The sequence below is a fragment of the Burkholderia sp. MSMB1078WGS genome, assembly GCF_001528895.1.
In the GTDB taxonomy this organism is placed as follows: domain Bacteria; phylum Pseudomonadota; class Gammaproteobacteria; order Burkholderiales; family Burkholderiaceae; genus Burkholderia.
In genome coordinates this window covers 1-57,395 of sequence record NZ_LPDI01000114.1, presented here as the reverse complement: position 1 = coordinate 57,395, position 57,395 = coordinate 1, and the positions used below count along the sequence as shown (strand labels likewise).

The 57,395-nt window shown below is 66.5% G+C and carries 49 protein-coding genes and 2 pseudogenes (1 of these 51 running past the window's edge); 27 read left to right on the top strand and 24 right to left on the bottom strand.

What is annotated here, in order from left to right:
• Both WT24_RS30805 and WT24_RS30800 read right to left on the bottom strand, forming a co-directional pair.
• Window positions 1-406 carry the 5' portion of a hypothetical protein gene (locus WT24_RS30805; protein WP_059498761.1) on the bottom strand. Its footprint begins 263 nt before the window's first position, so only the first 406 of its 669 coding nucleotides appear in the window; the start codon lies at window positions 404-406; its stop codon lies beyond the left edge, outside the window.
• 187 nt (window positions 407-593) lie between these two features.
• Window positions 594-1,549: pseudogene (locus tag WT24_RS30800) on the bottom strand (LysR substrate-binding domain-containing protein).
• 57 nt (window positions 1,550-1,606) lie between these two features.
• On the opposite strand from WT24_RS30800, the gene WT24_RS30795 reads away from it, so the two are divergent.
• The 3 genes from WT24_RS30795 (at window position 1,607) to WT24_RS30785 (ending at window position 4,694) form a co-directional block, all read left to right on the top strand.
• Window positions 1,607-2,506, top strand: coding sequence for a DMT family transporter (locus WT24_RS30795; protein WP_060037013.1), 900 nt, complete (start codon window positions 1,607-1,609; stop codon window positions 2,504-2,506).
• Between the two features lie 643 nt (window positions 2,507-3,149).
• On the top strand, window positions 3,150-4,304 hold the full coding sequence (locus tag WT24_RS30790) for a branched-chain amino acid ABC transporter substrate-binding protein (protein ID WP_059498764.1): 1,155 nt from the start codon (window positions 3,150-3,152) through the stop codon (window positions 4,302-4,304).
• Window positions 4,305-4,391: 87 nt separating this feature from the next.
• Window positions 4,392-4,694 (top strand): hypothetical protein, encoded by a 303-nt coding sequence (locus WT24_RS30785; RefSeq protein WP_059498765.1) that lies wholly within the window; start codon window positions 4,392-4,394, stop codon window positions 4,692-4,694.
• A 95-nt stretch (window positions 4,695-4,789) separates the two neighbouring features.
• Here the strand turns inward: WT24_RS30785 and WT24_RS30780 are convergent, their stop codons facing one another.
• Complete coding sequence (locus tag WT24_RS30780) at window positions 4,790-7,837, bottom strand: FAD-binding and (Fe-S)-binding domain-containing protein (protein ID WP_060037011.1); 3,048 nt, start codon at window positions 7,835-7,837, stop codon at window positions 4,790-4,792.
• 153 nt (window positions 7,838-7,990) lie between these two features.
• Between WT24_RS30780 and WT24_RS30775 the strand changes: the two genes are divergently transcribed.
• Window positions 7,991-8,881 (top strand): LysR substrate-binding domain-containing protein, encoded by an 891-nt coding sequence (locus WT24_RS30775; protein ID WP_060037009.1) that lies wholly within the window; start codon window positions 7,991-7,993, stop codon window positions 8,879-8,881.
• A gap of 22 nt (window positions 8,882-8,903) precedes the next feature.
• On the opposite strand, the gene WT24_RS30770 is transcribed toward WT24_RS30775, so the two are convergent.
• Window positions 8,904-9,755, bottom strand: a complete 852-nt coding sequence (locus WT24_RS30770; protein ID WP_059498768.1) for a LysR substrate-binding domain-containing protein — start codon at window positions 9,753-9,755, stop codon at window positions 8,904-8,906.
• Between the two features lie 111 nt (window positions 9,756-9,866).
• On the opposite strand from WT24_RS30770, the gene WT24_RS30765 reads away from it, so the two are divergent.
• Entirely contained in the window at window positions 9,867-10,514 is a 648-nt protein-coding gene (locus tag WT24_RS30765; protein ID WP_060037129.1) for a LysE family translocator, read from the top strand.
• 60 nt (window positions 10,515-10,574) lie between these two features.
• On the opposite strand, the gene sfnG is transcribed toward WT24_RS30765, so the two are convergent.
• From sfnG to WT24_RS33985, 3 genes are all read right to left on the bottom strand, one after another.
• On the bottom strand, window positions 10,575-11,678 hold the full coding sequence (sfnG, locus tag WT24_RS30760) for a dimethylsulfone monooxygenase SfnG (protein WP_059790228.1): 1,104 nt from the start codon (window positions 11,676-11,678) through the stop codon (window positions 10,575-10,577).
• Window positions 11,679-11,715: 37 nt separating this feature from the next.
• On the bottom strand, window positions 11,716-12,276 hold the full coding sequence (gene msuE / locus WT24_RS30755) for an FMN reductase (protein ID WP_060037007.1): 561 nt from the start codon (window positions 12,274-12,276) through the stop codon (window positions 11,716-11,718).
• A gap of 184 nt (window positions 12,277-12,460) precedes the next feature.
• On the bottom strand, window positions 12,461-12,763 hold the full coding sequence (locus WT24_RS33985) for a hypothetical protein (protein ID WP_257127586.1): 303 nt from the start codon (window positions 12,761-12,763) through the stop codon (window positions 12,461-12,463).
• Here WT24_RS33985 and WT24_RS30750 point away from each other — a divergent pair.
• The gene (locus WT24_RS30750; protein ID WP_060037005.1) at window positions 12,753-13,889 is read left to right on the top strand and encodes a sigma-54-dependent Fis family transcriptional regulator; all 1,137 of its coding nucleotides are present in this window, start codon (window positions 12,753-12,755) and stop codon (window positions 13,887-13,889) included. The genes WT24_RS33985 and WT24_RS30750 overlap by 11 nt on opposite strands.
• A gap of 247 nt (window positions 13,890-14,136) precedes the next feature.
• Window positions 14,137-15,837 (top strand): dihydroxyacetone kinase subunit DhaL, encoded by a 1,701-nt coding sequence (dhaL, locus tag WT24_RS30745; protein WP_060037128.1) that lies wholly within the window; start codon window positions 14,137-14,139, stop codon window positions 15,835-15,837.
• A 16-nt stretch (window positions 15,838-15,853) separates the two neighbouring features.
• Here the strand turns inward: dhaL and WT24_RS30740 are convergent, their stop codons facing one another.
• A complete protein-coding gene (locus WT24_RS30740) occupies window positions 15,854-16,141 on the bottom strand; it encodes a DUF1330 domain-containing protein (RefSeq protein ID WP_059790235.1) in 288 nt (95 codons plus the stop codon).
• A 264-nt stretch (window positions 16,142-16,405) separates the two neighbouring features.
• Between WT24_RS30740 and WT24_RS30735 the strand changes: the two genes are divergently transcribed.
• The gene (locus WT24_RS30735) at window positions 16,406-17,791 is read left to right on the top strand and encodes an MFS transporter (RefSeq protein ID WP_059498781.1); all 1,386 of its coding nucleotides are present in this window, start codon (window positions 16,406-16,408) and stop codon (window positions 17,789-17,791) included.
• Between the two features lie 302 nt (window positions 17,792-18,093).
• A complete protein-coding gene (locus WT24_RS30730; RefSeq protein ID WP_060037003.1) occupies window positions 18,094-19,026 on the top strand; it encodes an MBL fold metallo-hydrolase in 933 nt (310 codons plus the stop codon).
• Between the two features lie 141 nt (window positions 19,027-19,167).
• Here the strand turns inward: WT24_RS30730 and WT24_RS30725 are convergent, their stop codons facing one another.
• From WT24_RS30725 to WT24_RS30690, 8 genes are all read right to left on the bottom strand, one after another.
• Window positions 19,168-20,562, bottom strand: a complete 1,395-nt coding sequence (locus WT24_RS30725; protein WP_060037001.1) for an aspartate aminotransferase family protein — start codon at window positions 20,560-20,562, stop codon at window positions 19,168-19,170.
• A gap of 20 nt (window positions 20,563-20,582) precedes the next feature.
• Window positions 20,583-22,061 carry an NAD-dependent succinate-semialdehyde dehydrogenase gene (locus WT24_RS30720; RefSeq protein WP_059790241.1) on the bottom strand — a complete coding sequence of 493 codons (1,479 nt, stop codon included), beginning with the start codon at window positions 22,059-22,061 and terminating at the stop codon, window positions 20,583-20,585.
• 121 nt (window positions 22,062-22,182) lie between these two features.
• Window positions 22,183-22,653: an Lrp/AsnC family transcriptional regulator gene (locus tag WT24_RS30715; protein WP_060036999.1), complete on the bottom strand. Its 471-nt coding sequence runs from the start codon at window positions 22,651-22,653 to the stop codon at window positions 22,183-22,185.
• A gap of 1 nt (window position 22,654) precedes the next feature.
• Entirely contained in the window at window positions 22,655-23,704 is a 1,050-nt protein-coding gene (gene doeB / locus WT24_RS30710; RefSeq protein WP_060036997.1) for a N(2)-acetyl-L-2,4-diaminobutanoate deacetylase DoeB, read from the bottom strand.
• 3 nt (window positions 23,705-23,707) lie between these two features.
• The gene (gene doeA, locus WT24_RS30705; protein WP_060036995.1) at window positions 23,708-24,916 is read right to left on the bottom strand and encodes an ectoine hydrolase DoeA; all 1,209 of its coding nucleotides are present in this window, start codon (window positions 24,914-24,916) and stop codon (window positions 23,708-23,710) included.
• Window positions 24,917-24,926: 10 nt separating this feature from the next.
• On the bottom strand, window positions 24,927-25,931 hold the full coding sequence (locus WT24_RS30700; protein ID WP_059790248.1) for a cyclodeaminase: 1,005 nt from the start codon (window positions 25,929-25,931) through the stop codon (window positions 24,927-24,929).
• Between the two features lies 1 nt (window position 25,932).
• Window positions 25,933-26,904: a hydroxyectoine utilization dehydratase EutB gene (gene eutB / locus WT24_RS30695; protein WP_060036993.1), complete on the bottom strand. Its 972-nt coding sequence runs from the start codon at window positions 26,902-26,904 to the stop codon at window positions 25,933-25,935.
• A gap of 107 nt (window positions 26,905-27,011) precedes the next feature.
• A complete protein-coding gene (locus WT24_RS30690) occupies window positions 27,012-28,424 on the bottom strand; it encodes a PLP-dependent aminotransferase family protein (protein ID WP_059498790.1) in 1,413 nt (470 codons plus the stop codon).
• A gap of 603 nt (window positions 28,425-29,027) precedes the next feature.
• On the opposite strand from WT24_RS30690, the gene WT24_RS30685 reads away from it, so the two are divergent.
• The 7 genes from WT24_RS30685 (at window position 29,028) to WT24_RS30655 (ending at window position 35,609) form a co-directional block, all read left to right on the top strand.
• On the top strand, window positions 29,028-29,507 hold the full coding sequence (locus WT24_RS30685) for a MarR family winged helix-turn-helix transcriptional regulator (protein WP_059498791.1): 480 nt from the start codon (window positions 29,028-29,030) through the stop codon (window positions 29,505-29,507).
• Window positions 29,504-31,627, top strand: coding sequence for an FUSC family protein (locus tag WT24_RS30680; RefSeq protein WP_060036991.1), 2,124 nt, complete (start codon window positions 29,504-29,506; stop codon window positions 31,625-31,627). The genes WT24_RS30685 and WT24_RS30680 overlap by 4 nt, the downstream gene beginning before the upstream one ends.
• 34 nt (window positions 31,628-31,661) lie before the next feature.
• Window positions 31,662-31,874, top strand: a complete 213-nt coding sequence (locus WT24_RS30675; RefSeq protein WP_059498793.1) for a DUF1656 domain-containing protein — start codon at window positions 31,662-31,664, stop codon at window positions 31,872-31,874.
• 1 nt (window position 31,875) lies between these two features.
• Entirely contained in the window at window positions 31,876-32,844 is a 969-nt protein-coding gene (locus WT24_RS30670) for an HlyD family secretion protein (RefSeq protein ID WP_059498794.1), read from the top strand.
• Window positions 32,841-34,337 (top strand): efflux transporter outer membrane subunit, encoded by a 1,497-nt coding sequence (locus WT24_RS30665; protein ID WP_060036989.1) that lies wholly within the window; start codon window positions 32,841-32,843, stop codon window positions 34,335-34,337. Before WT24_RS30670 ends, WT24_RS30665 begins: the two co-directional genes overlap by 4 nt.
• A gap of 183 nt (window positions 34,338-34,520) precedes the next feature.
• Window positions 34,521-34,946 (top strand): molybdopterin-binding protein, encoded by a 426-nt coding sequence (locus tag WT24_RS30660; protein WP_060036986.1) that lies wholly within the window; start codon window positions 34,521-34,523, stop codon window positions 34,944-34,946.
• A 75-nt stretch (window positions 34,947-35,021) separates the two neighbouring features.
• On the top strand, window positions 35,022-35,609 hold the full coding sequence (locus WT24_RS30655) for a nitrogen fixation protein NifQ (RefSeq protein WP_060036984.1): 588 nt from the start codon (window positions 35,022-35,024) through the stop codon (window positions 35,607-35,609).
• A gap of 667 nt (window positions 35,610-36,276) precedes the next feature.
• On the opposite strand, the gene WT24_RS30650 is transcribed toward WT24_RS30655, so the two are convergent.
• Window positions 36,277-36,942 carry a ProQ/FinO family protein gene (locus WT24_RS30650; protein ID WP_060036983.1) on the bottom strand — a complete coding sequence of 222 codons (666 nt, stop codon included), beginning with the start codon at window positions 36,940-36,942 and terminating at the stop codon, window positions 36,277-36,279.
• 636 nt (window positions 36,943-37,578) lie between these two features.
• Between WT24_RS30650 and WT24_RS30645 the strand changes: the two genes are divergently transcribed.
• On the top strand, window positions 37,579-38,163 hold the full coding sequence (locus tag WT24_RS30645) for a DUF2889 domain-containing protein (protein ID WP_059498799.1): 585 nt from the start codon (window positions 37,579-37,581) through the stop codon (window positions 38,161-38,163).
• Between the two features lie 104 nt (window positions 38,164-38,267).
• Here WT24_RS30645 and WT24_RS30640 read toward each other — a convergent pair whose 3' ends face one another.
• Both WT24_RS30640 and WT24_RS30635 read right to left on the bottom strand, forming a co-directional pair.
• Entirely contained in the window at window positions 38,268-38,759 is a 492-nt protein-coding gene (locus WT24_RS30640; RefSeq protein WP_059498819.1) for a flavodoxin family protein, read from the bottom strand.
• 173 nt (window positions 38,760-38,932) lie between these two features.
• Window positions 38,933-39,586 (bottom strand): TetR/AcrR family transcriptional regulator, encoded by a 654-nt coding sequence (locus tag WT24_RS30635; RefSeq protein WP_060036981.1) that lies wholly within the window; start codon window positions 39,584-39,586, stop codon window positions 38,933-38,935.
• A gap of 83 nt (window positions 39,587-39,669) precedes the next feature.
• Here WT24_RS30635 and WT24_RS30630 point away from each other — a divergent pair, with 83 nt between their 5' ends.
• Both WT24_RS30630 and WT24_RS30625 read left to right on the top strand, forming a co-directional pair.
• Window positions 39,670-40,788, top strand: coding sequence for an MBL fold metallo-hydrolase (locus tag WT24_RS30630; RefSeq protein WP_060036980.1), 1,119 nt, complete (start codon window positions 39,670-39,672; stop codon window positions 40,786-40,788).
• A gap of 129 nt (window positions 40,789-40,917) precedes the next feature.
• The gene (locus tag WT24_RS30625) at window positions 40,918-41,934 is read left to right on the top strand and encodes an AraC family transcriptional regulator (protein WP_060036978.1); all 1,017 of its coding nucleotides are present in this window, start codon (window positions 40,918-40,920) and stop codon (window positions 41,932-41,934) included.
• Window positions 41,935-42,281: 347 nt separating this feature from the next.
• On the opposite strand, the gene WT24_RS35050 is transcribed toward WT24_RS30625, so the two are convergent.
• Window positions 42,282-42,536: a hypothetical protein gene (locus tag WT24_RS35050; protein WP_157692661.1), complete on the bottom strand. Its 255-nt coding sequence runs from the start codon at window positions 42,534-42,536 to the stop codon at window positions 42,282-42,284.
• Window positions 42,537-43,522: 986 nt separating this feature from the next.
• Between WT24_RS35050 and WT24_RS30620 the strand changes: the two genes are divergently transcribed.
• On the top strand, window positions 43,523-44,218 hold the full coding sequence (locus WT24_RS30620; protein WP_006497839.1) for a ParA family protein: 696 nt from the start codon (window positions 43,523-43,525) through the stop codon (window positions 44,216-44,218).
• On the top strand, window positions 44,211-45,242 hold the full coding sequence (locus WT24_RS30615) for a ParB/RepB/Spo0J family partition protein (RefSeq protein ID WP_059498803.1): 1,032 nt from the start codon (window positions 44,211-44,213) through the stop codon (window positions 45,240-45,242). Before WT24_RS30620 ends, WT24_RS30615 begins: the two co-directional genes overlap by 8 nt.
• A gap of 91 nt (window positions 45,243-45,333) precedes the next feature.
• Here the strand turns inward: WT24_RS30615 and WT24_RS30610 are convergent, their stop codons facing one another.
• Both WT24_RS30610 and WT24_RS34770 read right to left on the bottom strand, forming a co-directional pair.
• Window positions 45,334-46,650 (bottom strand): replication initiation protein, encoded by a 1,317-nt coding sequence (locus WT24_RS30610; protein WP_034208836.1) that lies wholly within the window; start codon window positions 46,648-46,650, stop codon window positions 45,334-45,336.
• 1,935 nt (window positions 46,651-48,585) lie between these two features.
• The gene (locus tag WT24_RS34770; RefSeq protein ID WP_156441890.1) at window positions 48,586-48,933 is read right to left on the bottom strand and encodes a hypothetical protein; all 348 of its coding nucleotides are present in this window, start codon (window positions 48,931-48,933) and stop codon (window positions 48,586-48,588) included.
• A gap of 156 nt (window positions 48,934-49,089) precedes the next feature.
• On the opposite strand from WT24_RS34770, the gene WT24_RS30605 reads away from it, so the two are divergent.
• Window positions 49,090-49,404, top strand: coding sequence for a hypothetical protein (locus WT24_RS30605; protein ID WP_059498804.1), 315 nt, complete (start codon window positions 49,090-49,092; stop codon window positions 49,402-49,404).
• A gap of 163 nt (window positions 49,405-49,567) precedes the next feature.
• Here the strand turns inward: WT24_RS30605 and gcvA are convergent, their stop codons facing one another.
• Window positions 49,568-50,473 carry a transcriptional regulator GcvA gene (gene gcvA, locus WT24_RS30600; RefSeq protein WP_060036975.1) on the bottom strand — a complete coding sequence of 302 codons (906 nt, stop codon included), beginning with the start codon at window positions 50,471-50,473 and terminating at the stop codon, window positions 49,568-49,570.
• Between the two features lie 141 nt (window positions 50,474-50,614).
• Between gcvA and WT24_RS30595 the strand changes: the two genes are divergently transcribed.
• The 3 genes from WT24_RS30595 to WT24_RS30585 all read left to right on the top strand — a co-directional run bounded on the left by WT24_RS30595 (window position 50,615) and on the right by WT24_RS30585 (window position 54,385).
• A complete protein-coding gene (locus WT24_RS30595; RefSeq protein ID WP_059498806.1) occupies window positions 50,615-51,913 on the top strand; it encodes an adenylosuccinate synthase in 1,299 nt (432 codons plus the stop codon).
• 259 nt (window positions 51,914-52,172) lie between these two features.
• The gene (locus WT24_RS30590; RefSeq protein ID WP_060036972.1) at window positions 52,173-53,123 is read left to right on the top strand and encodes a LysR family transcriptional regulator; all 951 of its coding nucleotides are present in this window, start codon (window positions 52,173-52,175) and stop codon (window positions 53,121-53,123) included.
• A 290-nt stretch (window positions 53,124-53,413) separates the two neighbouring features.
• A complete protein-coding gene (locus WT24_RS30585; RefSeq protein ID WP_060036971.1) occupies window positions 53,414-54,385 on the top strand; it encodes an aliphatic sulfonate ABC transporter substrate-binding protein in 972 nt (323 codons plus the stop codon).
• Window positions 54,386-54,445: 60 nt separating this feature from the next.
• Here WT24_RS30585 and WT24_RS30580 read toward each other — a convergent pair whose 3' ends face one another.
• The gene (locus WT24_RS30580) at window positions 54,446-55,300 is read right to left on the bottom strand and encodes an AraC family transcriptional regulator (protein WP_257127585.1); all 855 of its coding nucleotides are present in this window, start codon (window positions 55,298-55,300) and stop codon (window positions 54,446-54,448) included.
• 712 nt (window positions 55,301-56,012) lie between these two features.
• Here WT24_RS30580 and WT24_RS30575 point away from each other — a divergent pair.
• Both WT24_RS30575 and WT24_RS30570 read left to right on the top strand, forming a co-directional pair.
• Entirely contained in the window at window positions 56,013-56,906 is an 894-nt protein-coding gene (locus tag WT24_RS30575; protein ID WP_059498810.1) for a LysR family transcriptional regulator, read from the top strand.
• Window positions 56,907-57,117: 211 nt separating this feature from the next.
• Window positions 57,118-57,395, top strand: a pseudogene (locus tag WT24_RS30570) (efflux transporter periplasmic adaptor subunit); the annotation flags it as partial.

The window sequence follows — 57,395 nt, the reverse complement described above, 5'->3', positions numbered from 1 at the left end:
GATACACCTTCAGATACGACATCTCGCCGCCCTGCAGGCTGCTCTCGGCGCGCAGCACGTCGCGTTCGTCGACGATCTGCGTGACCTCCGGAAGCCGGCGGGAGCGCCATCCGGCAGGCAGCGTCGCCACCGCGCGGACGCTGTCGTAGGTGCCCCACTCGAGGCCCCACGCTTCGGCCATGCGTTTCATGAACGCGTCGGCGCTCGGATAACCGCGCAGCTGGATGCGGGTCGACAGCGTGACTTCCACCCCGCCGCGACCGCCGGATGCATTCGACACCTCGTCGTCCGCTTCGAACGGATTGCCCGGACGCGGCGATGCGCGCTTCGCGTCCGCAGGCGCCAGGCCGGAAAAAAGTTGATCCAGCGCCGCACGCGCTTTCGACGATTTGTCTGGTCTATTCATCGGTTCCCTTTTGTGCAAATTTGAACCCGTACTGCAATGGTTGGTGATTGCCCTGCCGTCGGGCAAAGGCGCGATTCCGCTTCACTGCGGCGATCTCGCCGTTTTCCGCGGCTGCATTGTAACGATTCGGCGTCCGGGGCCGAACGAACGGAACGGGCGGCCGCCTCCGCGAACCGCCGGGTGCGCGCTACCGCAGCGCCTTCACCATCCGTTCCATCAACGCGAGGACCTCCGGCCGATTCTCGCCTTTCGCATGCACGAAGTGATAGCTGAGCGGCGAATCGACCTCGTGACGGCTCACGCGCACGAGCGCGCTGCGCTGCAGATACGCATCCGCAAGCGGCGTTCGCGCAAGCGCCACGCCCAGCCCCGCTTCGGCCGCCGCCAGCACGAGGTTGTAATCCTCGAACCGGCGATCCTGCGCACGCGGCTTGAACGGAACGCCGAGCGCATCGAACCACGTGCGCCAGCCGGTCACGTCGGAATCGTGCAGCAACGGCATGTCGAGCAGCGCGGCATCGCCCGTTGCGCGGCGAGCCGCGGATGCGCGACCGGATAGAGCCGCTCCGGCATGAACGGGCGGGTGTCGAGCCGACGCCAGTTGCCGCGCCCGTACCGGATCGACAGATCCGCTTCGCCGCCCGCGATATCCACGTTGCGCAGTTCGATGCCGAGCTCGATGCGCAACGCGGGCGCTTCATTCTCGAGCGCCTGCTGCCGCTCCAGCAGCCACAACTGCGCGAATGCGGGCACCACGCTCATTCGCACCAGCCGCGGCGTGCGCGGCGTGCGCCACTGATCGGCCGCGCCGTCGATGATCGCGAATGCCTGCTCGATGCGGCCGACGAAGCGCTGCCCGTCCGGCGTCAGGCGCACGCCGCGCGCATGCCGTTCGAACAGCGCCATCCCGAGCCAGTTTTCCACGGCGGCCACCCGTCGGCTGATCGCGCCGTGCGTGACGCCGGAGACGTTGGCCGCCGCGAGAAACGAACCCTCGCGCGCCACCGTGCAGACCGTCTCCAGGCTCGCGAGCGGCGGCCGCGGGCCCGGCATCGGCGCGGCGACCGACAGCCCGCCGGCCGCCTGACGCGCACGCGCCGAGCCGTCGGGCCGCCGCGGCCCCGAGCTGTGAGCCATATTCATATCCGGGTGTTGATCTGTGCGCTAGCTTAACATCTCGCCACGCCGCATCATTGCCGCATGAATACCCTTTCGTCACCGACGTCGCGCGGCGCGCGACAACCGCTCGTCGCGGCAGCCGCGGTCGCGTTCACGATCGTTTCGTGGGCGTCCGCGTTCCCGTTCATCCGGATCGGCCTGCACGGCCTCGCGCCGCTGCAGCTCGCGGCCGCGCGCTTCGCGACCGCCGCGTTGCTCGTGATCGCATGGCTCGCATGGCAACGGCCGCCGCTGCCGGCGAAAGGCGATGCGTGGCGCTTTCTCGCGTGCGGCCTGCTCGGCATCGCCCTCTACAACGCGCTGCTCAATACCGGCGAACAGACCGTGTCGGCCGGCGCGGCAAGTTTCATCGTGAACACGCTGCCGATCTTCACCGCATTGCTGGCCGCCGTGTTTCTGCGCGAGCGCTTCAATCGCTGGGGCTGGCTCGGTTCGCTCGTCAGCCTCGCCGGCATCGCGGTGATCGCGCAAGGGCAGCCCGGCGGCCTCGTCCTCGGCTCGGGGAGCACGCTGATCCTCGGCGCGGCGCTGTGTTCGGCCAGCTATTTCGTGTTGCAGCGGCGGTTGATTCCCGTGTACGGCGCGCTGCCGTGCACCGCTTACACGCTGCTGGCCGGCGCGATCCTGCTCGTGCCCTGGCTGCCCGGCGCGCTCGTGTCGCTCGGCGGCGGGTCGCGCGACACGGCGCTGGCCGTCGTCGTACTCGGCGTCTTTCCCGCCGCGCTCGGTTACGCGACCTGGACCTTCGCGCTCGGCTACTTCGGCGCGGCGCGCGCGGCCAACTTTCTCTACCTGACGCCGGCGGTCGCGACGCTGCTGTCGGTGGTGCTGACCGGCGAGCGGCCGGGCATCGCGACGGCGTGCGGCGGCCTGCTGGCGATTGCAGGCGTGATCGTCGTCGCATTGCGCGGACGGTCGTAAGCTTGCGCGTGCGGCGAATTGCGCGCGGCCGACGCGACGGTCCGGATTTGCCGCGACGCCGGCCCCAAAACGCCCCGGTTTCTGCCGATCTCGATGGACGGTTCGGTCGGTGTAATCGGCACCCACCCGCCGGCGCAGTCAAACTTGACCGTTAGTTGCATAACGACGGCGATCGCACTCGATCGAGCACGACCATGAAACCGGATACGCCATTCGCCATTGACCAAACTGTGCAGACAAATCGACCGAACAGTTCCCGATTGACCGTGCGCCAGTGTCCATGGCTTCGCCGTGGCGACCGGCCGAATAATGGATGCGGCCGTAAGGCCGACGACAGCGAACCGCAATCCGGGGGCCGCTGCGGCGCATGGTTTCCGGTATCCGGAAGCCTCGACATCCGCGCGCCGGCGCATGCCGCAACGGTCCGCCACGCGGTGCGCCGCAGCACAAGGAAGCGGGTTCCGATATATTCATACGAATTGCATGGCGTGCGGCACCCGCCCGCTCGCCCGGGCGGCAGGTCACCCGGCCGGACACCATGCAAGCGACGCCCGTGACGGGTATGGAAAATCGTCCGATCGCCCCGGCCCGCGGCCGGCCGGTCGAGACGTCAATAGAAAGACATTCAATTCGGAGATGGCAGATGGAACGAAGCACTGTCGGCATGCGCTGCAAACCCCTGATCACCGTTGCACTGGCTGCCGCCGCGTTCGCGGCCGCGTCGAGCGCGATGGCCGACCAGGTCGTGAAGATCGGCAGCGTCGAACCGACGACGGGCGGCATCTCGCACCTCGGCAAGGACAACGAGAACGGTGCGCGTCTCGCGGTCGAGGAAATCAACGCGAAGGGCCTGACGATCGGCGGCAAGAAGATCACGCTGCAACTCGACGCGCAGGATGACGCGGCCGACCCGCGCCAGGCGACGCAGGTGGCGCAGAAGCTCGTCGACGACAAGGTCGTCGCCGTCATCGGCCACCTGAATTCGGGCACGTCGATCCCGGCATCGAAAATCTACAGCGATGCGGGCATCGTGCAGATCTCGCCGTCGGCCACGAACCCGACCTACACGCAGCAGGGTTTCAAGACGACCTACCGCGTCGTCGCGACCGATGCGCAGCAGGGCCCGGCGCTCGCGAGCTATGCGCAGTCGAAGGGCGTGAAGAGCGTCGCGGTGATCGACGATTCGACCGCATACGGCCAGGGCCTTGCGAACGAGTTCGAGAAGAAGGCGAAGGCGCTCGGCCTGAAGGTGCTGTCGCACGACGCGACCAACGACAAGGCGGTCGACTTCCGCGCGATCCTGACGAAGGTCAAGGGCGAAAACCCCGACGCGATCATGTACGGCGGCATGGACGCCACCGGCGGCCCGCTCGCCAAGCAGGCGAAGCAGCTCGGCCTGCGCGCGAAGATCCTGTCCGGCGACGGCGTGTGCACCGACTCGCTGGCCGAACTGGCCGGCCCGGCGGCCGACAACGTGCTGTGCTCGCAGGCAGGCGCTGCGCTCGAGAAGATGCCGGGCGGCGCGAGCTTCCTCGCGAAGTACCAGAAGCGCTTCAACCAGGGCATCAAGTTCGACGCGCCGTTCGCGTATGACGCGGTCTATATCGCGGTCGACGCGATGAAGCGTGCGAACTCGACCGACCCGGCGAAGATCCTCGCGGCGATGCCGGCGACGAAGTACGACGGCGTGATCGGCACGACGACGTTCGACTCGAAGGGCGACCTGACGCACGGGGTCATCTCGATCTACGGCTACAAGAGCGGCAAGAAGACCTTCCTCGACCAGGTGAAGATGTAACCCGACACGGCGCCGGCACGACGGGAACGCCACCCGTCGGCGCCAGCGCCGCGCGGGACGAATTCTGATTCACGGAGACGAAGCATCATGTGTGCAATGGCGTATGCGGAATTCCAGCAGGAGTTGAAGAAGGCGCAGTTGACGGCGCGCGAGTTCGCCCGCCTGATCCGGATGAACGAAAGCTCCATCACGAACTATTCGAGCAAGGGCACCGTCCCTTCCCACCTCGCGGTCATCGCGAAACTGATCGGTACGCTGGCCGCGCACGAGATCGACTTCCGGCGCGTGATCCGGCAAATGCGGATCGAGCCGAAACGGCCGCGCGGCGTCGGCGTGCTTCCCGCAGCGGACAAATCGCGGTCGCGGAAAGCGGCGAAAGCCGACGCCTGACCAGCGCCGGCGAAGGTCGACAGCGGCACGGGGATTGCCGCTCGACGCTCGATCGACGCCGCCTCAAGGGCCGCTCGGCCCGCACCGCCCCGTCGTCACCCCACCGCCCGCACATGGTCGAGCAGCGCCTGCAACGGATGGCGCACCTGTTTCGACGACAGGCGTTTCACCTGGCTGCGGCACGAATACCCGGTCGCCAGCGCTTCACCCTCCTCGTCCGGCGCATTGACGTGCGCAGCCCACGACTGCGCATAGATCGTCTTCGACGTCGCGAGATTGCGCGCCTCGTGCCCGTACGTGCCCGACATCCCGCAACACCCGGCCGCCTGAACCTGCAGGCGCAACCCGCGACGCGCGAACACCTGCGCCCATTGCTTGCCGCTGTCCGGCGCATTGGTTTTCTCGGTGCAATGCGGCAACAACCGGTATGAAACCGTCGCCCCACCCGCACCGGCTTGCGGCAGCGCATCCAGCAGCCACTCCTGCGGCAGCGCGACCTTCGGCACGTCGGCGAGCCCCGTCACCTTCAGGTATTCCTGCCGATACGTGAGCGTCATCGCCGGATCGAGGCCGACCAGCGCGACGCCCGAGCGCGCCAGCGCGGCCAGTTGCGTCGCGTTTCGGATCGCCGCCTTCGCGAAGGCTTGCAGAAAGCCCTGCACGTGCAGCGCCTTGCCGTTCGGCGCGAGCGGCGCGAGCCACACCCGATAGCCCAGGCGCGCCGCCAGCTCGATCAGCGTCGCCAGTTGCTCGGTATCGAAATAGCGCGTGAACGTATCCTGCACGATGACGACGCTGCGCGCGCGCTGCGCATCGCTCAGCGCGGCGAGCGCATGCGGGTCGGCCGGCTTCACGCGCCACGCGCGGATCACGGCCGCGAGATCGAAGCGGCTCAGCAGCGGGCTGTCGACCATGCCGACCTGACGCTCGAGCAGCGCCCGCACCCAGCCGGATCCCATCAGCCCGTTGTACAGCGCGGGCACGCGCGCCATCCACGGCATCGTGAATTCGAGCGAGCCGATCAGGTAGTCGCGCAGCGGCCGCAGGTAGCGCTGGTGATACAGCTCGAGAAAGCGCGAGCGGAACTCGGGCACGTTGACCTTGACCGGACACTGTCCCGCGCACGACTTGCATGCGAGGCATCCGGCCATCGCGTCGTACACCTCGTGCGAGAAATCCGTGTCGCCACGACGGGCGTTGCGGCTGTTGCGCCAGCGCTCGACCAGGCCGCGCAGGACCGGTTGCCGCGTGCGCGCCGCCGCGACGACGTCGACGCCGGCCTGCCGTTGCAGGCGCAACCATTCGCGCATCAGCGACGCACGCCCTTTCGGCGACTGCACGCGTTCGCGCGTCGCCTTCCACGACGGGCACATCGCGTCGTCCGGATCGAAGTTGTAGCACGCGCCGTTGCCGTTGCAATGCATCGCGGTGCCGTAGCTCTGCCACACGCGCTCGTCGATCTGCCGGTCGTGATCGCCGCGCGTCGGCACCTCGTCGATCTTCAGCAATCGCAGCGTGCGATCCGGCGGCGTCGCGATCTTGCCCGGGTTGAACTGGTTGTGCGGATCGAATGCGGCCTTCAACTGCTGCAGCGACGGATACAGCTCGCCGAAAAACGCCGGCGCATATTCGGAGCGCACGCCCTTGCCGTGCTCGCCCCACAGCAAGCCGCCGTGACGCTGCGTAAGTTCGGCCACCGCGTCCGACACGGGCCGCACCAGCGCCGCCTGCTTCGGATCCTTCATGTCGAGCGCCGGGCGCACGTGCAGCACGCCCGCATCGACGTGGCCGAACATCCCGTACTGCAGCCCGTGGCCGTCGAGCAGCGCGCGGAATTCGGCGATGTACGCGGCGAGGTTCTCGGGCGGCACCGCGGTGTCCTCGACGAACGGTTGCGGGCGCGCCTCGCCCTGCACGTTGCCGAGCAGGCCGACCGCGCGCTTGCGCATCGCATACACGCGCTTCACCGCATCGTCGCCGGCCGCCAGCGTATGGCCGAGACGCTCCACGCTCGTATCGATGCGCAGATGCTCGACGAACGCGCGCACGCGCGCATCGACGTCGTGTTCGTCGTCGCCGCTGAATTCGATCAGGTTGATGCCGAGCGTCGGGCGCGCGTCGTCCTGCGGAAAATACTCGGCCACGCTGCTCCACACGAAGTCCTTCATCGCGAGCATCAGCACCTTCGAGTCGACCGTCTCGATCGACAGCGGCCGGTGTTCGAGCAGCGCGCGCGCGTCGCGCAGCGCGTCCATGAAGCCCGCATAACGCACGTTGACCAGCACCGAGAACTTCGGGACCGGCAGCACGTTGAGCTTCGCCTCGACGACGAAACCGAGCGACCCTTCCGCGCCGCACAGTACGCTGTTCAGGTTGAAACGGCCGTCCGGTTCGCGCAGGTGCGCGAGGTCGTAGCCGGTCAGGCAGCGGTTGAGCTTCGGAAACTTCGCGTCGATCAGCGCCGCCTTGTCGTCGCGGATGCGCCGCGCGGTGCGATACACGTTGCCGACGCGGTCCTGCCGCGCACAGCGGCGTTCCAGCTCCGCATCGTCGAGCGCGCCGCTGCGCAGCCGTTCGCCGCCCATCAGCACGAAATCGAGCTCGAGCACGTGATCGCGCGTCTTGCCGTACGTGCAGCTACCCTGCCCGCTGGCGTCGGTGTTGATCATCCCGCCGACGGTCGCACGATTCGACGTGGACAGCTCCGGCGCGAAGAACAACCCGTGCGGCTTCAGCGCCGCATTGAGCTGATCCTTGACGACGCCCGCCTCCACGCGCACCCAGCGCTGCGCGACGTCGATTTCGAGGATCCGGTTCATGTTCCGAGACAGGTCGACGACGATGCCGTCGGTCAGCGACTGCCCGTTGGTGCCGGTGCCGCCGCCGCGCGCGGCCACCGCGACGTCGCGGTGCGCGGGCTCGGCCAGTAGCCGGGCCAGCAGCTGGACGTCGTCCGTATGCGCGGGGCAGATCACCGCCTGCGGCAGGCGCTGGTAGATCGAGTTGTCGGTGGCCTGCACGGTGCGGTTCGCGTGATCCGTACGGATTTCGCCGGCGAAGCCGGCCGCCTGCAGCGCGGCGAGAAAATCGCGGTAAACGTTCGCGGACGGGCTGGCGGGGCGAGGCAACGGGACGATCGACATGGGGCACAAACGCAATGTGGGTGGAGCAGGCCGGTTCGTGCGCACCGAAACATGATTTTTTGGCAAGTTTCCGTGCAACCGGGAATTCCAGTATCTTTCGATACTCCGTTATAAACAAACGAATTCTCCCTCGTCGAAGCTTGCATAAAACTCATGAATTACCGCCGCCTCACCCCCTCGATGTCGCTGCTGCTCGTGTTCGAGGCCGCCGCGCGGCATGAAAGCTATACGCGCGCGGCCGAGGAGCTGTCGCTGAGCCAGAGCGCGATCAGCCGGCAGGTCCAGACGCTCGAGGATCAGCTCGGCGTGCCGCTGTTCCGGCGCGAGGGCCGCTCGGTCAAGCTGACCGACGTCGGCCGCCGCTACTTCGGCGAGCTGACCGGCGCGCTCGGGCGCATCCGCGGCGCGACGTTGCAGGCGATGTCGCATCGGGCGGGCGCCGGCTCGCTCCGGCTGGCCACCTTGCCGACCTTCGGGTCGAAATGGCTGCTGCCGCACCTGCACGGCTTCTATGCCGCGCACCCGGGCGTGACCGTGCACCTTCATTCGCGAATCGGCGCGATCGATTTCCTCAACGACGACCTCGACGCGGCGATCACCGTCGGCGCCGGCGACTGGCCGGGCCTGCATGCGCACCGGCTGTACAACGAGTTCCTGATCGCGATCGCGCCGCCCGCCACGGGCAGCGGCCGCAAGGCCGACGCGCGCACGCCGGCCTGGGCCGCGAAGCAGACGCTGCTGGGCGTGACGAGCAATCAGCAGGCCTGGGCCGAGTGGTTCTCGCACTATCGGCTCGATCATCGCAAGATGCGCATCGGCCCGAGTTTCGAGCTGACGTCGCATCTGATCCAGGCCGTGCATGCCGGAATGGGGATCGGGCTGGTGCCGAAGGTGCTCGTGGAGGACGAATTGGGCCGTGACGAGCTCGACTCGATCGGCGACGCGATTACCAGCCAGCGCAGCTATTACCTCGTCTACCCGCCGGGCAACGAAGCGCTGCCGTCGCTCGTCGCCTTCCGCGAATGGCTGCTGACGTCGTGCTGACGCGCCGCCGGCGACGGGCCGGTCAGGTGCGCCATTCGCCGAGAATCTGCTCGGCGAGGTAGTCGCACGGCGGGCGCGCGGACTGCGCGCTGCGGGCGAGCACGACCTCGAGTTCGCCGAGCGACGGCAGCCCGTGGCTCTCCGTCAGCTGCAACAAGTGATCGGGCACGCAGCAGCGTGCGAGCGGCGCGACGGCGAGGCCGGCCTCGACCATGCTGAGCAGGCCGAGAAAGCTCGGGCTTTCGTATGACATCCGGTACGGAATCTTCCGCCGGTTCAGCGCCCTGACCGCGTGATCGCGGGCCATGCTGCCGCCGTGCGTGAAAAACGCCACCGGCAGCGGCCGCTCTTCCCACACGTCGCGTTTCGCCGAGCCGGCCCAGACGAGCGGCTCCATCCGGATCAGCTCGCCCGTCACGCCCTTGATTCGCGTGAGGCATGCGAGGTCGACCGTGTTGTCCTTCAGCATCGGCACGAGCGCGCTGCTCGGCTGGCCGATCACGCGCACTTCCACGCGCGGATGCATCGCGGCGAACTTGCCGAGCACCTGCGGCAGCAGCGACGAGATGTAGTCGTCGGGCACGCCGATCGTCACGCGGCCGCGCATCTCCGGACGCACGACCGACGCCCACGCCTCGTCGCGCATCGCGAGCATCCGGCGGCCGTAATCGGCGAGCATCCTGCCGTCGTCGGTCGCCGTCACGTTGCGCGTGTCGCGGATGAACAGCGGCTTGCCGAGCGCGTCTTCCAGCGTCTTGATCTGCATGCTCACCGCCGACGGCGACCGGTGCACGGCCTGCGCGCCCCGCGCGAACGATCCGGATTCCGCGACGGCCACCACCATCGCGAGCACATCGAGGTCGAGCTTCTTCATGTCGATTCAGAAAAACTGATCAATCGATTCAGTTTATCCCGTTTTACTGTTCACCTCCATCGCCGGACAATCGACGCCATCAGCACTCATTCGATGCAGGAAGCGGAAAACATGCACACGTCCGGATCGCTCTACGGGTTTCTCGTCATCGGCGGCATGCTCGCGGTCACGCCGGGGCCGAACATGGTCTACGTGATGTCGCGCTCGATCGCGCAGGGGCGGGCGGCCGGGCTCATTTCGCTCGCCGGCGTGATGATCGGCTACCTGTTCTACATGTTCGCCGCCGCATTCGGCATCACGACGCTGTTCATGAGCGTGCCCTATGCGGGCAGCGTGCTGGGCGCGGTCGGCGCAACCTATCTGCTGTACCTCGCATGGCAGGCGGTGCGGCCCGGCGGCCGCTCGCCGTTCGAGGTGAAGGCGCTGCCCACCGAGCAACCGCTGCGGCTGCTCGCGATGGGCGCGACGACCAGCGTGCTGAACCCGAAGCTCGCGATGCTGTTCGTGTCGCTGCTGCCACAGTTCATCGATTACGGGCAAGGCAGCGTGTTCGGCCAGTCGCTGTTTCTCGGCTCGCTGCTGATCGCCGCGTTCGCGTCCGCCAACGGGCTGGTGGCGCTCTGCTCGAGCGGCCTCGCGACGTTCCTGCACGGCCGCCCGACGCTGCTGCTCGCGCAGCGCTGGGCGATGGGCATCATCCTCGGCAGTCTCGGCGTGCAGATGGTGATCGAGGCATCGAGGCTGGCGGGCGTCGTGTGAACGTCACGCCGCCGCGCGGTCCTGCGCGATCGCAGGCCGCGCGCGTGCGTCGGACAGGCGTCACGCGGCAACGGCCTGCCGACGCGCCTCCAGTTCGCGCACGAGCGGCAGCACGCGCCGGCCGAAGTATTCCACTTCCTCGATGAAGTGCAGGAAGCCGGCCAGCACGAGATCGACGCCGATCGCCTTCAGCGCGACGATCCGCTCGGCGATCTGCTGCGGCGTGCCGATCAGGTTCGTGCGAAAGCCGTCGTTGTACTGCACGAGATCCTCGAACGTCGATTTCGCCCAGTTGCCCTCGCCTTCGGGCGACGCCTTGCCGGCCTCCTTCACCGCATCGCCGAACGCGTGCACGGCTTCGACGTGCGCATGCCGGATGATGTCGTCGAGCACGGCCCGCGCTTCTTCCTCGGTGTCGCGCGCGATCACGAACGCATTGACGCCGATGCGCACGCGATGGTTGTTCGCGGCCGCCTTCGCGCGAATGTCGTCGATCTGCGCCTTCAGGTTCTCCGGCGTATTGCCGTTCGTGAAATACCAGTCCGACACGCTCGCCGCGTTGTCGCGCGCCGCGCGCGAGCTGCCGCCCTGGAAGATTTCCGGATGCGGCTTCTGCACCGGCTTCGGGCTCAGCGTGTAATCGTTGAAGCGGTAGAAGTCGCCCTTGAACGTGAAGTTGTCCTGCGTCCAGATGCCCTTGAGCGCCTGGATGAATTCCTTCGAGCGCCGATAGCGTTCGTCGTGCTCGAGCCACGGCTCGCCGATCGCGGTGAATTCGCCCTTGAACCAGCCGCTCACGACGTTGATCGCGATGCGCCCGTTCGAGATGTGATCGATCGTCGCGAGCTGCTTCGCAACCACGGCCGGATGCCACGGCCCCGGCAGGATCGCCGCGAGCACCTTGAGCTTGGTCGTCGCATGCAGCAGCGCCTGGCTGAACGACACCGATTCGTGCTGGTATTCGGCGCCGTAGCCGGCCGTGAAGCGGATCTGGCTCAGCGCATAGTCGAAGCCGGCCGCTTCGGCCGTCCGCGCGAGCTTCTGGTTGTATTCGAGGCTCCAGTCGGTGCGTTGCTCGATCGTGCTGACGACGAGGCCGCCGCTGACGTTCGGCACCCAGTACGCGAATTTGACGCCGTCGGCGGAAGGGTCGGGAAGGCTCATGAAAATGTCCTGGTCGAAGGGGAAACGAAAAAGCGGCTTACGCGGCCGCGGCGGAAAGCGCGTGCGGGCGCAGTTGCGGCACCGCGCGGTCGACGGCGAGCGCGATGCGCTCGCGCAACGCCTGGCCGGCGATCTGGTACCGGTCGAAATCGCCCTCGGACGCGTACACGCCGATCGGCAGCGTGCGCGCCTGGAAGAAGCTGAACAGCGGGCGCAGCTGGTGGTCGATCACGAGCGCATGACGCTCGCTGCCGCCGGTGGCCGCGAGCAACACCGGCACGTCGACGAGCGCGTCGTGGCGCACGAGGTCGAACAGATGCTTGAAGAGGCCGGTGTACGACGCGCGATACACCGGGCTCGCGACGACGAGCGCATCGGCCGTCTCGATCGCGCGAATCAGCGCATCCAGATCGGCCGGCACCTGCGCGCGCGTGAGCGCGCCGGCCAGCCGGCTGCCGATCTCGCCGAGTTCGATCCGCCGCGCGTCGATCGGCAGCGCGGCGCCGAGCGCCGTGACGATCGCGTCGGTCAGCGCCAGCGTGCGCGACGGCCGCTGCAGGCTGCCCGATATCGCGACGACGTTGAGGGGGTGGCTCATGCGATGCGTTCCCGTGGTGAAGCCGCGTGCAGTGCGGCGATACCGGTTCGGGTCAGCAAGGAGCGTGCCATTGGCGCGGATGCGTGAAGGAAATTTCATCCGGATGACGAAGTTTTTCACTATCGCCTGCCGGAACTGGCGTTCCGCCAAATGCGCGATAGTGGCAAGCATCCCGACTCACGCGTCACATCGATATTCCGCACCACGATGAACCGTGCGCAGCGGATTTGCTGATGCACTGCTGATCAGGCAGCAACGCATCTCGCGCGCCAGCGTCGAATTCGATGCTTCGACGTCGTCGCACCGCCGCTCGTGCGCGCCATTGCAGGTTCCGCAGCAATCGCGCTTTGGTTATCAGAAATCGATGCTTTTCGCGCGCGGCGAAACGTTCAACACTCTGCTGACTACGCAGCAGCCAGACCGCGGCGCCCGCCGGCACGGGCCCGCTTTGCCCGGCCATCCAACGGTTCATCGCCATGACTTCCATTTCCGCATCGCCGCGCCCGCTCAACCTTCGCGTCGTCACCGCGTCCCGCGACCCGGCCGGACTTCAGCCCGCCGAGCACGCGGCGCCGGTGCTCACGTTGCCCGAACGTCACGCGCCGGCCCGCGCGCACGCGCTGGTGTTCGCCGATCCGCGTTCGCTCGCGCTGCTCGAACAGGTTCGCCGCGTCGCGCCGAGCGACGCGAACGTGCTGATCGTCGGCGAGACGGGCACCGGCAAGGAACTGATCGCGCGCCACGTGCACGCGCTCGGCGCGCGTCGCGACGGGCCGTTCGTCGCGGTGAACTGCGGCGCCTTCTCCGAAACGCTCGTCGACAGCGAACTGTTCGGTCACGAGAAAGGCGCGTTTACGGGCGCGTTCAGCGCGAAGCCCGGCTGGTTCGAAGCCGCGCACGGCGGCACGCTGTTTCTCGACGAAATCGGCGACCTGCCGCTCGCGATGCAGGTCAAGCTGCTGCGCGTGCTGCAGGAGCGCGAGGTCGTGCGGCTCGGTTCGCGCACGGGCATTCCGGTCGACGTCCGGGTGGTCGCGGCCACCAACGTCGACCTGCAGCAGGCGGTCGCGGCCGGGCGGTTTCGCGGCGACCTGTTCTACCGGCTCAACGTCGTGCAGCTCGCGGTCCCGCCATTGCGCGACCGCCCGGGCGACATCCTGCCGCTCGCGCGCCACTTCTTCGACATTTACCGCGACCGGCTCGGCGGCGGGCCGCGCCGCATCGATGCGCGCGCCGAGCGCCGGCTCGAGGCACACGGCTGGCCCGGCAATATCCGCGAACTCGAGAACGTGATCCATCACGCGCTGCTGGTGAGCCGCCACGATGCGCTGCAGGACACCGACCTGCACATCGCGCCGCCGTGCCTGCCGACCGTTTCCGCGCCGGCAGCCGATTCGTCCGCCGACGCGCAGGCAGCGCTCGAACACGCGTTGCGCGACCTGTTCGACGGCGGGCACGGCAACCTGTTCGAACGTATCGAGGACACGGTGATGCGTGTCGCGTTCGAATTCAGTCACCGCAACCAGATCCGGGCCGCGCAGCTGCTCGGCATCAGCCGCAACGTGCTGCGTGCGCGGCTGATTCGCGCGAAGGCGATCTCCGCGCTGAAATAGCGGCGCCAGCGCGCGCCGCCGTTCCGCTCCGGCGTCATGGCACCGCGATCCATGTCGCAACGTCCGAACCTGATGTATCGTGGCGCGAAGCGTACGCTTCGTTGCCCGATCCGCGCCGGTCGCCCGCCATGCAACCGTCGGCGACGGCAACCGGTCACGCACGATCTTCCGCAACACGAAAACGAAAGTCGTCCGGCGCGCGTGCGCGCCCGGCCGAGCCCTGTTCACCCGTCCGGAATCCGTCGCCATGAAAAAGCTTGTGAACCGCCCGTCCGACGTCGTGCGAGAAATGCTGGAAGGCATCGCGCGGCAATCGCCGCATCTCGCGATCCTCGGCGACGAGCACGTGCTCGTCCGCCAGCCGCTGCCCGAGCCGTCGCAGCGGCCGGTCGCGATCCTGTCCGGCGGCGGCAGCGGCCATGAGCCCGCGCACGGCGGCTATGTCGGCGAAGGGATGTTGAGCGCGGCCGTGTGCGGCGAAGTGTTCACGTCGCCGTCGACCGACGCCGTGCTCGCCGCGATCCGCGCGAGCGCCGGCCCGAACGGCGCGCTGCTGATCGTGAAGAACTACACCGGCGACCGGCTCAATTTCGGGCTCGCCGCCGAGCTCGCGCGCGCGGAAGGCATTCCGGTCGAAACCGTCATCGTCGCCGACGACGTGTCGCTGCGCGGCCGCGTCGAGCGCGGCCAGCGACGCGGGATCGCCGGTACCGTGCTGATCCACAAGCTCGCGGGCGCTGCCGCCGCGCGCGGGTTGCCGCTTGCCCGCGTCGCGAGCATCGCGCGCGACGCGGCGGCCGAGCTCGGCACGATGGGTGTCGCGCTCGACGGCTGTACGATCCCGGGCGCCGACAAGTCGGGCTTCAGCCTCGCCGATCACGAGATCGAGCTGGGCCTCGGCATCCACGGCGAGAAAGGCGTCGAGCGCCGCGCGCCGCTGCCGGCCGATGCGCTGGCCGACACGCTGTTGTCGAGCATCGTTGCCGATCTCGTGCTCGATCGCGACGAACGCGTTGCGCTGTTCGTCAACGGCCTCGGCGCGACGCCGGACATGGAGCTCGCGATCATGCTGCGCGCCGCGTTCGACAACCTGAGCCGGCGCGGGATCGTCGTCGCCCGCGCGTGGGCCGGCACGTTCCTGTCCGCGCTGAACATGCCCGGCTGTTCGATCTCGGTGCTGCGGCTGAACGACGAGCGCGCGGCGCTGCTCGATGCGCCGACGCAGGCGCGCGCATGGCCGGGCGGCGGCCTCGTGAACGCGCGGATCCGCGTGGCCGCGGCCGCGTCGCAGGACGCGCCGCAGCCGCCGCTCGATGCGGCCGGCCGCGCGTGGGCCGCGCGCCTGCAACGGGCGCTGCACGCCGTGGCGCAGACGCTGATCGACCACGAGCAGACGCTGACGGATCTCGATGCGGCAGCCGGCGACGGCGATCTCGGCGCGAGCATGCGGCGCGCCGCGCAGGCGATCCTCGAATTGCCCGACACCGCGTACGGCACGCCGTCCGGTGCGCTCGCGGCGCTCGGCGCCGCGTTGCGCCGCGCGATCGCCGGCAGTTCCGGGCCGTTCTATGCGACCGCGCTGCTGCGCGCGTCGCGCCGGCTGGCCGACATCGCCGAGCCGTCGCCGCGCGACTGGGCCGCGGCATTCCGAGCGGCGGTGGATTCGATCGGCGAACTCGGCGGCGCGCGGGCGGGCGACCGGACGATGCTCGATGCGCTGGTGCCGGCCGTCGACGCATTCGGCCGCGCGCTGGACAGCGATCGCGATCTCCCGAGCGCATGGACGGCGGCCGTCGAAGCGGCCGAGCAAGGTGCGCAGGAAACGGCGCGCATGACGCCGCGCGCGGGGCGGGCAAGCTATCTGGGTGAGCGGGCGATCGGTACGCCGGACGGCGGGGCGGTGGCCGTCGCGTACTGGTTGCGGGCGTTGCAGCCGCACGTCCGGTAACGGCGCGCGGCCGCGCTCAGACGCCCTCGACCAGCACCGCGCGATAGCGGGCGCCCTTGAACCGGTGCTGGACGACCCGCTGGTATTCGGAGCCGTGATACCACGCGTGCGCGGCCTCCTTCGACGGGAACTCGACGATCACGACGCCTTCCGGGCCGTCCCCCTCGAGAATCTCCTGCGGCCCATATGCGGCGAGCACCTTCACCGGATGGCCGGCAAGGGTCGCACCGACCTGGCTCGAATAGGTGTCGAGCTCGCGCTGGTCCTGCGTGCTTTCCCGCGTAAAAACGATGTAAGTCGCCACGATATGCGCTCCTGATGAATGGTGAAAAAAGGGACGCCACGCGCTGCACGGTCCGACGAATCCTGCGCGGCAGCGCGCAGCTTACCGCCGTTCGCCGCCCGGCGCCGCGAAGCGCCAGCCGCGGCCTGCGCGGGCCGCCCCGCCCCGGCACGGGAAAACCCCGATCCCCACATCGTCCTATGACATCGGGCATCGCAAATTGGCGGGATTACTTTGATCCTCGTCGGCGCCCGCCCGGGCGCATGCTGATAGCGAGGATCCCTCATGCGATACGTGCCATCGTGGACTTCAGTTTCCGCCGCGTCGTCGACTCCCGACGACGCGACCATCCAACGCGGCGACGAGCCGCACTGTCTGCCGCGGGTCGCGATCGCGGCCGCCGCCCTCGGCAATGCGACCGAATGGTTCGATTACGGTATTTACGCGTACGGTCTCGCGTACATTTCCGCCGCGCTGTTTCCCGGCAACACCGCGAGCGCGACGCTGTTCGCACTCGGCACGTTCGCGATCTCGTTCCTGATCCGCCCACTCGGCGGCCTGTTCTGGGGGCCGCTCGGCGACCGGCTGGGCCGCAAGCGCGTGCTCGCGCTGACGGTCCTGACGATGTCGGGCGCGACGTTGCTCGTCGGCCTGCTGCCGAGCTACGCGACGGCCGGCTGGCTCGCCCCGGCCGCGCTGATCGTGCTGCGCATGGTGCAGGGGTTCTCGACCGGCGGCGAATATGGGGGTGCAGCCACCTTCATCGCCGAATACGCGCCCGATTCGCGGCGCGGCCTGTGCGGCAGCTTCCTTGAATTCGCGACGCTCGCCGGCTTCTCGCTCGGCGCGTTCCTGATGCTCGGCTTCGCGCTGCTGCTCGGCGATTCGGCGATGCATGCGTGGGGCTGGCGCCTGCCGTTCCTGGTCGCGGCGCCGCTCGGCCTGATCGGCTTCTATCTGCGCTCGCGCCTCGAGGAAACGCCGGTGTTCCGCGAACTCGAGGAACAGGCGCACCGCCGCGAGAAAAACGTCGCCGCCGCGCTGCCGATCCGGTTGCTGCTGGTGCGCTATGCGAAGCCGCTGGTACTGCTCGGCGGGCTCGTCGTCGCGTTGAACGTCGTCAACTACGTGCTGCTCGCGTACATGCCGACCTACATGCACAAGGAGCTCGGCGTCAGCGAGAACATGTCGCTGCTGATTCCGCTGATCGGCATGCTCGCGATGATGGTGCTGCTGCCGTTCGCCGGCTGGCTGTCGGACCGCGTCGGCCGCAAGACGATGTGGTGGATCTCGCTCGTCGGGCTGTTCGTCGCGGCCGTGCCGATGTTCACGCTGATGACGCACGGTCCGCTCGGCGCCTTCATCGGCTTCGCGGTGCTCGGCGTGCTCTACGTGCCGCAGCTCGCCACCATTTCCGCGATGTTCCCGGCGATGTTCCCGACCCACGTCCGGTATGCGGGCATGGCGATCGCGTACAACGTGTCGACGTCGCTGTTCGGCGGCACCGCGCCGATCGTCAACGATTGGCTGATCGGCAAGACCGGCAACGCGCTGATCCCCGCTTACTACATGATGGCCGCCTGCGCGGTCGGGCTGATCGCGCTGCTGGCGGTGATCGAGACGCGCGGGTGTTCGCTGCGCGGCGACACCCTTCCCGGCCAGCCGGGCTGACCCGCGCGCCGGCGGCGTCCGGCTTCCCATAAACGGCATCCATTGCATCGCCCGCCGTCCGGCAACGGACGGCGGGCGATGTGCATTTCGAGCGGTGAAGCCCCGCTGACGGATTGTTGTCGCCCGGACAACACGATGTGCACGCGTGCAGCGCTGTTGGCGTGTGTCGGCCGTCACTACAATCGCTGGCGACGCTCGATCGAAATCCGGTCGAACCGAAGCGCGCGATCGTCACGATCGCGCTCGCGAACCGCGCGGCGTCGCGCGGCTCGATCCCCACTCGACGAACAGGATTACTGAACATGAACGCACCCATCCGCAACGTCCAGCCCGTCATCGCCCGCCTGGGCAACGAAGGTTCGGGCGAGCTCGTTTCGTCCCGTTACGCCGTGCGCATCGGCGAGGTCGACGTCGTGCTGATCAGCGACGGCGTGCTGCCGCTGCCGACTTCCACCATGTCGACCAATGTGAGCGAAGCGGACCGCAACGCATGGTTCGACGGCCGCTTCCTGCAACGCGACATGTTCGACTGGGCGCTCAACATCGCGCTCGTGCGCAGCGGCGACCGTCTGATCCTGATCGACTCGGGCGTGGGCGACGGCTTCGAATACTTCACGCGCGCCGGGCGCTCGGTCATGCGTCTGGAATCGGCCGGCATCGACCTGGCCGCGATCACCGATATCGTGATCACGCACATGCACATGGACCATGTCGGCGGGCTGAACGTCGACGGCGTCAAGGCAAAGCTGCGCCCGGACGTCCGCATTCACGTATCGGCCGCGGAAGTGGCGTTCTGGAAAAATCCCGACTTCAGCAAGACGGTGATGCCGGAAACCGTTCCACCCGCGCTGCGCAAGGCAGCGGCGCGGTTCGTGGAACTCTATGGCGAAAACATCGTGCAGTTCGACCGGACCGTGGAAGTCGCCGCGGGCGTGTCGGCGCGGGTGACGGGCGGCCATACGCCGGGGCACTGCGTGGTCGACGTCGCATCGAACGGAGAAAGGCTGACGTTCGTGGGCGACGCGATTTTCGAGGTCAACTTCGACCATCCCGACTGGCAAAACGGCTTCGAACACGATCCGGACGCGGCGGTCGACGTGCGTATCGCGCTGTTCAACGAAGCCGCGGACTCCGGCGCGCTGCTCGCCGCGGCCCATGTCGCGTTCCCGTCGATCGGCCATGTTGCAAGGCACGGCGACGGGTTCCGTTTCGTTCCGGTCGTGTGGGATTACTGAGGGACGGTCGGTAGCCGACGTGCACCGCAGGCGATGCACCGACGGCTTTTCCAGACCGTATCGGCAAGAAAAAACGCCGCCGCACTTGCATGCGGCGGCGTCGCCTCGCGCGCCGGAGCGCGCATCAAGGCCGCTTGAACATCACGCGACGGCCGACAGGTTCCGCTCGGCGACCTCGTCCACTGCATCCTTGACGATCGCGACGATCTCGTCAGCCTCTTCCCGCGTCATCACGAGCGGCGGCGCAAAACCGAGAATGTCGCCATGCGGCATCGCACGCGCGATCACGCCGCGCTGCAACGCGGCCGCGGACACCTGCGCACCGATCTTCAGTGCGGGATCGAACGGCGTGCGTGCGTCCTTGTCGGCCATGAACTCGAGCGCGGCCAGCATGCCGACGCTACGCACCTCGCCGACGAGCGGATGCGCACCGAATGTGTCGCGCAGCTTCGCCCCGAAGTACCCGCCGACGTCGGCCGCGTTGCCGACGAGGTTCTCGCGCTCCAGGATCGCGAGGTTCGCGAGCGCGGCGGCCGCGCATACCGGATGGCCCGAATACGTCCAGCCGTGCCCCATCGGCCCATGCTCCTGCGAGCCGCGCGCGATCACGTCCCACACCTTCTCGCCGACGATCACGCCCGACAGCGGCGCATAGGCGCTCGTCAGGCCCTTCGCGACCGTGATCAGATCGGGCTCGATCCCGAAGTGCTGCGCGCCCATCTTCGAGCCGAGACGCCCGAACCCGCACACGACTTCATCGGAGATCAGCAGGATGTCGTGCCTGCGCAGCACGGCCTGGACCGCGGGCCAGTAGCCGGCGGGCGGTTCGATGATGCCGCCCGTGCCCATCACCGGCTCCGCGATGAAGGCGGCGATCGTGTCGGCGCCTTCGCGTGCGATCAGCTTCTCGAGTTCGTCGACGCAGTACGCGACGAACTGCGCTTCGTTCATGCCGGCCGGCGCCTTGCGATACCAGTGCGGACACACCGTATGCTTCACGCGATCGATCGGCAGGTCGAAATGCTGGTGGAAACTCGGCAGGCCGGTGAGGCTGCCCGTCACGATGCCCGAGCCGTGATAGCCGCGTTCGCGCGAGATGATCTTCTTCTTGTTCGGGCGGCCGAGCACGTTGTTGTAGTACCAGACGAGCTTGACCTGCGTCTCGTTCGCGTCGGAACCCGACATCCCGTAATAGACCTTCTTCATCCCCGCCGGCGACCAGTCGATGATGCGCGACGACAGCTCGATGATCGCGTCCGACGCGTGGCCGACGTACGTGTGGTAGTACGCGAGCTGCTTCGCCTGTTCGTACATCGCGTCGGCGACTTCGGTGCGGCCGTAGCCGATGTTCACGCAGTAGAGGCCGGCGAACGCGTCGATATAGCGCTTGCCCTGGTGATCCTCGATGCGGATGCCCTCGCCGCCGCGCACGATCTTGCCCGGCAGCGCGCCGGTCTCGTGGTCGTATGCGTGCGTCGACGGGTGCATGAAGTGGGCGCGGTCCTCGCGCAGCAGTGCGTCGATCGATTTTTGCATGATGTGCTCCTTTGAATGGGTCAGGCCGTCGCCGCAACCGGCAGGCCGAGATTGCCGAGGCAGAAGTACTTGGTTTCGGTGAACGGCTCGAAGCCCTCGGTGCCGCCTTCGCGCCCGAGGCCCGACGCCTTCATCCCGCCGAACGGAATCGGCGCGCCGGTGAATTTCACGCCGTTGACCGACACCATCGCGAAATCGAGCCGCCGCACGAGCTGGAAGATCGTGTCGATGCGCGTCGCGCATACGTAGGCGGCGAGGCCGTACTCGGTGTCGTTGGCCGTTTCGACGGCTTCGTCGAGCGTGTCGAACGCGCTGACGGCCGAGATCGGCGCGAAGTTCTCTTCGTCGACCACACGCATGCCGGGGGCGGCATCCGCGATCACGGTCGGCTCGTAGAACCAGCCGCCGAGCGCATGCGGCCGCCCGCCCGCGACGATGCGCGCGCCTTGCGCTCGCGCATCGTCGACGCGCGCCACCGTCGCATCGAACGCGGCCTGATGCATCAGCGGACCGACGTCCACGCCCTGCTCGAACGCCGGCCCCGTCTTCAGCGCGCGCACCGCGTTCGCATACCGTTCGACGAACGTGTCGTACAGCGGGCGCGCGACGAGTATCCGGTTCGCCGCGCAGCAGTCCTGGCCGGACGTCTGGAACTTCGCGCCGACGGCAATCCGCACCGCCTCATCGACATCCGCATCCTCGGTCACGATGAACGGCGCATTGCCGCCCAGTTCGAGCGCGATCTTGCGGATGCCGGCCTTCGCGGCGGTTTCGGTCACGAGCCGGCCGACGCGCGTCGAGCCGGTGAAGCTCACCGCACGCACGCGCGCGTCGCCGACCAGCGTTTCCATCGCCATCTGCGGCTCGCCGAGCACCACGTTGAACACGCCGGCCGGGAAGCCGGCCTCGTCGGCGAGCTGCGCGAGCGCGAGCGCCGAAAACGGCGTTTCGTGCGCGGGCTTCACGACCACGGTGCAACCGACCGCGATCGCGGCCGCCGCCTTGCGCGTAATCATCGCGGCCGGGAAATTCCACGGCGTGATCAGCGCCGCGACGCCGACCGGCTCCATCACGGTACCGAGATGCGCGCCGTCGATGTGGGTCGGAATCGTGCGACCGGCCACACGCTTCGCCTCGTTCGCGAACCATTCGACGAAGCTCGCCGCATAGCGGATCTCGCCGCGTGCTTCGGCCAGCGGCTTGCCCTGTTCCAGCGACAGCAGCGCGGCCAGATCGTCGACGTGACGCAGGATCAGCGCATGCCAGCGCAGCAACGCCGCGCTGCGCACCGCTTGCGGCGTCCAGCGCCAGGTTCCGTAGGCGCGCTGCGCGGCGTCGACGGCCGCGACGATCTGCGCGCGTTCGAGCATCGGCACGTGGCCGATCACCGCCTGATCGGCGGGGTTCACGACGGCGACCGTCGCGGCACTATCGCTGTGGATCCAGCGACCGTCGACGTAGCAAGTCGACTTGAACAGAACAGGGTGTCCGGGCAGCATGCTGCGTCTCCTCGTTGGTGGGCACGGACTTCATTGTGTCGCGCCCGCGCATGCGGAAATTTCGGTTTGCACCGCCGGAAATGCCGGTTTTTTCCGTATTGCCGCGTGCCGGCGCGAACTTTCACAGCCAGTCCGGCGCGCCGCCGGATCCGCACTTCACCACCTTCGTCACGATGTACGTGAAGTAGCGCTCGATGCCGAGGTCTTCCATCAGCAACGCATCGATGAAGCGCTGGTAATGGTCGATGTCGCGCGCGATCACGTGCAGCACGTAGTCGACGCCGCCGCCCGTCGCATAGCACTGCGCGACCTCGGGCGCCGCGGCCACACGATCCTCGAAGCGCCGCATGTCGGGCGCGGTGTGCCGCGACAGCGTCACCTCGACGACGATGCGGCTGCAGGAGAACGCGCCGATCCAGTCGACGTCCGCGCGATAGCCGCGAATCACGCCGCTTTCCTCCAGCTTGCGCACGCGCTCCCACGCCGGCGAAATCGACAGGTTCACGGCCTCGGCGAGCTTCGACTTCGTGATGCGCCCGTCGCGCTCGAGCAGGCGCAGGATCGCGAGGTCGTATCGGTCGAGCTTGACCACGTTATGCGTCGCTCCAGGCCGCCACCGGGATGTTGCGCTCGACGATGTCGGCCACCACCGCGATCGTGTCGCCCGTCTGCACGATGCCCGGAAAATGCCGCGCGGCGAGCAGCCCGCGCCGCCGTGCGACGTACTCGACCGGCGTGACGCCCGTGCGGTCGATGTCGTGCACGCGCGCGAGCACGTCGCCGGCCTCGACCTCGCTGCCGAGATCGACGCACATCTCGAGCAGGCCGCGATGCTCGCTGGTCGTGTAGCAAGCGCCGTCCGGCATGTCGAGCAGCGTCGTCGTACGCGGCGTGCCGCCTGCGCCGGCGCGCTCGCCTTCGCGTCGCGCGAGTACGCCCGCATGCGCGAGAAAGCCGCGCACGCCGCGCTCGGCGATCGCGACGCTCGCCGCCGTCGACGTACCGCCGCCGCCCAGCTCGGTCGACACGAACACCTTGCCGGCTTCTTCCGCCGCGCTGTCGTAAAGGCCGATGCTGTCGAGTTCCAGCATGCGCATCGAATACGGCGCGCCGAACGCGCGCATCGCGCGCTCGCAGCGCGCTTGCTGCTCGCGGTCTTCCAGCACGTGAATCGCCGCGAACGGCACGAAGTCGAGCGTGCGGCCGCCCGCGTGAATGTCCAGCACGTGCGTCGCGAGCGGCAGCAGGTGGCGCTGGAAGTAATCGGCGATCTTCTCGGTCACGGTGCCGTCCGGCCGGCCCGGGAAGCTGCGGTTCAGGTTGCCGGCATCGATCGGCGACGTGCGGCAACCGGCGCGGAACGCCGGGTAGTTCATGAACGGCACGACGATCACGCGGCCGGTCACGTCGGCCGCCTTCAGCGAACCCGCGAGCTTCGACAGCGCGACCGGCCCTTCGTATTCGTCGCCGTGATTGCCGCCGGTCAGCAACACCGTCGGCCCGTCGCCGCGTTTCACGACGGTCACCGGAATCATGATCGCGCCCCACGCAGAATCGTCGCGCGAGTAAGGCAGCTTCAGGAAGCCGTGCTGTTCGCCGTCCGCGTCGAAATCGACGGTCGGCGTAATCGGGGAAGCACGCATCGCCTACTCCTTCACGAACAGCTTGCGCGGCACGTTGCAGAACGTCTCAACGCCGGTCTCGGTGATCAGGATGCTTTCCGTGATCTCCAGCCCCCAGTCGTCGAGCCACAGCCCGGGCATGAAATGGAACGTCATCCCGGGTTCGAGCACCGTACGGTCGCCCGGACGCAGGCTCATCGTGCGCTCGCCCCAGTCAGGCGGATAGCTCGCGCCGATCGGATAGCCGCAGCGGCTGTCCTTCTCGATCCCCGCGCGGCGCAATACCGCGAAGAACGCGTTCGCGATGTCCTCGCATACGTTGCCCGGCTTCGCGGCCGCGAGTCCCGCTTCGATGCCCTCGACCACAGCGCGCTCGCCTTCGATGAAGTGCGCGGGCGGCTTGCCGAGATAGACGGTGCGCGACAGCGGGCAGTGATAGCGCCGGTAGCAGCCGGCAATCTCGAAGAACGTGCCGGCGCCGCGCGAGAATGTCGAGTCGTCCCAGGTCAGGTGCGGCGCGGCCGCGTCCGCGCCGGTCGGCAGCAGCGGGACGATCGCCGGATAATCGCCGCCGAAGCCGTCCGCGCCGCCGATGCCGGTCGCATAGATCTGCGCGACCAGGTCGCTTTTCTTCATGCCCGGCTCGATCGTCTCGACGATGTGCGCATGCATCCGCTCGACGATGCGCGCGGCCACACGCATGTACTCGATCTCGCGCGGCGACTTCACCGCGCGCTGCCAGTTGACGAGCGCGGTCGCATCGAGCCAGCGCGCCGCCGGCAGATGCTTTTGCAGCGACGCGTACGCCGCCGCGCTGAAGTAGTAGTTGTCGAGCTCGACACCGATGCGCAGCGTGCTCCAGCCGCGCGCCGCGATCACCTCGGTCGACAGGTAATCCATCGGGTGGCGCGCGGTCGACTGCACGTAATGATCGGGATAGCCGACGATATTCTCGTGCGCCATGAACGCGGTGCGCTTCGCGCCGTTCGCGTCCTGGCCGCGGCCGAACCACACGGGTTCGCCGTCCAGCGCCAGCAGCACGCACTGGTGCACGTAGAACGACCAGCCGTCATAGCCGGTCAGCCAGCCCATGTTGGTGGGATCGGTGACGATCAGCAGGTCGATGCCGGCCCGCTCCATCGCCGCGCGCGTCTTTGCGATGCGCGCGACATATTCGCTGCGCGCAAACGCGAGACGTGGCGCGGCGTTCTGGGTTTCGATGACTGCGGCCATCTGTCTCCTCTCAAGTCGTGAGGTCGTTGTGAAAAATCGTGCCCACTTCCGCCGCGCGGGCGCGTTGCAACGCGAGCACGGCAATCGCTGTGTCCTGCGCACCGGTGCCGGTCAGGTCGCAGATCGTGATGTCGTCGCGATGCGTGCGGCCGTCGCGGCGGCCGGCGATCACTTCGCCGAGTTCCGGAAACACGGCGTCGGCTGCGACGGCCCCGGCCGCGATCGCGTGCGCGAGTTCGCCGGCCACGCGGGTCTGCTGCAGCCGGTCGCAGAAATAGCGTGCCGCGCCAAACACCGACGGCGCGAGTTCGGTCTTGTAATCGGCGTCCGAACCCATCGCCGTCACGTGCAGCCCGGGATGCAGGTCTTCCGCGTGCACGAGCGGTGCGCGGCTCGGCGTGGTCGTCACCGCGATGTCCGCGTCGGCCAGCGCCGCATGCACCGAGCGCGCGACCGTCGCATCGATGCCGTGCGCCGCGCGCACGTCGGCCGCGAATGCGGTGGCCCGCGCGGTATCGCGCGCCCACACCGTCACGTGCGTGATGTCGCGCACGAGCATCAGCGCGGCGAGCTGCAACCGCGCCTGCTCGCCCGCGCCGACGATCGCCGCGCGGTGCGCATCGGCCCGCGCGAGCCGGCGCGCGGCCACCGCGCCGGCCGCCGCGGTGCGTACGGCCGTCAGGTAGCCGTTGTCGAGCAGCACGGCCTCGGTCAGGCCGGTGCGCGCCGACAGCACGAGCATCAGCCCGTTCAGGCTCGGCAGCCCGAGCGACGGGTTGTCGAAGAAGCCCGGGCTGACCTTGATCGCGAAGCTGTCGAAACGCGGCAGGTACGCCGTCTTCACGTCCACTTCGGCGTGGCGCTCCGGCAGCGCGAGATTCAGGATCGGCGGCATCACGACCGCGTCGGTCGCGAGCGACGCGAATGCGGCCTCGACCTGGTCGATCGCGGCGAGATCGAGAGGCACCAGCGCACGCAGTTGCGCCTGACCCAGCAAAGTGACGGGATGGGCCATGTCAGTTCTCCGAAACGAGCCGGCGATGCACGGCCATGTCGATGTTCGCGCCGCTCACGACGACCACGATCGGGCCGCTGCGGTCGCGGCGCACGATCCGCTCGTCCAGCAACGCGGCGAGGCCGACCGCGCCGGCGCCTTCGACGACGAGCCGCTCTTCCCGATACGCATGCGCGATGCCGCGCGCGATGGACGGCTCGTCGAGCAGCACGACGTCGTCGGCCAACGCGCGCGTCATGTCGAACGTGTAGCGGTTGTCGAGACCGATGCCGCCGCCGAGCGAATCGGCCAGCGTGGGCTGCTCGTCGACGTCGACCGGGCGGCCGGCCGCGAGGCTCGCGTGCATCGCGGCGCCTCGCGCCATCGATACGCCGATCACTTCGATCGGCGGCCGGATCGCCTTCGCGGCAAACGCGACGCCGCTGAACAGCCCGCCGCCCGACAGCGGCACGACGAGCGTCGCCGTATCGGGCAGCGCCTCGAGTATCTCGACGCCGATCGTCGCCTGGCCTGCGATGATGCGCGGATCGTCGAACGGCGGCACGTACGCATGGCCTTCGTCGCGCGCGAGGCGCCGCGCTTCGACCTGCGCATCGTCCTGGCTGTCGCCGACGATCACCACGCGCGCGCCGAGCGCCGCGACCGCCTCGACCTTGTTGGCCGGCACGAGCGACGACATGCAGACGGCCGCGTCGATGCCGAGCGCGCGTGCCGCATGCGCGACCGCGCGGCCGTGGTTGCCGGTCGATGCGGTGACCACGCGCGTCACGCCCTGCGCCGCGAGTTCCGCGAGCGCGTTGGTTGCGCCGCGCAGCTTGAAGCTGCCGGTCGGCTGCAGCGTTTCGAGCTTCAGGTGGACGGGTGCGCCAACGCGCGCGGACAGCGCGGCGGACGCGACGAGCGGCGTACCGTCGGCGCGCCCGGCGAGGCGGCGGCGCGCGCGGTAGACGTCGGACAACGACAGGAAGGACATGGAACGCACGCCTCGCGACGAATGTGATGCGATCCAGTCTAATGTTCCAAATCGCGCTTTCGAATGTCCTGATACATTGCGCGCGACATCGCGGCAGCGCCGCCGGTTCAGTGGAAATCGTTCAGGTGCGGATACTGTTCGAACACGCCCGCGATCGTCTCGAGCGCCGCGTTGCATGCTGCATCGGACGTTTCGGCGCCGATGCACACGCGCACCGCATTCGGCCGCTCCGTGCCGCCGACGAGGAACGGATCGGGCGACGTCACCGCGATCTTGCGGGTGCGCAATTCGCGTACGATCCGCTCGGCCTGCCAGTAGTCGGGCACGCGCAGCCATGCCGAAAGCGCATTCGGGTGCGCACCGAGCACATACGGTCCCAGCGCGGCCCTCACCATCTCCTGGCGCACGGCGAGCCGCTGGCGCTGCAGTTCGACGAGCCGCCGCGCGGTGCCGTCGGCGATCCAGCGCGTCGCGATTTCCGCGATCGGCGACGTCGCCATCCAACTGCTCACGCGCAGCACGCTCTCGACGCGCAACGCGAGCCGCCGCGGCATCGCGAGATAGCCGGTGCGCAACCCGGTCAGCACCGATTTCGTCATGCTCGTGCAGTAGAAGCCGAGCTCCGGAATCAGGCTGGCGATCGGCGTGCCCGTCTTCTCGGGGAGCGGGCCGTACACGTCGTCCTCGATCACGTACACGCCGTAGCGCGTCGCGATGCGTGCGATCGACCGCCGCCGCGAATCGGTCATCAGCGACACGGTCGGGTTATTGAGGGTCGGCGTACACACGAGCGCGCTGATCCGCTCGCTGTCGCACATCTCCTCGAAATGTTCGGGACGAATGCCGTGCTCGTCCATCTCGAGCCCCTTCAGCGTAAACCCGAGCACGTTCGCGGAGCCGATCACGCCGTGATCGGTCAGGCTCTCGCACAACACGGTATCGCCCGGCCCGACGATCGACGCGAGCGCGAGAAAGATCCCGTGCGCCGCGCCGTTCGTGACCAGCAGCGATTCGCGATGCACCGGCATGTTCAGCGACGCGAGCCACGCGGCGCCGGCGTCGCGATGCGCGTCGAGGCCGGCGATCGGCCGGAACGAACGGATCCACGGCTGATCGTCGGTGCCGGCCAGCGCCGCACATACGCCGCGCCACGCGGCATCGTGTTCCGGCGTGTGGACGATGCGGGCGATCGAGAAGTCGACCAGTTCTCGCTCGGTCGTATCGAGGATGTAGTTCGACATCGATTCGGTCACGCGCGCGGCCACGAAGCTGCCACGGCCGACCTCGCAGCGGATCAGCCCCTGGCGTTCCAGCTCCTTGTACGCGTTGGTGACGGTCTGCACGCTGACGCCGAGGCTCGACGCGACGTCGCGCTGCGGCGCGAGCCGTGCGCCCGGCGCGAGCGCGCCGTTTTCGATGTCGCTGGCAATCGCCTTCACGAGCCGCTTGTATTTCGACTCGATGCCGTGCACCGCGCCGATCGCGTCGCGCCAGCCTGCCGATACCTCGGTCCGTCCCATCTCGATGTCTCCGTCGTGGCTTCCGCATGGTCGCTCAGAAAGACACCCCGAAAATATTGTCCTAGTGCAATCGCGCGCGAAAGCAGGACTTATGGGTCGAATCGGCGGCGCAATCGGCGTGCCCGTATGAGTACGGGGCCTCCGGCACTTTTATGGACGTCGCGGGACGCCTGCGTCGCAGAATGCGCGATGCCCAGGGATCGCCCGCGTGCCGACCATCCTGCCGTCGTCGAGCGCCGCCGCCGCGACGTGGGGAGCGGCATGCGAGGATGAGGTCGACACGCATGGAACCGCCCGCGCGCTTGCAGAGCCCCCGATTTGCACGCCACGGTCGTTTTGCGAAGTCCGGTTTTTCCCGAGCCGGGGCTTCGAATTTACTGAACGCGCGCGCCGTGCTGACGGACCGTTCTCGTCTGACGATTCAATATGGTCGGCGCGCCGGCGGCCCGGGATCGTCAGCCTTGCCGCCCGACCATGGCCGGCACGCCGCCCGGATGGCTTCAGACGGGCCGGCCGTGCGCATGCGGCATGTCGTCCGAGTGCCATCCGGATGATCGAAACCGATAGTTTGCTATCGAATGTTTTTGCCCTATCATCTCGCCCATGACCAATCTGCACGACCTCCGCCTCGCCGTCAGCAGCCTGCTCGTGCTCACCGCGCGCAAGTGGCGCCGCACCAGCGACGGCGTACTGACCGCGTACAACGTATCCGAGGCCTGCGCGACGCCGCTGCTGATCGCCGGCCGCCTCGGCGAAGGCGTGCGGCAAGGCACGCTCGCCGAGCACGTCGGCATCGAAGGGCCGTCGCTCGTGCGTCTGCTCGACCAGCTGTGCGCGGCCGGCCTCGCCCGCCGCGACGAGGATCCGCACGATCGCCGCGCGAAGACGATCTCGCTGACGGCCGCCGGGCGCGCGATCACCGCGAAGATGGAGGAAGACCTGCGCGCGCTGCGTGCACAGGTGCTAAAGGGCGTGTCGCGCGCCGATCTCGAAGCGACGCTGCGCGTGCTGAACGCGTTCAACGCAGCCGACCCGCATCCTTCGGCGTCACACCCGTCCCGCCCCGTCGACTCCGCGTCATGACCTATCCGAGCCTTCGCGACTGGCTGTTCTCGGGCAAGACGTTCGCCGCGTCGATGCTGGCGCTGTACCTCGGCCTGTATTTCCAGTTGCCGCGCCCGTATTGGGCGATGGCGAGCGTCTACATCGTGTCGAACCCGTTCGTCGGCGCGACGCGCTCGAAGGCGCTGTACCGCGCGCTCGGCACCGCGCTCGGCGCGGCCGCCGCGATCTTCTTCGTGCCGCCGTTCGTCGAGACGCCGCTCCTGTTCAGCATCATCGTCGCGACCTGGTGCGGCACGCTGCTGTACCTCGCGATCTCCGACCGCACCGCGCGCAGCTACGTCTTCATGCTCGCCGGCTATACGATGCCGCTGATCGCGCTGCCGACCGTCACCGATCCGTCCACGGTGTTCGACGTCGCGATCGCGCGCACCGAGGAAATCGTGCTCGGCATCGTGTGCGCGAGCGTGGTCGGCAGCACCGTGTTTCCGAACCGGCTCGCGCCGACGCTGATCGAGCGCACCGACGCATGGTTCAAGGACGCCGCGTTCTACGGCCGCGAAACGCTGTACGGGCATCTGGCCGGCAAGGCGCTGTCCGCGTGCCGGCAGCGGCTCGCCGCGACGATCACCGGCCTCGAATTCCTGCTGAGCCAGCTGGGCTACGACCATGCGCATCCGCGTGTGCTCGCGCGCGCGCAGGCGCTCGCGGGCCGGATGCAGTTGTTCCTGCCGCTGATGTCGTCGCTCGCCGATCCCTTGATCGCGCTGATGCGCGACCTGCACGTGCGTCCGCCCGCGCTCGACGCACTGCTGGCCGACGCCGCGAAGTGGTTCGATGCGCCGCTGCCGGCCGTCAAGACCGGCTCCGACGGCGACATGGCGCACGATCCGGTCGCGGACGACCTGCGCGAGCGCATCGCCGCGCTGCAGCCGCCCGACAGCGCGCTGGCGAGCTGGGACGGCGCGCTGCTGTCGAATGCGCTGTGGCGGCTGCGCCAGGTCATCGACATCTGGCAGGACTGCCGCTCGCTGCGCGCGCTGATCGCGAACGAGTCGGGCGTGTGGCAGCCGCGCTACCGGCACTGGCGGCTCGGCGGCACCGAGCGCTTCTTCGATCGCGGGATGATGCTGTTCTCGACGCTGACCGTCGTGTTCGCGATCGTGTTCGCGTGCTGGCTGTGGATCTCGTCCGGCTGGCACGACGGCGCGGCCGCCGTCACGCTCGTGGCCGTGTCGTGCAGCTTTTTCGCCGCGCTCGACGAGCCGGCGCCGCTGGTGTTCAAGTTCTTCCTGTCGACCGCCGCGAGCGTCGTGTTCGCGGGCCTGTACCTGTTCGTCGTGCTGCCGCACGTGCACGATTTCGCGATGCTCGTGCTGATGTTCGCGGGCCCGTTCATCCTGATCGGCACGCTGCTGCCGCGCCCGCAGTTCAACATGGTGACGATGCTCGTCGCCGTGAACACGGCCACCTTCATCAGCATCCAGAGCGCGTACGAAGCCGATTTCTTCGTGTTCCTGAACAGCAACCTCGCGGGCGTCGCCGGGCTGCTGTTCGCCTACGTATGGACGCGTGCGACGCGCCCGTTCGGCGCGGAACTCGCGGTGCGGCGCCTGCTGCGCTCGGGCTGGGAGGACGTCGCGCGCGCCGCGTCGACGCAGCCGCTCGACGATCAGCGCAACCACGCATCGCGGATGCTCGACCGCGTCACGCAACTGCTGCCGCGCCTCGGCGCGTCCGACGACCATCGCCACCCGTCGATCGAGAGCTTCCGCGACCTGCGCATCGCGCTGAATGCGCTCGACCTGCGCCGCTCGCGCCGCCGCCTGTCGGGCGACGTGCCCGACGCGATCGATCGCGTGCTGGCCGGTGTCACCGATCACTACACGCGCTGCGCGGCCGCGAACGCGCGCCAGCCCGCACCGCCCGCGCTGCTCGCGACGATCGACGACGCGCTGCAGCGCGTGGCCGGTCGCACCGTGCCGGGCACCGCGCCGGCCGACGGCGCGCCCGCACCCGCGGCGCCAGCCACGCATCGCCGGCTGCGCGACACGCTGCACGCGCTCGTCGGCCTGCGCCTGTCGCTGTATCCGGCCGCGGCCGCGCAAGCGCCTCAGGCGCCGGACGGAGCGCGCGCATGAGCCGGCTTTCCACCCTGTCCTTCCGACCGCGACCATGATCGGCGAAATCGATATCTTCGGCGTGTTCGTGCCGGCCCCGCTCGTGCTGATGCTGATCGCTTACCTGATCAACATCGTCGTGCGCGCGCTGCTCGAGCGCGTCGGCTTCTACCGCCTCGTCTGGCACCGTTCGATCTTCGACCTCGGCATCTACGTGTTCGTGCTGGCCGCCGTCGTGATCGTGTCCCACCAACTCGTGGCTACCTAACGTGAAAAAAACCTGGCTCTCGGCAGGGCAAGTCCTGCTCACCCTGATCGTCGTCGTCGTGGCCGGCCTCGTGCTGTGGCGCATCATCAACTACTACATGTTCTCGCCGTGGACGCGCGACGGGCACGTGCGCGCCGACGTGATCCAGGTCGCGCCGGACGTGTCGGGCCTCATCACGTCGGTGCAGGTCGCCGACAACCAGGCGGTCAAGCGCGGCCAGGTGCTGTTCGTGATCGACCAGGCGCGCTACGCGCTCGCGGAGCGGCTCGCCGAAGCGACGCTCGCGCAGCGCCGCGCGACGCTCGCGCAGGCGAAGCGCGAATACGCGCGCAACCTGCAGCTCGGCAACCTGGTCGCGAGCGAACAGGTCGAGGAAAGCCGCACGCGGGTCGAGCAGGGCGAAGCCAGCGTCGCCGATGCGCAGGTGTCGCTCGACACCGCAAAGCTGAACCTGCAGCGCACGACGATCGTCAGTCCCGTGGACGGCTACCTGAACGACCGCGCCCCCCGCGTCGGCGAATACGTGCCGGCCGGCCGCGCGGTGCTGTCGGTCGTCGACCGCAACTCGTTCCGCGTCGATGGCTACTTCGAGGAGACCAAGCTGCGCGGCATCCATATCGGCCAGCCGGTCGACATCATCGTGATGGGCGAGCCGCATGCGCTGCGCGGCCACGTGCAGAGCATCGTCGCCGCGATCGAGGATCGCGACCGCACGCAAGGCGCGAACCTGCTGCCGAACGTGAACCCGGCGTTCAGCTGGGTGCGGCTCGCGCAACGCGTACCGGTGCGCGTCGTACTCGACGAGGTGCCGGACGATTTCCGGATGATCGCAGGCCGCACCGCGACCGTGTCGATGCGCGGCGCCGAATCGCGCCGCGACGACAATGCGAAACCGGTTGCCGCCAGCGCCGCGGGTGCGGCCTCGACCGCATCCGGTACGGCCGCGAGCGCCGTGGGAGCATCGCAATGAAGCGGCACCGTCTGCGCGTCGCGGCGACGCTCGCCCCGCTTGCGCTCGTACTCGGCGCGTGCAAGTCGGTCGGCCCCGACTACAAGCTGCCGCAACAGGCGTACGTCAATGCGCCGCTCGCGAACCATGCGCTCGACGACGCGAACGGTGCGCTGGTGTCGCGCGACGCGGTGCCCGGCAACTGGTGGCAACTGTACGACGACCCGGTACTCGACGCGCTCGTGCGCGATGCGCTCAAATCGAACACCGACCTGCGCGTCGCCGCGGCGAACCTCGCCCGCTCGCGCGCGGCGCTGGTGGTCGCGAACGAACAGGGCGGCTTCTCGGGCCGCGCGGAAGCGGCCGTGCAGCGTGCGCAGGAATCGGCCGAGCAATACCTGCTCGAAAACAAGCTGCCGGTCGTCAACGAAGGCACGGTCGGCATCAACGTGTCGTACGAACTCGACCTGTTCGGCAAGCTGCGGCGCGGCGTCGAAGCCGCACGCGCGGACAGCGAGGCCGTCAAGGCGGCCGGCGACCTGGCGCGCATCACGGTCGTCGCCGACGTCGTGCGCGCGTACGTCGAAGGATGCTCGGCCGGCGACGAACTCGCGATCGCGAAGCAGTCGCTCGCGCTGCAGCGGCAGCGCGTCGCGCTGTCGCAGCGGCTGCGCGACGCCGGGCGCGGCAACCAGACCGACGTGACGCGCGGCGTGACGCAGGTGCGCACGCTCGCCGCCGACATTCCGCGCTTCGAAGGCCGCCGCAAGATCGCGCAGTACCAGCTCGCCGCGCTGCTCGCGCGCGCGCCGGCCGACCTGCCGAAAGCCGCCGCCGAATGCGAACGCCTGCCGAAGCTGCGTCAGCCGATTCCGATCGGCGACGGCGCCGCGCTGCTGCGCCGCCGTCCCGACGTACGCGAAGCCGAGCGGCAGCTCGCCGCCGCGACCGCGCGGATCGGCGTGGCGACCGCCGCGCTGTACCCGTCGGTCAGCATCGGTGCGTCGGCGGGCTCGGTCGGCGTCGCCGCCGACCTGTTTTCGTCCACCACGAATCGCTGGTCGTTCGGCCCGCTGATCAGTTGGTCGTTCCCCGTCAACGGCCAGCGTGCGCGCGTGCGCGAAGCCGAGGCCGCGACGGGCGGCGCACTCGCGCACTTCGACGGCGTCGTGCTGAATGCGCTGCGCGAAACGCAGTCGAGCCTCGCGACCTATGCGGCCGACGTGCAGCGCGCGGATGCGCTGCGCACCGCCTACGAATCGGCCCGCAATTCCGCTGCCGAAACGCATCGCCTCTATGCGGCCGGCCGCGAATCGTTCCTCTCCGATCTCGACGCGACGCGCACGTTGACGAGCGTGCAGGCGCAGGTCGCGGCGGCCGAAGGCCAGGTCGCGGCCGACCAGGTGCGGCTCTTCCTCGCACTCGGCGGCGGTTGGGACAGCGATGACGCAACGGCCGCAGCGGACGCCAGCGCCGCCGCTGCGGCACCCGCGACCGGCGCGTCGGCGCCGTAGCATCATCGCCGTCGGCACGAAACGCATGCATGGTGCAACGTGCCGTGACGGTGGGGGTTCCTGATTCGCGCGATAACATCCGCGACGCGCTGCGCACCCGCTTTGACGGTACACTGGCCGACGCACTTCCATTGATCTTCCGCCGCGGCCGCTCCGGCCGCGGCATCCACCCGGAGAGTCATCATGCGAACCAGCGCCCGCAACCAGTTCGCCGGCCAGATCGGCGCCGTCAAACCCGGTGCCGTCAACGACGAAATCACGCTGCGCACGCAGGACGGCCTCGAGATCGTCGCCGTGATCACCCACGGCAGCGCCGCGTCGCTGGGCCTCGCGGCCGGCACGAAGGCGTTCGCGCTCGTCAAGGCATCGTCGGTCATCGTGATGGTCGACGTCGACAGCAGCAAGGTGTCGGCCCGCAACTGCGTCGCGGGCACCGTCGCGTCGGTCGCGAAGGGCGCGGTCAATTCGGAGGTCGTGATCAAGTCCGCAGGCGGTGCGGAGATCGTCGCGATCGTCACCAACGACAGCGTCGATCGTCTCGGCCTCGCGCGCGGCACCGCCGCATCCGCGATCTTCAAGGCGTCGAGCGTGATCGTCGGCGTCGAGTGATCGCGTAACGAACGCGATGGCGACTCATCGTGCGCCGCGTAGAAGTGCGAACGGGCTCTCGTCCGGGGACTGACGATGACCGCTTCGGCCGATCGCACGCATGAACGGGTGTTGCAGTCGTTGCAATCGGCAGCGACCAACGTCGACGTACCCGACGCGCAGTTGTTCGGTGCACTCGTCGCGGCACGCGCGGGTCGCAACGAACTCTCGCTGCTGGGCTTGTCTGCCGGCCAGTTCGCCGGCCTGCTGGCCCGGCAGTTTCCGCATCTGCGATCGATCGATACCGCCGCGCTCGCACCGACGGTCGCGCCGCCACCGTTGCTGGCCGCCCACTCGGCATTCGTCGCGACGCTGCACGCACGGCTGATGGCCGACGCGAATCCCGCCGTCGCCCGCGACGATGCCGACTGCCTCGCCTCGATCATCGCGCATGCATGCCTGCGCCCCGATCATCTGTGGCGCGACCTCGGGCTCGATGGGCGCGATGCGGTATCCGCGATGCTCGAGCGCTTTTTCCCCGCGCTCGCCGCGCGCAACGTCGCTCATCTGCGCTGGAAAAAATTCCTTGCGCAAGAAGTAGCCGCATCGCTCGGCGTGCCGCCCGGCCCCGCACCCGGGTGCCCGGGCTGCGAGGATTTCGGTTTCTGTTTTCGTCGAGCGTGATGGTTGTCGCGGCGACGTGCGTGCCGATGTCTGTGGCGTCGCATCGTCAGCCGGAACCTGTCGTTACGCGACTTCGACGCCACCTCCCGCTTTCACGCAACCCGCAGATCGCCGGTATTTCACGCAACGACGACCGAATGTTCGTCAAACGTGCAGGCGGTTGCCGGAGCGCGTTCCGCACCTCCAACAGGATCCGGCGACGAGCGGCTTCCAGTGCGCGAATGCCAATACGTGCCTCGACGACGTGACGGCACTCCGCATGCCGGGACCGACGATCGGCTGTTTGCGTTTCCCATAAACGGGAACCGAGGCTGATCGCGTAGACGCCGGGCTCCATCAGCATCGCCGCGACCGGTATCGCACATAGCGTCGATCGACGATTTCCACGCAAACATTGCGTAAAACGAATTTCAGATTGACGCGCCGAATTAATCAGCTATGCATATTATTTCGCAATCGAAGCGTGTTGCGCGCCAACGTCGATCGATGAGCGTCAGTCGTCCGGTTGCGTTGTCTGTTCGACGAGGGAGGTGATGTACCGGCAGGTTTTGCGCCAGGGGAGGCAGTCCCGACCTGCCTCTGTCGAGACAGGTCGGTCTGTCGTGTCATGCGCTGCATGCGACTTGCATGCGGGGAAGCACAGTAGGTTCGACGAGCGTCGTGCGAATTACTCGTTGCTGGCCGCTTGTTGTTCGACCTGCGGCGCGGCGTCGGTCTGGACCTTCGCTTCCGCTTCGGCTTGCGCCGATTGCGGCGCGACAGCGGTCTGCTGCTCGATCTTCGGTTGCTGCGGCGCACCCTTGGCCGATTGTGCCGCGCCCTTGCCGGGGCGGCGAGCCTTCAGACGGCGCGCACGCGCCGCATCGTCGTGCGTCACGCGCCCGGCTTCGTTGCCCTGCAGATCGACGCGCACCGCATCTTCGACGAGGCAGGACCAGTAGCGGTTGCCGCGGCACCACGTCGACATTGCTTCGCGCAGTTCGGCTTCGTTGAGGCCGACGGCCTGCGCTTCGCGTGCGAGATCGTCCCAGATGCCGACCTTGAGCGGCACTTTGGGGGCCGGATTCTTCGGGAACGCGCGCGGAAACTTCCGCTGCAGTTTGCCGATTGCGACGATGACCGGATCGACCGGCGCCGACGGCTTCGCCGAAGCAGGCTTCGCCCGGTGCTGCGCCTTCGCGCCGGCAGCCGGCTTGGCGCCGCGGGACGGCTGGTCGCCGGACTTCGGCTTCGCGCCGGCGTCCGTCGGCGCAGCCGGCCGCTTCGCGTTGCGCTCCTGCTTGGCCTTCGCTGCGAGCTGCGCCCGCAATTCGGCAAGTTGTTCAAAACCCATAAATTCAATCCACCAGGAATATAAGGTGTGGTTCGTGCGGCCGTGCCGTGCGGCACGAAAGCGTCGCCGCCATGCGTGCGGCCGGCCTGCCGCCGGTGCGGAATACTACGGGGCCGCATCGTGCACGCCACTCTGTTTTCAGGCACCCGGCCTCGATGCCGGACAAGACAGGATTGGAAGTATACCGGTACGCGGGACGGCCGGTTGACTCGCCGGTCTGCATTTGCCCGATCCGCGACGCCGAAAATGCGTCCGCGCGGTCGTGTTGCGCATTATATGGATACGTTTCCGGATGTCACGCCATTCGCGGCTACCACCGGAAATCGGGCTGTGCGTGCACCCGACAAGCAGTCTTCCGCGCGACGGCCGTCGAACAGCGTCGTGCCGCATCCGCAACCCGTTGCGTGGCCCGCCGACGTCGCGCGACATACCGACCGTCGTTTGCACCGGCATCGGCGCCCGACTCGTTGCGTCCGCATCGATCGCGTCGCGGACGAAGATATCGGAAAGTGCGTAGTATGGCCGAATCGACTTCGTTGGCAGCATGTCCCCGCTGTTTTTAACCGCGCGCCCGATCGGCTGTGCGCGATCCCGTTGCCTGCGAAAAGACCCGGTTACTAGCGATGGAGCGGATGCATGGTTTCCCAAGACGACACCCCGCACGACGACGTCACGCGCGAGGAGATTCACCATCGGCAGATCGACATGCGCGGCTATCGACGCAGCGATGGCCTGTTCGAAGTGACGGCCTGCCTCGCGGACCGCAAGACCAGCGATTTCAAGCCACCCGGCGGCACGCGGACGGTCGCCGCGCTGACGCCGCTCCACGATCTCGGCGTGACACTGGTCTTCGACATCGACATGGTCGTGCGCGCCGTATCCACGTTCATCCGTTCGCACCCGTATGCGCAGTGTCCGGGCGGCGGCGACTCGCTGCAGGCACTCGTCGGATTGAACATCGGCGCCGGCTGGAATAGCGAGGTTCGCAAGCGCCTGCCGTCCTGTGATACGTGCACGCACCTGAAGGAATTGCTCGGCCCGATCGCCACGACGGCTTATCAGACGATGGTCGGCATGCGGCGATCGTCGCTCGATTACCGCGACGGCGACGGCAAGCCGCTCAAGATCGACAGTTGCTACGCATACGGCGCATCGCGCGATCTCGTGAAACGTCTTTGGCCCGAATATCACCAGCCTCCGGCGACGGCAAAGGGCAGCTAGCGCGCCGGCATCCGGCCGGTTCGGCGTTTGCGGAACGGCATCGAGCGAACGGCCGCAGAGCGTGCCTTCGTCGATTCGGCGGATCGGCGCCGCCGCATCCGTCATCAGAAAATGCCCAGCGCCAGCCCAGCGGCAAGCCCTGCGCCCAGTTCGGCGCAACGTGCGAGCGCGTCGCGGTCGATCGTCTTCGTCGCGAGAATACGCTCCGGCGTCTGCGCATGCGTGCAGACGATCAGGCCGGGCGCAACGTTTTTCAGCCGCCATCCGGTCGCAATCCGGTCGATCTGGCGCAATGCGTTCTGTCCGTCGCTTCCCGCGCAGATCATCGCCGCATACGGACGGCCGTTCACGCGATCGAGCGCCGCGTAGTAGCAGCGATCGAAGAAATCCTTCATCAGCCCCGACATCGCCGCAAGATTCTCCGGCGTCGCGAACAGGTACGCGTCGGCGGCCAGCACGTCGTCTGCACTCGTCGCGTCCGCGCGCTGCAGCCTGACGTCGACGCCGGGCTGCTCGCGTGCCGCACCGGCAGCCGCTTCGGCCATCTGCTGCGTGCCTCCGGTCATCGTGTGATAGACGATCAACAGCGTCTTCATGGATAGTTGCTCGCAATCGGCTTTGGATGCGCCGACGGTATCGTCGAGTTTGGCCCGATGGCCGGTCGGCACGGATGGACGCCATTTTTCGGTCGTTTTCCGCGGATTGGGCGGTTTCGCGCATTGCAACGATTTCGATTCGCCCGTGCTTGCGGATGCTTCCGGTCGCGCGTTCAGTCCTGCGTGCGATGCGATGCTGTGCCGTCGTCCGGTCGCGCGTAGTACGCGAGGAACATGTCGGCAGCCGATTCCGCCACTTTCTGCTGCTCCTGCGCCGTCAACGGCGGCTGACCCATCGTGATCTGCGGCCAGAATGCGAATGCCTTCACGGCCCCATGCAACTGATGCGCGGCGAACACCGGATCGGCGACCGACAGACGACCGGCAGCCGCAGCCGCTCGCACCCAGATCGTGACGTCTTCCTCGCGCTCGCCGAGGCGTTCGACCATGTCGCGCGCCCGTTCCGGCGAATGAATGGCCGCGCCGATCGCGACACGCGCCAGCGCGATAAACGCCTCGTCGTTCATCAACCGCAATTTGCGGTCGAGCAGCGCGAGCAGTTGCTCGCGCAGCGGCACGTCGGCGCGATAGGTCGGCGAGTTGCCCGTCCGGGTCGCATCCCACAGCTTGTTCAGGATCGCGGCGAAAAGCGTCTCCTTGCCCGGGAAGTGGTTGTAGACGGTGCGCTTCGACACGTCCGCGCGCGCAGCGATGCGATCCATGCTCGTCGCATCGTAGCCCGCCGCAAGAAATTCCTCGATTGCCGCGTCGACGATGGCTGCGCGCTTTCGGTCGGTCAGACGCTGAGGGGGAGTGCTGGTATCCATTTGGAAATTTTACACCGGGCAGTTTACTTATCCCAAAAATAAACTACACTGTTCAGTGTACTTTATTCTCCGGACGAACCGACATGGCATCGCCTCTCGTTTTGATTCACCGCATTCTTGGTTTCGCGGCAGCCCGACGTGGCCGGACGCTGTCCGGCAGTTCGCCGCAGCACAATGGCGAGCGCTTTGCCAATGTCGCACCGCGGCCTGCCGAAGGATTGGGGAAGACGTTGAGAATCGCGTGGAACATGCTGGTCAACAAGCCGCGTCATACCGTGCCCGCCGGTGCTTTGCCCGTCGATTCGCTGGCCCGCGCGGAGCTCGACGCGGCGCCCGATCGCAGCCTGTACCGGCTCGGCCATTCGACGCTGCTGCTGAAATTGCGCGGCGAATTCTGGCTGACCGATCCGGTTTTTGCCGAGCGCGCGTCGCCGTTTCGGCGCATCGGCCCCAAGCGCTTTCATGCACCGCCGATCGCGCTGGAAGACCTTCCGCCGCTGCGCGGCGTGATCCTGTCGCACGATCATTACGATCACCTCGACCGCGACACGGTGCTCGCGCTCGCCGCAACCACGAGCGCGTTCGTGACGACGCTGGGCGTCGGCGATCGGCTGATCGAATGGGGTATCGACGCGAACAAGGTCCGCCAGCTCGACTGGTGGCAAAGCATGGACGTGGCCGGGCTGACGGCGACGCCCGCCCAGCACTTCTCCGGCCGTAGCCTGTTCGACGGCAACAGCACGCTATGGGCGTCGTGGGTGATCGTCGACGACGACCTACGCCTGTTCTTCAGCGGCGATACGGGCTATTTCGACGGCTTCCGGGAGATCGGCGAGCGCCTCGGGCCGTTCGACGTCACGCTGATCGAAACAGGCGCCTATGATGCGCAATGGCCGTACGTGCACATGCAGCCGGAAGAAACCGTGCAGGCGCACATCGATTTGCGCGGACGCTGGCTGATCCCCATCCACAACGGCACGTTCGACCTCGCCATGCACCGCTGGCAGGAGCCGTTCGAGCGTGTCACGGCGTTGGCGCTCGTGCGCGGCATCGAGCTGGCGACGCCGAGGATGGGCGAGCGCGTCGATCTCGGCGCACCGCATCGTGGTGAGCGTTGGTGGCGTACGGTCGACGAGCGCGCGGCAGCGCCGGCGACGAAATCGCGACGCTGGCAGTTTTGCGCATCGCAGGCGACGAAGTAGTCCACCAGGGCGCTACGTGCCTTCCGGGCCGATGGTGGTGTCGCGATTCCGGGCGGTGCACGCGTTGTTGGCCTCCTCCCTGCACGTCGGCGGGCTGTCCGTCGTTCCGATTACCCGAGTAGAGAAGTCATGCATCCGGTACCCGTCCGATACATACCCGGCCAACGAGATGATGACGTCGGCATCGCGGCGTTTGATCATACAGGCCACCGTTCGACCCGCCGCAGCCGCGAGAACGAGCTGCGACAGATGCTTGCAGAGCGCGTCGCGAAATGGACCGAAGGTGTCGATCACTTCAACACGGCCATTCCCAACCTGAGCTTTCATCGAAGGGAAGCACCAACGCTGCCGATGGAATGCATGGTCGAACCGAGCTTCGGCCTCGTCGTTCAGGGCGCGAAGCGGGTCATGCAAAGCGGGGACGCCTATATTTACGACGCCGACCGCTTTCTGATCACGTCCCTCGATCTGCCCGGTTCGACGCAGATCATCGAGGCCAGCTCCGACAAACCGTTTCTCGGGCTGGGCCTCAAGCTCGATTTCCGCGTCATGGCCGAGTTGATGATGCAAGTCGCACCGGATCACGACGATACGCCTGCAGGCCGCGGACTCGTCGTCGGCGACATGACCGAACCGCTCTACGACGCGCTGAACCGGTTACTCGCGCTGCTGGACGACCCGAGCGCCATTCCCGTTCTCGCACCGTACGTCGAGCGGGAAATTTACTATCGGCTGCTGACGAGCGATCAGGGCGCCCGGCTACGCCAGATTGCGTCCACCGGCAGTCAGTGCAACCGCGTGTCACGCGCGATCCGGTGGTTGCGCGCGCACTATGACGAGTCGTTGCGCGTCGATGATCTCGCGGCGCAGGTTCAGATGAGCAGTTCGACCTTCCATCACCACTTCCGTCAGCTCACCGGCATGAGTCCGTTGCAGTATCAGAAATGGATACGGCTCAACGAGGCACGTCGGCTGATGCTGGCCGAGCGGCTCGACGCTGCGTCGGCGGCCTTCCGCGTCGGGTATGCGAGCCCCACCCAGTTCAACCGGGAATATAGCCGGCTGTTCGGTAATTCTCCGCGAAGGGATATCGATAGCCTGCGAGGTGGCGCGGACGTCTCGCTATCGATCGTGGCGAGTTATTGATTGCGCCAAGCGGCGGTGGAGATGTGCCGGCATTGGAGGGGCTCAGTAAAAGTTCGGATCGGCTGCTCGCATGCGGGTTAAGTGGACAATTCCTTTTCCGGAGACTACGTTGTACTGGTCGCCCCCAGGATTCGTTCCCGCTCCTTCGGCCTGAGCTTCTTCTCGCGATGCGTCGAGATTCCCGGAATCGGGGAGCCGACACATGCGTTGTCACGTGACAACTGGAGCTAAATATCGACGTACGTTGGGTGGATTGGCGACTCGACGCGATTCAAAGGGCACGGATCTTCTGATACGTCGACGACCTTCTGCGGCTCCCCACCACAAAACGTATCAAAAACCACAAATCACGTACTAATAAAAACGAATCTGCGCTTGGCCACATCGGTTTTCAACATTGGTGCGCCGAAATAGCATACAGCCCCATTTCTCAGCGTCAACGCGTCCATTTTGCGTGAAACAACATGAAGAATATGGCGCAAGCCATTGCTACACAAGGATTTCCGGCAGACATCGATTTTCGGAGAATGTTTCACGACCCGGCCTGTTTGGATCGTCACATCGAGCCGGCGCACGGATTCAGCGCCAATTGCTGCCCACATGCGCGGTAATCTCGCGCTTTGCTGTCCGCGTACAGCACCGATATTTGTAGCGAAGCCAGCCCCCCGCCCTATTGACTGGCATGAGCGACAACACCAAAGTCTCCTCATTTAAATAGGGACATATCAACGTCGCTGCGATATCTTGGTAGAGACATGTCCTGGCATTTGCTTGGGGGCGTCGTGTCAGCGTACGGCGCACGTGCGACGACAGTGGGATCAGCCGCCATCGGGTTTGGATCTCGCCATCCCAGTCGTTCCTTTTCAACTCCGGCCGGTGCGCATCACTTTATATATAGTCTGCCGTTGCCCAACTCCCAGACATCGGCTCTTGTTGTCACGTGACAACTCATCGATGCGCTCGCGAGTCCTGCGGACCCAAAGCTACCGACGATGCCTCCTCCGAGCATATGCTTCCTACGCCCTGAGGGTTGGCTCAACCATGACTACGCCTTAAGGATCGCAAAGTCGCTCCGGGGTCCGCTTCGAGGCGTTTGTCACGTGACAACTCATCTCGTTGCCACATCAGCGGACGTCGTCACGGGGCCCTAATCGGAATAAAGCAATTTCTCCGCCGCCCGAGTCGCAATCGCGTCAAGGACTTCTCTGCAACGTACATCTCCAGAAAGAATCGAGTGCCAGGCGACTTGTCACGTGACAACTGTCTGTTTTCGCGCCGCAGACAACATCACGGGCATGCATTCATATCGAGCCACGAGTGAGATCAACGCACGATGAAGCGCCAAGTCTCCGTGCAATGGCTTCGTTACTGATGCCAAAGACAGTTGGATTTCTGTTGTTTATTGTTCTTTCTTCAATCTTGATCGATGGTCTTTATCGAATCACTGTCCGTGTATAGCACCCGGCCATTCGGCCTATTTGTCACATAACAACCACAACGATCAATAGAACATTCATGATGCGGAGCAATTTTCTGGACATTCGAAGAATAACTACATATATTACGCAAAACTCCGTGGAGGAATTCAATGGCTTTCAAGATCGCCGTCAGTAATCAAAAAGGTGGAACTGGAAAGACAACCATCTCCGTCAACATCGCGGCTGCGTTCGAAGCCGGCGGCAACAAGGTCGCGCTGATCGATGCCGACCCTCAAGGCACTTCGGTCCGTTGGGTCACAAGTGGCGAGAACACACTCCCGATGACGGTCCTGTCGCTGGCGCCCGCCGGCCGCGGCATCGGCGGCGAGATCAAGAAGCAGGACGCAAATTTCGACGTAATCGTCGTCGATTGCCCTGGGAACCTCGAAGACCCGCGTATTGCATCCGTCCTCGAAGTGGCGGACTTCTGCCTCGTGCCGCTTTCGCCGTCGCCGGCCGATCTGTACAGCACCGTCGCGATGATCCGCATGATCGAGTCGATGCGCGCCGTTCGAAATCCTCAACTTTCTTCCGCATTAATGCTGAATAGCGTCAATGGAAAAACTAAAATGCGTGAAGAAATTTTAAAAATTCTAAGAGCTGAAGAAATAGGGGAGCATCTGCTCGATAGCCAGATCGCGCAACGCGAGGTCTATCGTCAGACGTTCGCACTGGGCACCACGATCCATCACCACAATCGATACCTGAAGGGCTTGAAGGAAGCCCGCGCGGAAATCGAAAAGCTGGTCACGGAAATGGCCCAATACATCGCGTCGACGCGCGCTACCGGAGCCGCCCATGGCTAAGGACACCTCGAAAGACAAGAAGCCTGCCGGCAACCTGCATCTGGCAGCCGGCCTGTTGCGCGGGCTCGCGCAGGAAAATGCGGCACTCGAGACGCGGCTGCCCGAGCCGGCGGCCGCATCGGCTGCCGTCGTCGAAGCGACGCCCGCCAGTGCCCCGGCAGCAACCGCGCCCGCCGGTACGCCCGATCTGGGCGCGCCGCAGAAAGTGCTGGTCAAGGACTGCATCCCGAACCCGTTCAACCCGCGCGTGTTCTACTCGGAATCGAGCCTTCACGAACTCGCACTGACGTTGAAGCGGGAAGGGCAGATCGAGCCGATCAAGGTCACGCGGCTCCCCGAGTTTCCCGGCAAGCTCGTCGTGATCGACGGGCAACGCCGGCTGCGTGCGACGAGCATCAACGGCGACGAAACGATCAATGCGACGTTCCGCACGGATCACACGCCCGAGCAACTCTATACGATCGCGTATCGGGCGAACCACGACCACGAACGCCAGACGATCTTCGACGATGCGGTCGCGTGGAAGCGCCTCCTGGACGAAAAAGTCTTTGCCGACCAGAACACGCTGGCGGAGAAAATCGGCAAGGACAAGGCATCGATCAGCAAGACGCTGTCGCTGAATGCGTTGCCGAACACGCTGCTGGAACGGATGGCCAGTGCGAGCGACGTGGTCGGTCTGCAGGCCGCGTACTTCCTGAAGCTGATCTTCGAACGCCTGGGCGAGCCGACGGCCGACCGGCTGCTGACGGCCGTGATCGACCGGAAGAAATCCGTCCGCGATCTCGAGAATTTCCTGCGGACGCAGAGCGACGGCGCCAAGAAGGCCGGACGCACGCGCTACAGCGTTCGTCATGACTTCGCGCTCGAATCGCGCGCGATCGGCCAGTTGAAGACTTATCCGGACGGGCGTCTGGACCTGCAGCTCAAGGGCGTCGACGCATCCCACCAGGAAGCGCTTGCCGACAAGCTCAAGACCGTCATCGACGCGTACGTCGCCGATCTGGCGACGGCCACGTCGAAGTAACGCGCCACCGGCACAAGGCCTCGCCTCCGCGCTGCGTCGCGAAGCCGAACCGCACAACGGTCCGGCGCACGGCACGGTAGCGAGGCCTCGTTCAGTTGCCTGCGAGGCTGCTTTTGAGCAGGAATTCCAGCAGGTCGTCCGAGGTCGGCTCGCCCCAGGTGTCGAGCGCGAGCCATCGGAAGAAGCTGGTCTGCGCCAGCTTGCTCGCCTTCTTTTTCGGCGACAACGTCAAGTCCTTCGAACCCGCCACCGTCTCGTTGTAACGCTCGATCAGCTTGGTCTGGTCGTCGATCTCCAGTTCGCGGAAATACGCACCGGCTTCCTCGACCTTCGCCGCCAGATACTTGTCGCGAATCTGTTCCTGCTTGCTCTGCGCGGATTCCTTCGCCGGCGCGACCGTTTCGGTTCCCTGCCCATCGGCCAGCGTGTAACCGTGCGTCAAAGCCTTGCGGAAATACGCGGCCACGTTGTCGACGGGCGCCGCATTCTTCTTCGTAGTCCGATTGAGCGTATAGGCGATCGCCGCCTTGATGCGCTGCACGCCGTATTGCGTGATCAGCCGGCGCGCTTCCGAGCGCGGAATACCGAACTTCGCGACCTCGTCGACCAGCGCTTCGTTCTTGACGTCGCCGTCTTCGACCGTATCGGTACTTTCCTTGCGCGTCACCTTGAACTGGACCGCTTCCACGCTGCGGCCGGATTTGTGTTCGATCAGTTCGAGCGTGTGGTCCGATACTTCGTTCACCTCCTGGATGCACGGCACCAGCACCTTGCTCTTGAACAGCTTGTATTCCTTGTACGACTGCGATGCCTTGTCCTGACCGAGAATGAGGTCACGGAATTTCGGCAGCGGAATCTTCGCGGTGATGCCGATCCCTTCGTAGCGCACCGTGTTTTCCCACAGCGCGAGCGAGTGCGACCGCCGGAACTCGCGAGCGATCCGCATATCGATCAACGCGTAGATTTCGGGATTGAGCAGTTCGCTGCGGATCTGGTCGGAGAAGCTGTACTTCAACACCGATTGCTCGAGTTCGGCGCCGGCGAGCAGGCCCGACGCTTTCCAGACCGTCGAACGGTCCGCGGCCAGGTAGTCCCAGTTGACGACGGTACTGATCAACGAGTTGACCGTGTCCTTCACGTACTTCGTGTTGTTGCTGTTCAATCCGCTCTCGTGCGACAGCGACGCGATCGAGATCGAGAAGCTCGTCCGGCCCGGTTCGAACGCCTCCTGCCGAAGCGCGTTCTTGATCAACGAGCTGAACATCTTGCGCTGCTGCAGACCGATCTTTCCCGACTTCGGTGCGATATGAATCGCCTGGACCGCCTTGCGCAGCAAGTCGGGAGGCTCGGGTGTCTGAAACAGCGAAACCTGTTTGTCTGAGCCTTTGCTTGCGGGCTTGCGCGGCATCGTGGTGTCCGGGTAAGGTTGCCTTATTGAAAGCGGACTTTATACCTTTTCGTGCCGCGGAGCAACGTCCTCGTTCCAGCATCACTTTCACTATCCGGCCTAACTACCAGATATAAAAGGAAAAACCTCGGCTGCGCGATTCGTGCGGGGCCCCATATCCGTCTACCTTTTGGTCAAAAAAGCCTCCCAAAAGCCGCTACCTTTCCCGGGTGGACAGAGAAACCCGGCACAAGATTTGCCACCGCGAAGGTACCCATCCATGGGAGAAAATGAGCGGAATCGAGAGCGCCGGGAGGATGCGTGGTGCCCTGCAACACGACCGAGGTTTCTCCCATAAATTGCTACCTTCATCGATTCCCATAGGAGGCTACCCGTCAGCATCGTCGACGGAATTGTTTTTCGTCCTGACGGTAGAAAACGCTCCCATAAACGGCAACCATCTATTTTCCCCATAAAAGGTAACCTGTCCACGGCCTCGGCCCTGTCTATGGGAACGCTTCGCGGGATCCTTGTGCAAAAGGCGCGGAATTGATCAAGACCGACTCCCATGAATGGGTACCTTCGAGGCTTCCCATAACTGGCTACCCTACGAAAATCGCTGTGCCAATATCCAACTACCGACCGAGAAAAACATCCCAGAAAAGGCTACCTTCATGGGTTCCCATAGACGACTACCCAGCGCGATCTACGGTCGATTTCCCATAACCGGATACGTTCGCCCCATATCCACAACCCTGATTCCCCACAACCCGGTACCCCAAACCCCAAATCCACAGACCTGAAACCCCATGTCCTTCCACCTGTGCTCCCATAAATGGGTACCGAACACCGCTCAAACCCTTACCCGACAAGGCTGTGAGCCGTCTAAAAGTAGTTAAAGAAGTAAACGTGGTTTACCAAAGATGTAAACACACGTGTGCTTGCACAGAAAGACGAACCCCATAAACCGCTACCAATGGGAGCCGTCTGTGGGATACCAGACGCCCGGAACGCTCGACTCAGGCTGACGCGGCCCCCGTTTGAGGCCTGTTCCTGGACGACTTCAAGCCTGACAAGACTTCCCGAAGAGGTGAGCGCCCACTCACAAATATCGAAACGTAGAAACTTATGGGAAGAAATCCCCGGATTCAGCGTAGAGGTTCCCGTTTATGGGACCCAAAAACTTGCCCGGTGGCCCTCTTGGCACCTGTGATTGACCGGCGGCATGGATCCCTCGCTTTCCTCCACTGCAGTTCGAAATCATCCCGGATTGCCAGCGAGTGGTTTTTTGTACTCGCGCAGCATCGTCTGCGGACAAGTTTTTGTCGATCGCCTGTGATGCCGCTCGTCAAATTTAGCCTGTGGACTGTGCCGAGAGGAATCCGCGCCGGGCTGTTTTTCATCTCCACGCCCATCCGTTTTTCTACCTTTGGAGCCCCACCCGGGAAGTCGTGCTGTACCCGTCACAGGCAACGAGGGACTCACACGAGGCTCGAAAACGAACCGGGTGCCGAAATGCCACCGCACAGAGTGGGGCCGGCCGGGGACGATCTTGACGGGATGCATCGAGATCGTTGCGAGCCAACGTGAAGATGCCGTCGGTGCCGAAGCTCACCGTAATCGAATTCCACGATGCTCCCGGACATGCTCACCTTTCCGAAAACCGGAATCCCGTAAAAGCTCACCGATCAAGCGAAGCACAGGTATCAGCAAGCTGTGTAGATTGCCGTTCCGTCCGCCAAAGCATCATCGATGGGAGCAAACAAGAAACGATCAGCATCCCCATACGTGACGCCCGATGCGTCGGCAAGCCCGGTCGTCGCATGGGCAGACCGGCCTTCACAGAGCCATGTGCACATCCGCGAGACGAGCGCTGCTCGTTCACGATGGATTTCGGCCCATTCGTGTAATCAATCATGCGACGTCTTCACCACTCCCACAGCCCCGCCATTTTCGTCAGACCTTGCCAGTCGACAACAAGCGTTGCCTCCACAGCCAGCCTTCTGTGTCACAAGGCGGCAACGGTTGCCGGACGAATCGCCGCACGCCGCAACGACGCAACATAAGCGTGATCGCCGACGACGCGAATCGTGGTCGTTTATGGGAGGAACCGCCGTTCGAGCCGCGTCGAACGATGACGCGACGCACGGATCGACTACTGTGCGGCGATCGTGCAAGCACGACGATACCCACGTCGCGCACGAGCGTATCGATATCACCACCAGTGAAACAGCCGTCGGCGCCGCGCGTCGCCGCGTGCCCAACGATTTCCGTCATCGAACCCGCGAACCAAGGGTCTCCCATACGTGTATCCCAATTCCGTCAGCACGTTGGCGCCACATTTTTTGCGACACGGTTATGATGCTCTGGTCCTGATCGCGACATGACGACTGGTCAGGGCAGGGGCGGTATCTCGATGGTTTTCAAACCGTGATGGTCATCAAAAAAGAGAGTTCAGCGATGCGAATCCAGATCAGAAAACTCACGCTGGCTGCGACTGCAGCCGCTTTCCTGTTCGGCTCGGCCGTTCCGGCGTTTGCGCAGACCGACGCCGCCAGCGCACCGGCTGCACAGGACGCCAAGGCCGCGAAGAGCGAAGCGCGCAAGGCGGCCAGGGCCAAACGCAAGGCCGAGCACAAGGCTGCGCGTGCGAAGAACACCGCCGAGCTGAAGAAACTCGAAGACGCCGGTTACAAGCCGGCGGCCAATGATCCGAACTATCCGCAGAATCTGCAAAACGCGGAAAAGAAGGCCGGCGCCGCAGCCAGCCAGTAAGCCGGTAAGCGTCGTCCGGCGGCAAGCCACGGTTCGATCCGCGGCTTGCCGCGTGCGTCGCGGTCGCGATGTACGAAGGCAAGCACGTCCGAACGTTTACCCGATTCGATTCGGAATCCTGCCTATCGTGAAGAGGCACGGCACGACACGCATGCAGCGGCTGTCAGCGCCGCCTACCCGACGCAGTTGCGCTTCCCGTTGCCTTCAACCAGTCCTTGAACGCGCGTACGGCGTCGTCGTCCGCCCGCGCCGACGCCACATACGTGAAGTAGCGCCACGGCGGCAGCGCCGGTTCGCTGAACGGCTGAACGAGGCGGCCTTCGGCGATGTCGTCGGCCACGAGCGCGATCGGCCCCATTGCGACGCCGAGACCGTCGAGCGCGCCTTGCAGCGTCAGGTAGAAATGCTCGAGCGTGAGCGAGTGTCGCGGGACGAGATTCGGGTGCCCGGCCGCGGCGAGCCATTCCGGCCACATGCCCGGATAGGTTGCCGCGTGCAGCAGCGTGAAGCCCGCGAGATCGGCGGGCGTATCCAACGACCGGCCCTCCAGCAACTTCGGCGCACACACCGGCAGCCGGACTTCGGACAGGAACTCTTCCGCGACGTATCCATCGATGGCCTGCGGGCCGCCGCGAACGATGAGGTCGACCTTGTCACGCAGCTTTTCGATCGGCTCGTTCGACGTCGACAGCCGCACCTCGATGGCCGGATGCGCAACCTGGAACGACGACAGCTTGGGGACGAGCCAGCGCAGCGAGAACGTCGCGGGCGCGCTGACGCGCAGTACGCGCTGCTGTGCATGGCCGAAGTGCTGCGCGGTGGCGAGTGCGATCCGGTCGAACGAAGCGCCGACCTCGGCGAGGTACGCGCGCCCGGCCGCGGTCAGTTCGACGCGCCGGTTGTGGCGTTCGAACAGCGGCCGGCGGAGCCATGCTTCCAGTTGCTGCACATGCCGGCTGATCGCGCCGTGCGTGACGCACAGCTCGTCGGCGGCCAGCGTGAAGCTGCCGAGCCGCGCGGCGGCTTCGAACGCGCGCAGCGAATTCAACGGAGGGAGTCGTCGGGCCATTGCATCGGTTCGCGTGAAATTTACTCACACGATGGTTCAGGTTTAATCGTTTGATCGGGCGATTCGGCTACGCCAATATGGCACACAAACGGCCGACCTGGGCTGAACAAGTGTCTGAATTTCTCACATGGAGTACGGAACATGCCGAACGTGGTGGTCGTGGGCGCCCAATGGGGCGACGAAGGCAAGGGGCGCATCGTGGACTGGCTTGCCGCACAGGCCGATCTCGTCGCGCGCTACAACGGCGGCCACAACGCGGGTCACACGCTGGTCGTCGGTGGCCGCACGTACAAGCTCGCGCTGCTGCCGAGCGGCATCGTGCGCGGCAAGCGCGGCGTGATCGGCAACGGCGTGGCGCTCGACCCGGAAGCGCTGCTCGCGGAAATCGGGCGAATGGCCGCGCTCGGGTTGTCGGTCACGCCGAACAACCTGTCGATCGCGGAGAACGCGACGCTGGTGCTGCCGATTCACCGTGCGATCGATCAGGCGCAGGAGCGTTTGCGCCGCGAACCCATCGGCACCACGCTGCGCGGGATCGGGCCGGCCTACGAGGACAAGGTCGGGCGTCGCGGGCTGCGCGTCGGCGATCTCGCGGAACCGGGCGGGCTCGCGGCCAAACTCGACGTGCTCGTCGACCATCACAACGCGTGGTTCCGCGGCTTGGGGCTCGACGCGTACGATCGCGACGCGATGCTGACGACGCTGGTTGCGCTTGCACCGAAGATCCTGCCGTTCGTGCGTCCCGTCTGGGCCGACCTCAACGACGCGGCCGATCGAGGCGAGCGAATTCTGTTCGAGGGTTCGCAGGCCGTGATGCTGGACATCGACTGGGGCACGTATCCGTTCGTGACGTCGTCGGGCACCGTCGCGTCGGCCGCGGCGGCCGGCACCGGGCTCGGTGCGGCGAAGCTCGGCCACGTGCTGGGTGTCACGAAGGCGTATGCGACGCGGGTCGGCGGCGGCCCGTTCCTCACCGAGCTGACCGACGCGACCGGCGAAACGCTGCGTGCGCGCGGACAGGAGTTCGGCGTCAATACCGGCCGGCCGCGACGCTGCGGATGGCTCGATGCTGCGCAACTGCGTCAGGCCGTGAGGGTCTCGGGCATCGATTCGCTGGCGCTCACCAAGCTCGACGTGCTCGACGGCTTCGAGTCGATCGAGCTGTGCGTCGGTTACGAATTCGACGGCGTGCGTGTCGACCATCTGCCCGCGAGCCTCGACGCGCAGTCGCGCGCGAAGCCGCTCTACGAACGGTTCGAAGGCTGGCAAGGCTCCGTGAAGGGCGTGCGCGAGCGTGCGGCGCTGCCCCGAGCCGCGCAGGACTTCATCGCGCGCATCGAAGCGGTGGCGGGCGCGCCGGTTTCGATGATCACGACCGGCGCGGAGCGCGACGATACGATCGTGTTGTGCAATCCGTTCGATGCGGCGGGCGCCGCGTAACGCGCGAGAGACGCGAAGGGCGCCGATCGCGAGGGGCTCATGGTCGGCGGGTGGTTTTTGCCGACCGCTTCCGTTGGCTGTCGGCACCTTCGATACGCATGTACGCGCGGCTCGGCGGCACGATTCCGCATCCGGATCGTGCCGCATACGGCGAACTGGACACGCCTGCAACGCTGCTGTACTGTTCCGCACGATTCGCGCCAGACCGGCGTGTGCCGGCGGCACGGTGGCGCGACGTGACAATCCCGGGGACAGGTCGATGGACACGTTACAGATGATGCGCATTTTCGTCCGGGTCGCGGAGGAGGGCAGCTTCACGAGCGCGGCCCAGCGCCTGGACATCACGACGGCCTATGCGTCGCGCTCGGTCGCGCAACTCGAAACGCATCTGCGCACGCGGCTGCTCAACCGCAGCACGCGCCGCATCGCGCTGACCGACGCCGGGCAGCGCTATCTCGACCGCTGCCAGCGTATCCTCGGCTATATCGACGAAGCGGAAGCCGAGGCGGCCGATGCACAGGCGAAGCCGTCCGGACGGCTGCACGTTCACGCGACGACGAGCTTCGGCCAGTCTTACGTGGTGCCCGCGGTCGTGCGCTACCGTGAGCGCTTTCCGTCGGTCGCGGTCGAGCTGACGCTGTCGCAGCACGTGCCCGACATCATCGACGAAGGCTACGACGTGTCGCTGCAGCTGAGCACGACGGAGCTGCCCGATTCCGGGCTGGTGTCGCAGCGGCTCGGCGACGTGGGCAGCGTGTTGTGCGCGTCGCCTGCCTATCTGAAGACGCGCGGCACGCCGCGCACGGTGAGCGATCTCGCCGGCCATGCGTGCCTGCAGATCGTCACGCCGCTTTTTCCGCGCGACCGCTGGCATCTCGACGGCCCGAACGGCCGCGAAACGTTCGAACTGCCGGTGCCCGATTTCCAGGTGAATATCGCCGATGCGCTCGGCGCCGCGCTGCGCGCGGGGCTCGGGATCGGCTCGCTGCCGATACCGGCTGCGCTGCCCGCGCTCGCGAGCGGCGCACTGGTGCGCGTGCTGCCCGACTACCGGCTGCAGAAGCTGACGGTCTATACGTTGTATGCGTCGCGTCAGTATCTCGATGCGAAGATCCGCACGTTCGTCGATTTCCTGCGGGAATGCGTGCCCGAGCTGCTCGCCGCCGACGAGGCCGCATTGAGCGCTTGCTGCCCGTCCCGTCACTCCTGATTTACGCAAGGCCTGATTTACGCAAGGTCGGTATCGTGAGTACCGACCACCGTCTTCCGGCTCGATGTAATTGATTCGGAATCCTGCATTAAAATCGGGAGACGAATGCATGCGCACGGACCGTTCCGGACAACGCTGCTCGTACCGGCGGCAGGTCCTTATGAAAACGCTTGCTTTCGATATCGAACATCGTTGGTTCGGCGTGCGGCGGCCGCCTTTTAGAATCGGTTCGACCTGCTTCATCGCCTGCGCGCGCTCCGCTCGCGCCCACTTCATCGAACCGAAACGACATGGCAGATCGATACTCCAGTACCCGCCGCCGGCTGCTTCATGCCGGCCTGGCAATCGCGGCAGGCGCCGCCGCCCACCCGGGCCTTGCGCTGGCCAGTGCGGCCGGCACGCGTACGTTGCGCATCGGTTATCAGAAAGGGCCGCTCAGCCTGCTGAAGGCGCGCGGCACGCTGCAGGGCAAGCTCGCGACACTCGGCGTGAACGTCACGTGGACCGAATTCCCGTCGGGCCCGCCGCAACTCGAGGCGCTGAACGCGGGATCGATCGATTTCGGCGACGTCGGCGAAGCGCCGCCGATTTTCGCGCTCGCGGCCGGCGCGCCGCTCGTCTACTACGCGCAGACGCCGGCCGGTCCGGCAGCCGAAGCCGTGGTCGTCGCGAAGGATTCGCCGGTCAAGACCTTTGCCGACCTGCGCGGCAAGCGCATCGCGCTGGTGAAGGGATCGAATACGCACTTCCTGTTGGTCCGGCTGTTGCAGGCCGCGAAGCTCGGTTATACCGACGTCACGCCGGTCTGGTTGTCGCCGTCCGATGCGCGGGCCGCATTCGAGAACCGCTCGGTCGATGCGTGGATCATCTGGGATCCGTTTCTCGCGGTGGTCCAGCAGGCCTTCGGCGCGCGCATCGTCGCGGACGGTACGGGGCTCGTCGAGAACCGCGGCTACTACTTTGCATCGCGCACGTATGCGCAGCGCAATGCCGACGTGCTCGATGCGGCCGTGTCGGAACTGGCGACGATCCAGCGCTGGCTCGATGCGAACCGCGCGCAGGGCGCGGCCGAATTCTCGAAGCTATGGGGGATTCCGAAGCCGGCCGTGGCGCTCGCATTCCGCCGCGCACGCTTCGGTGTCGAGCCCGTCACCCGCGACACGCTCGCGTACCAGCAGCGCATCGCGGACGTGTTCCATCAGGCCGGCATCCTGCCGAAGCGCGTCGACGTCAGCCTGGCCGCACCGCCCTCGCTCGCATGAGCCGGGAGCCGGCCCGACGATCGGGTTCGCGGTGAGCAGCGAGCCCGTTGCGATATCCGTTCATGGTGCGACGCGCGACAGCGGTACCGCTTCGCCGCGCAGTCTCGCGACGTCGCGGCCCGGCGCGTCGCCGAACAGCCGCGCGTATTCGCGGCTGAACTGCGACGCGCTCACATAGCCGACGCTTCGGCACGCCTGCCGCGCGTCCATCGCCGACAGGCACATCAGGCGGCGCGCCTCCTGCAGCCGCAGCACCTTCTGGCATTGCAACGGGCTCATCGACGTGACCGCACGGAAGTGATGGTGGAAAGTCGACGGGCTCATCTCCACCCGTCGCGCGAGCGCGTCGACCGCTATCGGATCGAGGTAGTGGTCGCGAATCCATGCGACGGCGCGCGAGATCCGTTGAGTCGTCGAACCGGCGTCGCCGATCTGCGCGACGCGTGTGCCCGACGGGCCGCGCAGCAGCCGGATGAGAATTTCGTCGACGATCAGCGGTGCGAGCAGGTCGAGGTCGTCGGGCTGTGCGATCAGTTGCATCAGCCGCGCGACGGCGTCGACGATTTCGGGCGTCGCGTCGAGCGTGTCGAGCGCGCGGTAGTCGACGGGTTTCGGCAGCCCGTGCGGAAAGACCACCGGCGTGAGCGCCGCGATGCGGTGCGGATCGAGCGCGAGTTGCGCGTAAAGGAACGGCTCGGCCGGGTTTGCGCGGGTCACGCGTCCGGTCACGGGCAGGTCGGCGGTGGCGACCAGCATCCGCGATTCGTCGATCGGGTAGGTCTCGTCGCCGACCCGCATCGACTTCGCGCCTTGCCCGACGATGCTCAGGCACGCGTGGTGCACGCCGTGGTTCCACTGCGGCGACGGCGCGCAAGCGCGCGCGACGCGCATGCCGCGCAACGGGAGGTCGAACATGCCGTCGTGCGGCGCGTACGCAGCGATCAGCGCCGCGAGCCGGGCCGCGGGCGACCGGGCGCGCGTCCGAGCATCGTGATCAGGCGGGTTGCGCGGTTGCGGTGGCGTTTCGGCGTCGATTTCCATGTTGCGTAAGCGGGTGGCGGCGTGGTCGATGCAATGTGCGCGGCTGCGATCCGCTGTCGCGGTGCAGGCACGGCGGTCACATCGTACGGCCAGTTGCGTGCGCGGGATTGCCTAAACCTGTCCGAAATTAGCCCGATCATCCGGACCTGCATGGTCGGCGATCGTGCCGTCGTCATTGCACGGTGTGCAGCGCACAAATTCGGAAATTAAGGCAAAACAATCGCAGGATCGGGCAAGCCATTTTTCGGTGGTTTCCCTACCATTGCACCTGCTGAAGGAAATGCGATTCAGCGCGCCCGGATGATGCGGGCAACATCGTCCGCGTGATGCGCGGCCGCCGCCATGCCGCGTGCGTCGCCCCGCGAATCGCCGGAAAAGACTCAGGACTGCTATTGAACGATCGTGCATCGGGCTTGCCGAGGCCGGTTTGCGTCCGTTGCAAGCCGGCCCGTGCGTGTCGCACGTGTCGACCGACCCGGCTGAGCCGGTGTCGGTGCCGCCGCATTGGCCGGGTCGTTGGGGCCGGCTGTGGCGCGGCGGCGGTGCAGGCATACGGGCAGTCGTTCGCGCAGGGAAATCCGGACAAATGGACCAACTTCAATCGATTCGGGCATTCGTGACGGTGGCAAGAGAAGGCGGGTTTCGCCGGGCGGCGACGCGGTTGCGCGTGTCGACGGCGATGGCGAGCCGGCTGGTCGATGCGCTCGAGACGCGCCTCGGTGCGCGCCTGCTTCAACGCAGCACGAGCCACCAGTCGCTGACGGAAATCGGCGAGCTGTATCTCGCGCGCGTCGAGCGGATTCTCGGCGCGATCGACGAGATCGACGGCCGCTTCGTCGCGATGGGCAGCAAGCCGGAAGGCGTATTGCGCGTGGCCGCGCCGGTCGCGTTCGGGCTCAGCCAGTTGAGCGCGTTGCTCGATCGCTTCGTGCACCGGTTTCCGGACGTGCGGCCGACGGTGACGCTGACCGATACCCACATCGACCTGACCGCCGAGGACATCGACGTCGCGTTCCTGACGGACGACATGCCGGTGTCCGGCGCCCATGCGCTGCATACGCTGGCCGCGTACGAATCCGTGCGGGTCGCGGCGCCAGGTTACGTCGCCGCGCACGGCGGCGCGGCTGCGTCGGGCGACTGGCCGGACATCGCGGCCGTGCGGCTGGAGCAGCCGACGGCTGACGACGATCACGCGGCCGGGAATCGGTCCGGCGCGACGCCCGGCAATACGGGCGTCGGCCATCTCGAGATGGCGCGGCGGCTGGCCGTGGCCGGCATGGGCGCGACGGTGCTGCCCGCGTATCTCGTCGACGCCGATCTGGCGGCCGGCACGCTGGTGCGTGTTGCGCCGGCCCACCCGCTCGCGCCCGTCACGCTGAAGCTCGCGCATGCGCGCGCTGCGCGTCTGCCGGCCGCCGCTCGTGCGTTCATCGAATTCGTCGGCGCCGCGTTCCGGCCCGCGAGCCAGCGGTCTGGCTGAACCCGCGGCAACGCGAGCCCGCCGGACCGCGGGCTTGCCGTTCTTTTTCGGAAGCAGTTCGGTACACGAACGCTTCGCAGGGTGCAACGCACACCCGCAACACGCGTCCGCATCCGCGGTGGACAGGAAGCTGCAGGTCCGCCGCGCGTCAGGGCCATGAGGAGATCTGGTGATTCCCATTGAAGGTCGTCTAATTGTGAGAGGTCGCTCCATGCGCGTCGAACGGGTTCCATACCGCTTAATCACCGCCGCAACGGCTGCCGTTTTCCTGGCCGCGTGCGGGAAAAAAGAATCGGCACCGCCGCCGCCCACGCCGGAAGTCGGCGTCGTCACCGTGCAGCCGCAAGCCGTGCCGGCGGTGGCGGAACTGCCGGGCCGCACCAGTGCATTCCTCGTCGCGCAAGTGCGTGCCCGGGTCGACGGCATCGTGCTGCGCCGTGAATTCACCGAAGGCACCGACGTCAAGGCCGGCCAGCGCCTCTACAAGAT

Coding starts and splice junctions, on each gene's coding strand:
- WT24_RS30795 (WP_060037013.1), top strand. CDS start 1,607: ATGAATACCCTTTCGTCACCGACGTCGCGCGGCGCGCGACAACCGCTC.
- WT24_RS30790 (WP_059498764.1), top strand. CDS start 3,150: ATGGAACGAAGCACTGTCGGCATGCGCTGCAAACCCCTGATCACCGTT.
- WT24_RS30785 (WP_059498765.1), top strand. CDS start 4,392: ATGTGTGCAATGGCGTATGCGGAATTCCAGCAGGAGTTGAAGAAGGCG.
- WT24_RS30780 (WP_060037011.1), bottom strand. CDS start 7,837: ATGTCGATCGTCCCGTTGCCTCGCCCCGCCAGCCCGTCCGCGAACGTT.
- WT24_RS30775 (WP_060037009.1), top strand. CDS start 7,991: ATGAATTACCGCCGCCTCACCCCCTCGATGTCGCTGCTGCTCGTGTTC.
- WT24_RS30770 (WP_059498768.1), bottom strand. CDS start 9,755: ATGAAGAAGCTCGACCTCGATGTGCTCGCGATGGTGGTGGCCGTCGCG.
- WT24_RS30765 (WP_060037129.1), top strand. CDS start 9,867: ATGCACACGTCCGGATCGCTCTACGGGTTTCTCGTCATCGGCGGCATG.
- sfnG (WP_059790228.1), bottom strand. CDS start 11,678: ATGAGCCTTCCCGACCCTTCCGCCGACGGCGTCAAATTCGCGTACTGG.
- msuE (WP_060037007.1), bottom strand. CDS start 12,276: ATGAGCCACCCCCTCAACGTCGTCGCGATATCGGGCAGCCTGCAGCGG.
- WT24_RS30750 (WP_060037005.1), top strand. CDS start 12,753: ATGACTTCCATTTCCGCATCGCCGCGCCCGCTCAACCTTCGCGTCGTC.
- WT24_RS33985 (WP_257127586.1), bottom strand. CDS start 12,763: ATGGAAGTCATGGCGATGAACCGTTGGATGGCCGGGCAAAGCGGGCCC.
- dhaL (WP_060037128.1), top strand. CDS start 14,137: ATGAAAAAGCTTGTGAACCGCCCGTCCGACGTCGTGCGAGAAATGCTG.
- WT24_RS30735 (WP_059498781.1), top strand. CDS start 16,406: ATGCGATACGTGCCATCGTGGACTTCAGTTTCCGCCGCGTCGTCGACT.
- WT24_RS30730 (WP_060037003.1), top strand. CDS start 18,094: ATGAACGCACCCATCCGCAACGTCCAGCCCGTCATCGCCCGCCTGGGC.
- WT24_RS30725 (WP_060037001.1), bottom strand. CDS start 20,562: ATGCAAAAATCGATCGACGCACTGCTGCGCGAGGACCGCGCCCACTTC.
- WT24_RS30720 (WP_059790241.1), bottom strand. CDS start 22,061: ATGCTGCCCGGACACCCTGTTCTGTTCAAGTCGACTTGCTACGTCGAC.
- doeB (WP_060036997.1), bottom strand. CDS start 23,704: ATGCGTGCTTCCCCGATTACGCCGACCGTCGATTTCGACGCGGACGGC.
- doeA (WP_060036995.1), bottom strand. CDS start 24,916: ATGGCCGCAGTCATCGAAACCCAGAACGCCGCGCCACGTCTCGCGTTT.
- WT24_RS30700 (WP_059790248.1), bottom strand. CDS start 25,931: ATGGCCCATCCCGTCACTTTGCTGGGTCAGGCGCAACTGCGTGCGCTG.
- eutB (WP_060036993.1), bottom strand. CDS start 26,904: ATGTCCTTCCTGTCGTTGTCCGACGTCTACCGCGCGCGCCGCCGCCTC.
- WT24_RS30690 (WP_059498790.1), bottom strand. CDS start 28,424: ATGGGACGGACCGAGGTATCGGCAGGCTGGCGCGACGCGATCGGCGCG.
- WT24_RS30685 (WP_059498791.1), top strand. CDS start 29,028: ATGACCAATCTGCACGACCTCCGCCTCGCCGTCAGCAGCCTGCTCGTG.
- WT24_RS30680 (WP_060036991.1), top strand. CDS start 29,504: ATGACCTATCCGAGCCTTCGCGACTGGCTGTTCTCGGGCAAGACGTTC.
- WT24_RS30675 (WP_059498793.1), top strand. CDS start 31,662: ATGATCGGCGAAATCGATATCTTCGGCGTGTTCGTGCCGGCCCCGCTC.
- WT24_RS30665 (WP_060036989.1), top strand. CDS start 32,841: ATGAAGCGGCACCGTCTGCGCGTCGCGGCGACGCTCGCCCCGCTTGCG.
- WT24_RS30660 (WP_060036986.1), top strand. CDS start 34,521: ATGCGAACCAGCGCCCGCAACCAGTTCGCCGGCCAGATCGGCGCCGTC.
- WT24_RS30655 (WP_060036984.1), top strand. CDS start 35,022: ATGACCGCTTCGGCCGATCGCACGCATGAACGGGTGTTGCAGTCGTTG.
- WT24_RS30650 (WP_060036983.1), bottom strand. CDS start 36,942: ATGGGTTTTGAACAACTTGCCGAATTGCGGGCGCAGCTCGCAGCGAAG.
- WT24_RS30645 (WP_059498799.1), top strand. CDS start 37,579: ATGGTTTCCCAAGACGACACCCCGCACGACGACGTCACGCGCGAGGAG.
- WT24_RS30640 (WP_059498819.1), bottom strand. CDS start 38,759: ATGAAGACGCTGTTGATCGTCTATCACACGATGACCGGAGGCACGCAG.
- WT24_RS30635 (WP_060036981.1), bottom strand. CDS start 39,586: ATGGATACCAGCACTCCCCCTCAGCGTCTGACCGACCGAAAGCGCGCA.
- WT24_RS30630 (WP_060036980.1), top strand. CDS start 39,670: ATGGCATCGCCTCTCGTTTTGATTCACCGCATTCTTGGTTTCGCGGCA.
- WT24_RS30625 (WP_060036978.1), top strand. CDS start 40,918: ATGCATCCGGTACCCGTCCGATACATACCCGGCCAACGAGATGATGAC.
- WT24_RS35050 (WP_157692661.1), bottom strand. CDS start 42,536: ATGTGGGCAGCAATTGGCGCTGAATCCGTGCGCCGGCTCGATGTGACG.
- WT24_RS30620 (WP_006497839.1), top strand. CDS start 43,523: ATGGCTTTCAAGATCGCCGTCAGTAATCAAAAAGGTGGAACTGGAAAG.
- WT24_RS30615 (WP_059498803.1), top strand. CDS start 44,211: ATGGCTAAGGACACCTCGAAAGACAAGAAGCCTGCCGGCAACCTGCAT.
- WT24_RS30610 (WP_034208836.1), bottom strand. CDS start 46,650: ATGCCGCGCAAGCCCGCAAGCAAAGGCTCAGACAAACAGGTTTCGCTG.
- WT24_RS34770 (WP_156441890.1), bottom strand. CDS start 48,933: ATGGGAGACCCTTGGTTCGCGGGTTCGATGACGGAAATCGTTGGGCAC.
- WT24_RS30605 (WP_059498804.1), top strand. CDS start 49,090: ATGCGAATCCAGATCAGAAAACTCACGCTGGCTGCGACTGCAGCCGCT.
- gcvA (WP_060036975.1), bottom strand. CDS start 50,473: ATGGCCCGACGACTCCCTCCGTTGAATTCGCTGCGCGCGTTCGAAGCC.
- WT24_RS30595 (WP_059498806.1), top strand. CDS start 50,615: ATGCCGAACGTGGTGGTCGTGGGCGCCCAATGGGGCGACGAAGGCAAG.
- WT24_RS30590 (WP_060036972.1), top strand. CDS start 52,173: ATGGACACGTTACAGATGATGCGCATTTTCGTCCGGGTCGCGGAGGAG.
- WT24_RS30585 (WP_060036971.1), top strand. CDS start 53,414: ATGGCAGATCGATACTCCAGTACCCGCCGCCGGCTGCTTCATGCCGGC.
- WT24_RS30580 (WP_257127585.1), bottom strand. CDS start 55,300: ATGTTCGACCTCCCGTTGCGCGGCATGCGCGTCGCGCGCGCTTGCGCG.
- WT24_RS30575 (WP_059498810.1), top strand. CDS start 56,013: ATGGACCAACTTCAATCGATTCGGGCATTCGTGACGGTGGCAAGAGAA.